This window comes from Pectobacterium sp. IFB5596 (genome assembly GCF_021432585.1).
Lineage (GTDB): Bacteria > Pseudomonadota > Gammaproteobacteria > Enterobacterales > Enterobacteriaceae > Pectobacterium > Pectobacterium punjabense.
In genome coordinates, this window is the sequence record NZ_LXFY01000002.1 from 10,148 (window position 1) to 67,818 (window position 57,671).

A 57,671-nucleotide genomic window follows, 5' to 3' on the forward strand; every position below is an offset into this window, starting at 1 on the left:
TCCAGAAACGCTTTCACGCTTCTGGATTTTTATCGTTAATTACGTTGGTACGTATCAGGATGCCTTCGCGGCAACCTAATTACCCCAGAGACGTAATTACTGGCCTTTAACTTCTTTCAGGCCGTTGAACGGCGCAGAATCACCCAGTGCTTCTTCGATACGAATCAGCTGGTTGTATTTAGCAACGCGATCAGAACGGCTCATAGAACCGGTTTTGATCTGGCCTGCTGCGGTACCTACTGCCAGGTCAGCGATGGTTGCATCTTCAGTTTCGCCTGAACGGTGAGAGATAACAGCCGTGTAGCCTGCGTCTTTCGCCATTTTAATTGCAGCCAGCGTTTCGGTCAGAGAACCGATCTGGTTGAATTTGATCAGGATAGAGTTAGCGATGCCTTTCTCGATACCTTCTTTCAGGATCTTGGTGTTGGTTACGAACAGATCGTCACCAACCAGCTGGATTTTGTCGCCCAGAACTTTAGTCTGGTAAGCGAAGCCAGCCCAGTCAGATTCGTCCAGACCGTCTTCGATGGACACGATTGGGTACTGTTTGGTCAGATCTTCCAGGAAGTGGGTGAATTCTTCAGAGGTGAACGCTTTGTTGCCTTCGCCAGCCAGAACGTATTTACCGTCTTTGTAGAATTCAGACGCTGCACAGTCCATCGCCAGCGTGATGTCTTTGCCCAGCTCGTAGCCTGCTGCTTTTACCGCTTCAGCGATAACGGCCAGCGCTTCGGCGTTGGAACCCAGGTTTGGCGCATAGCCACCTTCGTCACCAACAGCCGTACCCATCCCTTTGGATTTCAGAACTTTAGCCAGAGTGTGGAACACTTCAGAACCCATACGGATGGCTTCTTTCAGCGTTTTTGCGCCAACAGGCTGAATCATGAACTCTTGGATATCAACGTTGTTATCCGCGTGCTCGCCACCGTTGATGATGTTCATCATTGGCAGAGGCATAGAATATTTACCTGGGGTGCCGTTCAGTTCAGCGATGTGAGCATACAGCGGCAGGCCTTTTGACGCGGCAGCAGCTTTAGCGGCAGCCAGAGACACAGCCAGAATGGCGTTAGCACCGAACTTGGATTTGTTCTCAGTACCGTCCAGGTCGATCATGATCTTGTCGATGTTCGCCTGATCTTTCGCGTCTTTACCCAATACAGCCTGAGCAATCGGGCCGTTAACCGCAGCAACGGCTTTCGTTACGCCTTTGCCCAGAAAACGGGATTTGTCACCGTCACGCAGTTCCAGCGCTTCGCGAGAGCCAGTAGAAGCCCCTGATGGCGCAGCAGCCAGACCTACAAAACCACCTTCCAGATGAACTTCAGCTTCAACAGTTGGGTTTCCGCGTGAGTCGATGATTTCACGGCCGATGACTTTAACAATTTTGGACATTAGATTTTCCTCAGTACAAGTTAAACTAAAACTTTAGATAGAACTAAAACCCTAGACGAACAACGCGCGATAGCGATCGCGCGTTGCTGATATAACTCTTACTTCACCTGACGCTTCTGGTACGCGCCAGCGGCTTTGACAAAGCCGGCAAACAGGGGATGTCCATCTCGCGGCGTTGATGTGAATTCCGGGTGGAATTGACAGGCAACGAACCAAGGATGATCGGGTAACTCGATAATCTCCACCAGTTTGCGGTCGGCGGAAAGACCAGCAACCCGTAATCCCGCCGCTTCAATCTGTTTCAACAGCATGTTGTTAACTTCATAACGATGGCGGTGACGTTCGATAATCGTTTGTTCACCGTACATCTGACGCACCAGACTACCTTCGGTCAGGTGGCATTGCTGCCCGCCAACACGCATGGTGCCGCCCAAATCGCTGGCTTCATCACGGACTTCAACATTGCCGTTCTCATCACGCCATTCCGTGATCAACGCAACGACAGGGTACTTACAGTCTGGCACAAACTCTGTTGAGTTTGCCCCTTCCATCCCAACAACGTTACGGGCAAATTCCATTAATGCGACCTGCATCCCCAGGCAAATGCCCAGATAAGGGATGTTGTTCTCACGGGCATAATTCGCCGACATGATTTTCCCTTCGACGCCACGATAGCCGAAGCCGCCAGGAATCAGGATAGCGTCCAAATCTTTCAATACTTCGACACCACGGGTTTCAACATCCTGTGAGTCGATCAACTTGATGTTCACCGTCAGGCGATTCTTCAAACCACCGTGTTTCAGTGCTTCAATCACAGACTTGTAGGCATCCGGCAGCGCAACATATTTGCCGACCATACCGATAGTGACTTCGCCGCCCGGATTGGCTTCTTCGTACACAACCTGTTCCCATTCTGACAGGTTTGCCTCGGGACAGTCCAAGCTGAATCGTTTACAAATATAATCGTCCAGCCCCTGCGATTTCAATAGCGACGGGATTTTATAAATTGAATCAATGTCTTTAAGGGAGATTACTGCTTTTTCCGGCACATTACAGAATAAAGCAATTTTTGCACGCTCGTTGGCAGGCACGGTGCGGTCGGAACGGCAAATCAACACGTCAGGCTGAATACCGATAGAAAGCAGTTCTTTAACGGAGTGCTGCGTTGGCTTGGTTTTCACTTCACCCGCCGCCGCCAGATACGGCACCAGCGTCAGGTGCATAAACAGCGTGTGTTCGCGGCCCACTTGTACCGCCATCTGCCGAATCGCTTCAAGGAACGGCAAAGATTCGATATCACCGACAGTACCGCCGATTTCTACCAGAACAACATCGTGACCTTCGCCACCTTCAATGATGCGCTCTTTAATTGCATTGGTGATATGTGGGATCACCTGGATGGTCGCACCCAGATAGTCGCCGCGGCGCTCTTTGCGCAGGACATCAGAGTAGATACGGCCAGTGGTGAAGTTGTTGCGGCGCGACATTTTGGTGCGGATGAAACGCTCGTAGTGACCCAAGTCCAGATCGGTTTCGGCACCGTCTTCGGTGACAAACACTTCACCGTGCTGCGTCGGGCTCATCGTGCCCGGATCCACGTTGATGTACGGGTCCAGTTTCATGATGGTAACGTTGAGGCCACGGGCTTCAAGAATAGCCGCCAGAGAGGCTGCGGCAATGCCTTTACCCAGAGAGGAAACGACCCCGCCGGTCACAAAAATATAATTAGTTGTCATGCTGAACCTGAGAGTTTAGGTTTAAAGACGATGGAAGTACCAAGACGGGAAAGTAGTATACCTGAACCTGATGAACGCCACAAATGTTCGTTTTACACAATGTGGCGATTCCAACACACTCGCAGACGAGGTGAAACCACATTCACCCCAACCTACAATTACCTTTAAAAACAGATAAATAAAAACAATAAAATCGCCAAAAAACGGTTTTACGGTTAAAAACGGATCAATGGCCGGTTTCTTGTTTTTTCACCTGCTGCCACGCGGCTTCCATTTCATCTAACGTCGCCTGTTCCAGCGTTTTTCCCGATGCGGTAACGATTTGTTCTACCTCACGAAAACGACGAGTAAACTTGCGATTGGCAGCCTGTAACGCATTCTCGGCCTTGTGTCCCAGATGACGAGAGAGATTAACCGTAGCGAACAATAAATCACCAATCTCTTCACCCAATTTTTCTTCATCGACAACGGCTTGCCGCGCCTCAAACATCACCTCATCGATCTCTTCATACACTTTATCGAGCACCGGTCCCAGACTGTCCCAATCGAAGCCAACAGACGCACAACGCTGCTGAATTTTTTGCGCTTTCATCAAGGCAGGCAACGCATCAGGAATATCATCCAACGGCGAATGACGATCTTTCTCCGCGCGCTCCTGCGCTTTGGTTTGTTCCCAGTTTGCCAACACAGCATCGCTATCCGTCAGCGTCAGTTCGCCGAAAATATGCGGATGCCGGCGCTCTAGCTTGTCGCTGATGGCGTTACACACGTCGGAAAAATCGAACAATCCTTTTTCCTGCGCCATCTGCGCGTAAAACACCACCTGAAACAGCAAATCGCCTAACTCACCGCGCAAATCATCAAAATCCTGACGACTGATGGCATCCAGCACCTCATACGTTTCTTCCAGCGTATAAGGCGCGATGGTATCAAAAGTCTGTTTCTTGTCCCACGGACAGCCATTTTCGGGATCGCGGAGGGTTTTCATGATGGCGAGCAGACGCTCAATGGAAGGTAAATTCGTCAAAGATACAGTCATAATGTTCCTGAAAAAATTTGTTTAAAAATAGCAAAATACGGCAGCTAACTTGTACTAAAAGCGCAAAGACATCACTATTTTCATTTCAACGGCGTAAAAAATTGTGCTGAGATGCACATGGCCGCCGAGTGAGCCGCATGGATGCGGCGAAAGCCTGTGCCGCGTCGGACAAAAACGTCAAAAACGTTTTTGAACAGCACTTGTGCTGGCCCGAAGGGCGAGCCCCATTTATGGGCGAGTAAACGCGTCACAGGTGGCTCGACAGCGGACATGTACATCGAAGGAACCGCAACGCGGCACAATTCTCGCCAAAAGCCAGGGTTCTGAGGGATGCGGCACCTGAGCATCCCTCAGTCGGGCGTGGCAATGGTGCCACAAAGAACAATATTGCTAACCACGCACGAAACTTTTCACCACGCTCGCACAAGGTTTTCAGCTGGCTGATGGTGAAACCATCATTTACGCCCCCTGCTGGCGCCGTGCATCAATCACATCCGGTAGTTGGTTGAGCTTCGCCAGAATGCGGCCCAGCACTTGCAGGTTGTAGATTTCAATATCCATATCAATCGTCGCCAACTGCTGCTTGGTGTCGCTACGGCTGGCGACGCCCAGTACATTGACTTTCTCATTCGCCAGAATCGTGGTGATATCTCGTAGCAGACCGCTGCGATCGTTAGCAATTACCCTCACCACTAGCGAATAGCCGCTGGAGTAACTTTCACCCCATACCGCATCCACAATCCGCTCCGGCGAGCTGGCTCGCAGTTCGTCCAACTGTTCACAGTCAGCGCGGTGAATCGAAATTCCCCGTCCGCGTGTGATAAATCCGGTGATTTCATCACCCGGAATTGGCTGGCAGCAGCGGGCAATGTGATGCATCAGATTGCCAACACCTTCAACGACTACACGGCCATTGTCTTTGTTATTGCTGCGCGCTGGCGGCTGATGCGTTTTTTGCGTCAGCTGGCGCAGGGCTTCACGATCCAGTTCTTCCGCACTCGGCTGTTTTAACTGCGATTGCAGGAAATTCACCATTTGGTTCAGACGAACATCACCGCCGCCAATCGCGGCCAGTAATTCATCCAGCGAATTCACGTTGTAGCGCGGTAGCAGCAGTTTTTCCGCCGCTTTCAGGCTCACTCCCAAATGCGCCAGCTCGTCATCCAGAATCTGTCGACCTGCCAGAATGTTCTTGTCGCGATCTTGCTTACGGAACCAGTTCTGGATCTTGGATCGTCCGCGGCTGGTGGTGATATACCCCAGATTCGGATTCAGCCAGTCACGGCTTGGGTTAGGCTGCTTCTGGGTGATAACTTCAATTTGATCGCCCATTTGCAGTTGGTAGGTAAACGGCACAATCCGTCCGCTGATTTTCGCCCCGATGCAGCGATGCCCGATATCACTGTGGATGTGATAAGCGAAGTCCAGCGGCGTGGAACCGGCGGGAAGATCGACCACATCACCTTTTGGCGTAAAGACATAGACGCGATCGTCGAACACCTGACTACGGACTTCGTCCAGCACGTCATTCGAGTCGGCCATCTCTTCCTGCCAGGCAAGCAGTTTACGCAGCCAGGCAATACGGCCTTCATAGCCAGAACGCCCACCCACGGAGGTGCCTTCTTTGTATTTCCAGTGTGCTGCGACGCCCAGTTCAGCGTCTTCATGCATCTGACGCGTGCGAATCTGGATTTCGAGCGTCTTCCCGCCCGGCCCTAACACCACGGTGTGGATGGATTGATAGCCATTCGGTTTGGGGTTAGCAACGTAGTCGTCAAACTCATCCGGCAGATGACGATAGTGCGTATGCACGATACCGAGCGCGCCGTAGCAATCCTGCAAACGCTCGACAACAATGCGTACCGCACGCACATCGAACAGTTCATCGAACGACAGTGCTTTTTTCTGCATCTTGCGCCAGATGCTGTAGATATGCTTGGGACGGCCGTAGATCTCTGCCTGCACGCCCTCTTCTTTCATCGCATCGCGCAGCGTTTTGACAAAATCATCAATGTACTGCGCACGATCGATGCGCCGCTCGTGCAACAGTTTGGCGATTTTTTTATATTCATCAGGATGCAGGTAGCGGAAGCAGAAATCCTCCAGCTCCCATTTCAGTTGGCCGATGCCCAAGCGGTTAGCCAGCGGCGCGTAGATATTAGTACACTCTTTGGCCGCCAATACCCGTTCTTCTTCCGGGGCATCTTTCACTTCTCGCAGGTGTGCAATCCGCTCGGCGAGCTTGATCACCACGCAGCGGAAATCTTCCACCATCGCCAGCAGCATGCGGCGGATGTTATCAACCTGCTCAGACGCGCCCGAATCATTCTGCGTCGCTTTGAGCTGGCGGATTGCATCCATATCGCGCACGCCATGCACCAAATCAACGATGTTTTTCCCAAACGCGGCTTCCAGCGTCGGTTCATCGACCACGTTCGCATCTGCCAGCGGAAAGAGCAGCGCCGCGCGCATGCTGTCATTGTCCATGCTGAGTGTGGACAGGATTTCCACCATTTCGATGCCACGCCACAGCAATAACGAGGCATCGGCGTGATCTTGCGTTTGCTGTTCACAGTAACGCCAGGTTTCGGCTAAACGTTCACACGATTGCTGACTGGCAATGCCCAGTGAAGCAATCCACGCGTCAGGGACAAATTCACCTGCCGTATTCAAATGCGCACTTCTTACCGCAACCATAATTTCTCCCTACGTTACCCTTCACCTTGCAAACGACGCTGTGCTTCTGTTTATTAAGCCTTCCGCGTGCCGGAATCGTGCAAAAACAGTGCCATCGATTCAAGGTGTCCGGTATGTGGAAACATATCCAACATCGCGACATTCGCTAGCCGGTAACCGGCGGCGAGTAATACTTTGCTGTCGCGTGCTAGCGTCGTGGCGTTACAGGAAACATACACCACCCGTTTCGGTGCCAGTCTGGTTATCTGCTCCATCACGCCTGCTGCGCCCGCACGTGCCGGATCAAGTAATATCTTATCAAAACCCTGAGCCGCCCACGGCTGCTGCGTGACGTCATCCTCAAGATTTTGGTGAAAAAATGTGACATTCGACAGCGCATTGCGTCGGGCATTCTCGCGCCCTTTCTCGACTAACGCGGTAACCCCTTCCACACCGACAACGCTGGCAGCACGCTGTGCCAGCGGCAGCGTGAAATTGCCCATGCCGCAAAACAGATCCAATATTCTATCCTGCGGTTGCACATCCAGCCACGTTAGCGCCTGCGTGATCATCTGCTGGTTAACCGCATCATTGACCTGAATAAAATCACGCGGGCTAAATGCCAACGTCAGCCCGGCGACGTGATAGACCGGTTCTTCACCGTGTAGACACGTCAACGAATCGGCATCCGATGCCAGATAAACCGAGACACTCTGCTGCTGGGCAAAATCACGTAACGCCTGCTCATCCGATGGATGCAGCGGATCAAGATGCCTCAGCACCAGCAGCGGACCGTTCTCCGCTTGCACCAGTTCTGCATGCCCAAGACGCTTTACCGCTTTTAGTCGACTCAAACATTCGCGCAGCGGTTGTAGCAGTACTTCAAGCTCGGGACGCAATACCGGACAGGCTTTGATATCCACCAGATCGTGAGAATTTGCCTGCCGATAGCCCATCAACAATCGTTGCTCTTTTGCCTGAAAGTATAACGCAAGCCGCGCACGCCTCCGATAGGCATAAGGTGTGCCAGCAATCAGAGATGCCGCAGGCAGCTCAACGCCCGTTTCCCGCGTCATCATGCGCATCAATGCCGCCGTTTTGCTGCTCTGTTGCAACGTAATTTCTGCATGCTGCTGTTGACAGCCGCCACAGCGGGTAAAATGAGGGCACTGAGGCTCAACGCGCTGCGGGCTAAGCGTCAACAGGCGTTTAAGTTTTGCATGCGAAAACTGACGCTTCTCTTCCGTCAATTGCACCTCGGCCTGCTCTCCCGGCAGCACACCTGTAACAAAAACCGTCTTGCCTTCGTGACGCGCCACGCCCTGCCCAAATGGATCAAGTGACGCCACCGTGACAGTAAGGTTTTTCGCTGGAACTGCTTTCCGGGTCGTCACACGCCGGTTTGGAGAGTAGAATTGCGCCATAATGTACTATCGATTTTTCTCTTGAGTTGAACGGCTGTAACAGATAAACGCAGTACCCAATAAACATTAGGGTACCCAGCATCCTCTAATTCTCCCACATTGGAACCTCATGACCAAATACAGTCTTCGTGCACGGATGTTGATACTGATTTTGGCACCGACGCTGATGATCGGGCTGTTGCTCAGCTCGTTCTTCGTTATCCATCGTTACAATCAGTTGCAGTCGCAGTTGGCCGATTCAGGCACCAGCATCATCGAACCACTGGCAACCATCAGCGCCTATGCCATTACCCATCGCCAGATGGACACAATTCCTGCGTTAATCAATACACTTCATCGCCGCCACTCCGCGATTATTCGTACCATTAGCGTATTCGATGCCCGTAATCAGCTACTAGCCACCACTAATGTACGCAATAATGTGGCGTTGCAGCCGCTCAGCAGCGATGCGCTTTCGTACAATAAGCTGCATCTGCACCACACGAGTGATGCGCTGATTCTGCACATGCCGATAGTTAACGACAGCGAATTCATGCCTGGAGGGGGAGCCCCCCTATTCCCTGGTACAGCGACACCTCTCGGCTATCTGGTCATTGAGCTGGATACCAGTACCATTCGGCTTCAGCAGTATCAGGAAATCTTTATCGCCGCGCTCCTACTGCTGTTATCGTTGGGTGCAGCCGTTGTCTTTGCCTATCGTCTGATGCGCGATGTCACCACGCCAATCCGTAATATGGTGGATACCGTCGATCGTATTCGCCGCGGGCAGTTGGATAGTCGGGTGGAAGGCTACATGCTCGGCGAGCTAGATATGCTGAAAAATGGCATTAACTCAATGGCGATGTCGCTGACCGCCTACCACGAAGAAATGCAGCAAAACATCGATCAGGCGACCTACGATCTGCGAGAGACACTGGAGCAGATGGAGATCCAAAACGTTGAACTGGATCTCGCCAAAAAGCGGGCACAGGAAGCCGCACGCATCAAGTCCGAGTTTTTGGCGAATATGTCACATGAACTGAGAACGCCACTGAATGGCGTGATCGGTTTCACCCGCCAGACATTGAAAACCCCACTGAACACCACCCAGACCGACTATTTGCTGACTATCGAGCGATCTGCCAATAACCTGCTAAATATTATTAACGATGTACTGGATTTCTCTAAGCTGGAGGCCGGAAAGTTGGTGCTGGAGGATATTCCATTCTCCCTGCACAGCACGCTAGACGACGTTGTGATGTTGCTGGCACATACGGCACATGAAAAAGGGTTAGAGCTGACGCTCAGCATTCAGAATGACGTTCCTGAACAGTATGTCGGCGATCCGCTACGGATACAGCAGATCATCACTAACCTGCTGGGCAATGCGATTAAATTTACCGAACAGGGCAACATTGATATTCGCGTAGAGAAGCGGCGGCAGGAGCATCATCAAATTCAGCTAGAGGTGCAAATACGCGATACTGGCATCGGTATCGCCGAATTGCAGCAATCGCAGCTGTTTCAGGCTTTCCGTCAGGCTGACACCAGTATTTCACGTCGTCATGGCGGCACAGGGCTTGGGTTGGTCATCACTCAGCGTCTGGTCAAAGAAATGGGCGGCGATATCAGTTTCCAAAGCCAGCTCAACAAAGGCTCGACCTTCTGGTTCCACATCACGCTGCCGCTCAATCCCCACGCCATACCAACCGAACCGGCCTATACGATGCTGCAAGGTAAACATCTGGCCTACGTGGAGTACCATCCTATCGCCGCACAGGCCACGCTGGACATCCTGAGCCAGACGCCGTTGATGGTGAGCTACAGTCCAACGTTTGAGCAATTGCCGGAGGGGGAGTTTGATATCCTACTGCTCGGTATTCCTGTGCAATATCGCAATACGCTGCTCGACTATACCCCCAGACTGCGCGATATCTGCCGCCGTGCGCCTTGCGTCATTCTGGCACTACCCAGTCTGGCGCAAATGGATGCCGAGCAGTTGAAAACTTTCGGCGTACATGCGTGTCTGAGCAAGCCGCTTGCCTCATCACGCCTGTTGCCACTACTACAGGACAGCACGCTGTTCCAGCTCTCTTTCCTGCCGAGCGACACCGCAGCGCACCAGAATGCACTACGCCACCCAGCTCGTCTGCCGCTGAGCGTGATGGCGGTAGATGACAACCCCGCAAATCTGAAACTGATCGGCACACTGCTGGAAGAACAGGTCGATACGATTATCCTGTGCGAAAGCGGAACAGATGCGATTGCACAGGCGCAAATACATCAGCTCGATATTATCCTCATGGATATTCAGATGCCGGGCATGGACGGTATTTGCGCCAGCGAACTGATCCGCCAGATCCCTCATCATGCTACGACGCCCATTATCGCGGTGACTGCGCAGACCATGACGGGTGAACGCGATCATCTATTGCGCTCAGGTATGGATGACTATCTGGCTAAACCGATAGACGAGCAAATGCTGAAAAGCGTGCTGACACGTCATGCCCGAAAAGATCCGTTGAAGCGCGATCGAAGCGATATTACACGTCTGCTGAACGAGCACGATGATAGCCAACTGTCACTTGACTGGGCATTGGCACAGCAACAGGCCGCTAACAAGCCGGAGCTGGCGCGTGACCTGTTACAAATGCTGCTGGATTTCCTACCGGAAGTACGACGAAAGATCGAGAACGTACTGAACGGTCAGACGGATGACGACATTATTGAACTGGTTCATAAACTGCACGGCAGTTGCAGCTACAGCGGCGTCCCACGTCTGAAGCGCATCTGTCGCTATCTGGAACAACAACTGCGTAAAGGCGTTCACGCCAGCGATCTGGAACCCGAATGGCTGGAGCTACTGGACGAGATCGACAATGTCAACAAAGCCGCCCAGCCGCATATCAATCCCATGCATTCGTAATCAATCTTCCCGCTTCGCCACATTTTATGTGGCTGCGGAGACAGTTTCGTGCGCTTTGCTGTTATACGGCGTAAAAAATTATGCTGAGGAGATAGCGGGCTTCGGATGAGCCGCAGGACGCGGCGAAAGCTTGCGCCACGTCGGACAAAAACGTCAGAGACGTTTTTGAACAGCACTCGTGCTGGCCCGAAGGGCGAGCCCCATTTATGGGGCGAGTAAACGTGTCGCAAGCGGTCCGTTAAGCCGGATATCGACGAAGATACCGCGTTAGCGGCATAATTTCCGCCGAAAGCCTGGGGTCACGGGGCGAGCGGCGTTTGAGTAACCGTGTTGCCGGTCAAGCATTTTAATGGGGCGTCATCTCATTATCGCGACACGGACTGCGCTAGTCGGATCGTGGCGGCGATATTACGCGCCGTCATTCGCACATTTTCTGCCGCATTATCCAGCGCCTCTTCGAGTGAGCAGATGTTGTAAAGCACACTGAATACGGCATCCAGACCATGATCATGCACCACGGCAACATCTGCCGTTAGGCTACCTGCAATGCCAATCACCGGTTTATTGTACTGCTTGGCGACGCGTGCCACGCCAATCGGTACTTTGCCATGGATCGTCTGGCTATCGATGCGCCCTTCCCCAGTAATCACCAACGTGGCATCTCGAACCAGTTCGTCCAGTCCCAGCGCTTCCGTGACAATCTCTATTCCCTGACGAAGCTCAGCGCCGCAAAAGGCCTGTAACGCCGCGCCCATCCCCCCTGCGGCACCCGCTCCAGGAACCTGTTCCACGTCCATATCCAGATCGTGACGGATCACTTTGGCATAATGCTTCAACGCATTATCCAACTGTTCGATCATCTCCGGCGTTGCACCTTTCTGGGGACCAAAAATCGCTGATGCACCCTGTTTTCCCGTCAACGGGTTGGTCACATCGCAGGCCACTTCAAAACGGCAGCCTTTGATACGCTGATCCAGCTTGCTGATATCAATCCGGGCAAGTTTGTCGAGTTCACCACCACCAAAACCAATCTGCTCACCCTGCTTATCCAGCAGTTTCGCGCCCAGCGCCTGTACCATGCCCGACCCGCCGTCATTGGTTGCGCTCCCGCCAATCCCGATGATGCAATGCTGGACGCCGTGGTCCAACGCGCAGCGAATTAACTCGCCTGTACCATAGCTCGTGGTCTTTAACGGATTACGCCGTTGCGAAGGTACGCGCTCTAGGCCACTTGCCGCCGCCATTTCAATAAACGCCGTTTTCTCATCGCCAGACAGGCCAAAGAACGCGTCAATATTATCGCCTAACGGTCCTGTCACCTTAACATTAACAATCTTGCCATCGGTCGCAGCAACCATGGCTTCAACCGTGCCTTCTCCACCATCTGCAACGGGCAATTTGACATAGCAGGCATCGGGAAATATTTCACGAAATCCCTTTTCAATCTGCGTAGCAACCTCTTGTGCAGACAGGCTTTCTTTATAAGAATCCGGTGCGATCACTATTTTCATAAACGATCCGATTTCATCAACGTTCCGATTGCATCAATAATCCGCGCGCTCATGAAATAGCGCTTATACCCATCAGTTTTCAGGGCAGAGATCCTGAAATCTCTTGGGTAGATCAGAATGCTTATCTGTCAGTTGGCTGGCACCTTATGCCAGCCGACTGACTATCGCTTCACGGCTTATCGCGTAACTTCTACTTTAGCCAGTTTCTCGTAATAGCACGCCAGCGCACTGTGGTCAGCCGATCCCAGATCGTCCGCTTTCAGCGCCTGCATCATTTCCATCACCGCCGCCGTTAACGGTAACTGTGCACCAACGCCGTGTGAGGTATCCAATGCATTAGCCAGATCTTTGATATGCAGATCGATACGGAACCCCGGCTTGAAGTTGCGATCCATCACCATCGGTGCTTTCGCATCCAACACCGTGCTGCCCGCTAACCCACCGCGAATCGCCTGATAAACCAGATCGGGGTTAACACCCGCTTTCGTCGCCAGCACCAGCGCTTCAGACATGGCGGCAATGTTCAATGCCACAATGACCTGGTTCGCTAGTTTGGTGACGTTGCCCGCACCGATATCGCCGGTATGTACAACGGAACCTGCCATTGATTTCAGAATTTCAAAGCAGAGGTCAAACTGCGCCTTGTCACCGCCAACCATCACGGACAGCGTGCCGTCGATCGCTTTGGGTTCACCGCCGCTAACCGGGGCATCCAGCATAGCGATTTCTTTCACCGCCAGCGCGGTAGCGATTTCACGGCTAGCAAGCGGTGCGATGGAACTCATATCCACCACAATGCTTCCGGCACGCGCACCGTCGATGACGCCATTTTCGCCCAGCACCACCTCTTTAACGTGTGGAGAGTTAGGCAACATGGTGATGATAACGTCGCTCTGCTCCGCAACCTGTTTCGGCGTTTCAGCCGCCGTTGCACCTGCTGCCACGACTTCCGCAACTGCGTCCAGATTTCTATCCATCACGACTAATGAGTAACCTGCTTTCAGCAGATTTTTACTCATCGGTTTTCCCATTATGCCCAATCCAATAAAACCAATTTTCATCGCCCTAACCTCATTGTCTGATGTAGATATCACTTCAATTCATGATGAACCCGCCTCATGGCAGATTCGATTCGCTACGGAATGACTGAATCACTTCTTGTATTTGTCGCTCAGCGCCTGTGTTGCACTGCGGAATACGCCCAGATCGCTGCCTACCGCGACGAAGCTTGCGCCCCATTCCAGATAGCGACGCGCATCGGCTTCAACCGGTGCCAGAATACCGCACGGTTTGTTATGTGCTGCTGCGCGATCGAAGATGTGGCGGATCGCCTTCTGCACATCGGGATGGTTAGGCTGACCGAGATAGCCCAGCGCCGCAGACAGATCGCTCGGGCCAACAAATACGCCGTCTACGCCATCTACCGCGATGATCGCATCCAGATTGTCCAGGCCATCCTGACTTTCGATTTGCACCACGACGGTAATGTTGTCGTTAATCTTGGCGAAATAGTCCGGTTCAGTGCCATAGCTGTTGCTACGATGCGCCACGGAAACACCGCGAATCCCCGCTGGCGGATAACGGGTGGAGGCCACCGCACGCGCGGCTTCTTCCGCCGTTTCTACGAAGGGGATCAGGAAGTTATTGAACCCAATATCCAGCAGCCGTTTGATGATGATTGGCTCATTACATGGCGGGCGGACAACGGGCGCGCTGTGACTACCTTTCAGCGCCATTAACTGGGGAATAAACGTCACGATATCATTAGGCGCGTGCTCTCCATCCAGCACGAGCCAGTCGAATCCCGCCAGCCCCAGCACTTCAGTTGAAATCGGATTGCCTAGCGCGCACCAGCAGCCAATCAGCGTTTTCCCCTGCTGCAAATCTTGGCGAAAACGGTTAGGTAACAGCGGAGTCTTCATTTTTTATCCTCGGTCATTCCAGCGCCGCTTACCTGAAGCGGCGCGCTCAAAAAACGGAAAAGCAGAACGTTAGCGAACCAGACAAGGACGTTTATTATCAAACGTCCACTCAGGAATAAGGTACTGCATTCCCATTGCGTCGTTACGTGCGCCTAATCCCATGTTTTTATACAGTTCGTGTGCTTTCATTACCTGATCCATATCCAGCTCGACACCCAGACCCGGTTTCTTCGGCACTTCCACCATACCGCCAACAATCTGCAACGGTTCTTTCGTCAGGCGTTGGTTGCCTTCCTGCCAAATCCAGTGCGTATCAATCGCCGTAATCTTACCCGGAGCCGCTGCGGCAACTTGGGTAAACATCGCCAGTGAAATATCAAAGTGGTTATTGGAGTGAGAACCCCAGGTTAAGCCCCATTCGTGGCACATCTGCGCCACACGAACCGAACCTTGCATCGTCCAGAAGTGCGGATCGGCCAACGGAATATCGACCGATTGCAGCGAGATAGTGTGGCCCATTTGTCGCCAATCGGTGGCGATCATGTTGGTCGCGGTAGGCAGCCCCGTCGCCCGGCGGAATTCCGCCATGACTTCACGACCGGAGAAACCCTGTTCCGCACCGCACGGATCTTCTGCATACGCCAGCACGCCGCGCAGCTGTTTGCCTAAACCGATGGCTTCATCCAGCGACCAGGCTCCGTTCGGGTCTAGCGTGATGCGCGCCTGCGGGAAGCGTTTCGCCAGCGCAGTCACCGCTTCGGCCTCTTCGCTACCGGCCAAGACGCCGCCTTTCAGTTTGAAATCATTGAAACCGTATTTTTCATACGCAGCTTCTGCCAAGCGCACGATGGTGTCAGGAGACAGGGCTTCTTCGTGGCGCAGACGATACCAATCACACTTCTCATTCGTCTGGCTCTGATAAGGCAGATCGGTTTTATTACGATCGCCGATATAGAACAGGTAACCCAGCATTTCTACCGCATCACGCTGTTGACCATCACCGAGCAGCGAGGCCACGCTGACATTGAGGAATTGCCCCAGTAGATCGAGCATGGCGGCTTCAATCCCTGTGACGACATGGATGGTGGTACGTAGATCGAACGTCTGCAAACCGCGCCCGGATGAATCACGGTCAGCGAACTGCGTACGCACCGCTGTCATCACGTTTTTATATTCACCCAGCGTTTTCCCCACCACCAACGCGGCAGCATCCTCCAGCGTTTGGCGGATTTTTTCACCACCAGGAATTTCACCGACACCGGTATTCCCAGCGTTATCTTTCAGAATCACAATGTTGCGCGTGAAATAGGGTGCATGTGCGCCACTCAGATTGAGCAGCATACTGTCGTGACCTGCAACCGGAATAACCTGCATGTGGGTAATAACCGGCGTTGAACTTTGCAATGTCATTTTCTTATCCTTATCTCTCTAATTTTTCACTGTAGGGTTAGCGGCCAAAAACCGGGCGTTTGCGATCAAACTTCCAACCAGGAATCAGGTACTGCATGGCGGCGGCATCATTACGTGCCCCACTCGGTAATTTTTTGTACAGATCATGGGCTTTCATCACCTGTGCCATATCCAGCTCGATTCCCAAACCGGGTCGTTCCGGCACCTTAATTTTACCGTTGACGATTTGCAGCGGTTCTTTAGTCAGGTGCTGGCCTTCCTGCCAGATCCAGTGCGTATCAATCGCTGTCGGGTTACCCGGCGCCGCTGCGCCCACGTGTGTGAACATCGCCAGGGAGATATCGAAATGATTATTGGAATGGCAACCCCATGTCAGACCCCATTCGTCACACATCTGAGCAACGCGCACCGCACCGTGCATCGTCCAGAAATGCGGATCGGCCAGTGGGATATCGACGGCCTGCAACATCACGGCATGATTCATTTCACGCCAGTTGGTGGCAATCATGTTGGTCGCCACCGGCAGTCCGGTAGCACGGCGGAACTCAGCCATCACTTCACGACCAGAGAAACCCTGCTCAGCACCGCACGGATCTTCCGCATAGGTCAGAATACCCTTCATGTCTTTGCATAAATCAATCGCTTCATCCAGCAGCCAGGCTCCGTTGGGATCGGCGGTAATGCGAGCATCCGGAAAACGTTTCTTCAGTGCCTTCACAGCATCGATTTCCTGCTCGCCGGGCAACACGCCACCTTTGAGTTTGAAATCTTTAAATCCGTAGCGGTCAGTGGTGGCTTCGGCCAAACGCACAATCGCCTCACTGTCCATCGCCTGCTGGTGACGCAGGTGATACCACTCGTGTTTGTCTTTCTCTCCCGACACTTTCTCACCCGACAAATAGGGTAAATCCGTCTTCGTACGGTCGCCGATATAGAACAGATACCCGAGCACGGTGACTTCATCACGCTGTTTACCCGGCCCCAGCAGCTCAGCAACAGGGACACCCATAAATTGCCCCAGCAGATCGAGCAGTGCCGCTTCGAGTGCTGCCACCGCATTCACGCGTAGTTCAAACGTCCAGGCACCTTTGCCGAAAGAATCAAAATCAGAAGATTGGTTGCCGAGATGAATGTCATGAACCAAACGGTTCATACGGGCGATTTGTTCGCCTTTTACGCGGGGAATCGCTTCAACCAGCGTGTTGTAAATAACGTCACCACCGGGCGCTTCGCCGACACCGGTATGCCCGGCGCTGTCGGTTAAAATGACGAGGTTACGAGTGAAGTAAGCGCCATGTGCACCCCCGATGTTCAACAGCATGCTGTCATAGCCTGCAACAGGAATGACTTTCATATCGGTAATTACAGGGGTTGCGGAAAAACTTGTCATCACAGGCTCCTTTCATGAATGGAGCGCACAGGGTTTACGCTTAGGTTTCCGATGTTTGCCAAAATGCAGGAACACATTGAGGCAGATGAAAATAATTCAGTCATACAGAAAGAAAAAACAGATGGTGCACCAGTAGATGATTTCATATTGTTTTCCTACTTTATTAGCGCGACCTTGTTTTTACTCTGATTTGGAATGAACCATGCTTGTAGGGTTATCAGAATAAAAACAGGTATAACTGCCTTAATACCGAAATAACACGGTCAGAAAAGCGGTGTCGAACTTCGTATCGCCTTACCAACCTCAGTAAAAAGTATAAGTTTTCTTATTTCACAACTCATTGGGCAATAGCACAGCATTCCCTGTCTAAATGCAGATTAAATATGTCATTATCACAGTCGAATGGGAGATGTTTCACGAAAACGAGGAAAAGCGAATTTCTTTAACTTATGTTGTGTGAGAATTCAGCTAGTAAAAAATCTTAAATTATTGTTTTTATTTAAATAGTTAACATCAATAATTGTCCACAATTAACACACTTCATGAACTAACGCTGTGTCACTCGTTTTTTAGGCTTTTTTATACAAGTTGATAGTCACAGTTTACGTTCCCTCTCACACCACACTTTTAAAACTAATCTTCTAAATTACACAGAATGAAGGTCGAATGCCTTTATCGAGCGTTTTAACCGGACATACCGGACTGAAGTCTGTTCAGAATGCTGAATTAAGCACGAGAAATCACAAGGCGTTAGCTAACAGAATACAATAGCGAGCAGTCTCACGAATCGCTGAACGATCTAACGCAGGAAAACTACCTGCTGATGGCTGAAAAACTGGGAGCGCCAACAGTACGTGTGACTAAAACAGGTCTACTTGCAAGCACATCAATAGAGAAGCGCCCTACGAATATGACATCTTATAAAATAACTGATAGATTACCATTCATTTTCTATTCAATAATCTATTCATTTTTAATTCATTAAGTGGTTCGGCGTTATGAAAAATCGCTTTGACATGATACGCAAAATGCTACGCCTGGGGCCAATGACCGCAAGGCAATTATCTGATATTACTGGCGTTAGCCAACCTACTGTTTCCCGAGATTTAAATTCACTTGGTGATAATGTTGTTCGATTTGGATCAGGTTCATCTATTCAATATTCTTTGCGTGACGATTTTCGCGGGTTTGATCCTACCCCCATTTACCGCATAACCGAAGGGGGTCAAGTAACATCACTTGGTAAACTCATTCCCGTTCACCCAGACGGATTTGTCATGGAGGAGACTAGCAATGAGTGTATTCATAGTGACGGGCTGCCCTGGTGGTTATTTGACATGCGGCCACAGGGATATCTTGGGCGAGCATATGCATCAACATATTCAGCCGAGCTTGGTTTACCTCCTAATCCAGAAGACTGGACTGACGCTAATGTTATTAGAGCCTTGTTAGCTCATGGGTACGATGCGGTAGGAAATCTATTGATAGGTGAACAGGCAAGAAACCAATTTGTGGAGATGCCGTTACCTACTCCCGTTGATCGAGCTACAGCCTATCCCACGCTAGCGTTGGCTGTTAGCTCCGGTGAGGTACCAGGTTCATCTGCTGGAGGTGAGCAACCAAAATTTTGCACCTATACAGAAAGTGGCCATGTGCTAGTGAAATTCACAGCTCTGGACGATAACCCCATAAGTGAACGCTGGCGCGACCTGCTACAGTCCGAACATCTTGCGTTAAAAGTGCTCGGAGTAGACACAGAGGTGTTTGATTTTGGAGGGCGACGCTTCCTTGAGATCCCGCGGTTCGACCGTGCAGGCCTGTTAGGCCGTATTGGTATCTTTTCTTTACGGTCGCTAGAGGCTGAGTTTGTAGGTCGCGCGCGGGACCCTTGGCCCATTTTGGTCAATGAGCTGGTTAAGCAAAGACATGTTCATCCTGATGCCTCAATTGGCACGGCACGACTTTGGGCATTTGGGACGCTGATCGGCAATACCGACATGCACCACGGTAACCTGTCGTTCATTAGTAGCAATGGCCGCCCATACAAGCTTGCGCCAGCCTACGACATGCTGCCAATGGGTTTTGCCCCTAAATCAGGTGGCGAAAGAGTGAATACACTTCGACCAGCGAAACTACTTGAAGTGATCAGCGGGGAAATCTGGCAGGAAGCATTGGAGCTGGCAGAGAATTTCTTAGCTTTAGCACGTGATAGCAGCCACTTATCCGCCAATTTTGGCCCATGCCTTACGGCGTTGCGTAGCCACCTTGACGAGGCTAGATCGCGTATATCGCGCTTGGGATAATGACCTGTAATTGCTAAGAGGGTCACTTAAGAGAGTGACTCCTCCCACCGATAATAGACCACAATATTTTCCATGATATAAATAAACGCCGAGCTATCAGCATGATGGCTCGGCGTGTTGTATTACAGCTACATTCAGAGATGCTAATTAACGCTTAACGAACGGCTTCAATTCGATACGTTTAATATCTTGCACGATGAACAGGTAGCTAACGATAGCAACCAGCGCGTGAATCCCGACATACACCAGACCACCATTAAAAGAGCCGGTCATCCCGATGATGTAGCCAATTGCAATCGGCGTGACGATGCCTGACGCATTACCGAACATATTGAACAGCCCACCGCTTAACCCGCTGATTTCTTTCGGTGCAGTATCGGCCATAACCGCCCAACCTAGCGCACCAATACCTTTGCCGAAGAAAGCCGCAGACATCACCGCAATAACGACCCACTCGGTTTCCACGTAGTTACAAATCACCATCGACATGGAGAGCAACATACCAAGAACGATAGGTGTTTTACGGGCAAAGGTCAGTGAATTAGTCCGGCGCATCAAATAGTCAGAAATGATGCCGCCCAAAACGCCGCCGACAAAACCACAGATAGCAGGCACCGAGGCGACAAATCCCGCTTTGAGGATCGACATCCCACGCGCCTGAACCAGATAAAGCGGGAACCAAGTGATAAAGAAGTAGGTTAATGCGTTAATGCAATATTGACCGATGTAAACACCAAGCATCATACGAGACTGCATTAATTGCTTGATCTGATGCCATTTCTCACCCTTCACGGTCGCATTCTTCGACCCTTTGGCATCCATATTAATTAGTGCACCACCAGCTTCAATATAATCCAGTTCAGCCTGATTCACGCTAGGGTGATCCTTCGGATCATGGATCACTTTCAGCCAGACAAAGCTGAGGATGATACCCAACCCACCCATGAACCAGAACACATGCGCCCAACCCACGGCATGTACCAGCCAGCCCATGATAGGGGCGAAGATCACCGTCGCAAAGTACTGTGCCGAGTTGAATATCGCAACAGCTGTTCCACGCTCTTGAGCAGGGAACCAGGCAGCGACAATGCGGCTATTTCCTGGGAAGGAAGGCGATTCGCACAGACCAACCATAAAGCGTAAAAGGAACAGAGAAATAACAATGCCCGCGCCACTGAATATATCGACAAACCCTTGTAATAAGGTAAAAATCGACCAGGTGAAGATACTATAGAAGTAGACTTTCTTTGAGCCAAAGCGATCGAGCAGCCAGCCTCCCGGTATTTGACCAATAACGTATGCCCAGGAGAACGCAGAGAAGATATAGCCCATCCCTACCGCATCCAACCCAATTTCCTTAGACATTGCTGAACCAGCAATGGACAAGGTCGCACGGTCTCCATAGTTAAATGACGTGACAATAAACAACATCACGACAATCCAGTAGCGGGCGTTTGTTCTCTTTTGTATCGCGCCAGCTGCTGAGCTTACTGTATTCATGATGAACTCCTGCTTCAATCGCGGTTCGCTCATTCATTCCAAATAACAGATAACGGCGTAGGGTTATCAGAATGAAGATCAGTGGATTATTTAGGGTATAGTTAAATTCCCATTTTTATTTTTTTTGCGAATAGCCAGGCTATATAGCTTCAGAGTAATTAGCTGACATCTTCAACTCGCAGGAACATTATAATTTTTACCTGCTGGGTGCTCACTAGATAAAAGCACAACATTAAAAATCCCCTTTGGAATATGTTGGTGCACTTGCCCTATATAGTGCGAGGTGTTTCACGAAAAATGCCGTTATTTTCTATTTACATTCATACACATTATTTTCATTTCCGCCTTAGAAACCACGTGCGGGCAGAATGTGATCAAACTCACCGAAAACTGGAACTTAGCCTGATAAATAAGAAACAAACAGCGCCGGCTTAGGTCAATTGCATAATGTATGAGAAGAGAACCTCACGTATACTCATTAGCGAGCAATGAAGTAATAGCGTGGTAATAGTGACTACTACGTTTCTGATAAACCAATAATAAAGGCTTGCATCATGTCAGATAAATCAGAAAGTAATGCTGCACAAGAGCAGCCACTTTATATTAAGGTTCATGATTCTGATAATGTTGCCATTGTTGTTAATAATAATGGCTTACGTGCTGGAACCCGTTTTAATGATGATCTGGAATTAATTGAGCATGTTCCACAGGGGCACAAAGTTGCCCTTGTTGATATCGCCAAAGCAGGTGCAATCATCCGCTATGGCGAAATTATCGGGTATGCACTGCGCGATATTGCCCAGGGAAGCTGGATTGATGAATCCCTGGTCGAATTGCCTCAGGCTCCTGCGCTAGAAACTCTGCCGCTGGCGACCAAAATCCCCCCCGCGCTTCCCCCTCTGGAAGGCTATACCTTTGAAGGTTATCGTAACGCCGATGGCAGCGTGGGTACGAAAAATCTGTTAGGCATTACCACTAGCGTGCATTGCGTCGCGGGCGTAGTGGACTACGTGGTCAAAATTATCGAACGGGATTTATTGCCCAACTATCCCAATGTAGATGGCGTGGTCGCACTCAATCACCTCTATGGCTGCGGTGTGGCAATCAATGCCCCTGCCGCAGTGGTTCCCATCCGCACCATTCACAATCTGGCATTAAACCCAAATTTTGGCGGCGAAATACTGGTGGTGGGTCTGGGTTGTGAAAAATTACAGCCGGAACGTCTGCTGGAAGGGACGCCGGATGTACAGGCCATTTCTCTTGATGACACCAGCATTGTCCGCTTGCAGGATGAACAACATGTTGGTTTCCGATCGATGGTGGATGACATTCTGACGATGGCAGACAAGCACCTGCAACGATTGAACAAACGTCAGCGTGAAACCTGTCCGGCATCAGAATTGGTTGTCGGCATGCAGTGTGGCGGCAGCGATGCTTTTTCTGGCGTCACCGCTAACCCGGCCGTTGGTTTTGCATCCGACCTGCTGGTACGCTGCGGCGCAACCGTCATGTTCTCTGAAGTAACCGAAGTGCGTGACGCCATTCATCTGTTAACGCCACGCGTTATCAATGAAGACGTGGGTAAACGTCTGCTGGAAGAGATGGCCTGGTACGATAATTATCTCGACAGCGGTCAGACTGACCGTAGCGCTAACCCATCGCCGGGCAACAAAAAAGGTGGCCTCGCGAATGTGGTGGAAAAAGCGCTTGGCTCTATCGCCAAATCCGGTACCAGTGCAATTGTCGAAGTTCTGTCTCCCGGTCAACGTCCCACCAAACGCGGGTTGATTTACGCCGCAACGCCAGCCAGCGACTTTGTATGTGGAACACAGCAGCTCGCTTCTGGCATCACCGTACAGGTCTTTACCACCGGTCGCGGTACGCCCTATGGTCTGCTTGCCGTACCCGTGATCAAAATGGCAACCCGAACCGCATTGGCAAACCGCTGGCACGACCTGATGGACATTGACGCGGGTACGATTGCAACCGGAGAAGCCACAATTGAAGACGTCGGCTGGCAGCTTTTCCATTTCATTTTGGATATCGCCAGCGGCAGGAAAAAAACCTGGTCCGATCAATGGGGACTTCATAACGCCTTGGCCGTTTTCAACCCGGCCCCGGTAACCTGATTATCTTTTCCCGCAGGTCAGAGTCATTCTCCGGCCTGCGGATGGCGTTATTTGATCTGCAATAAATTCCGCTTTAATGCGAAGGGGAAAAAACGGAGAAAAAGAATAACAAATAGCAATGCAGCAACATTTCATTCCATTGGTGCAATGAAATAATATAAAAAAATTAACAAGTGATTATTCTTAATCAGAAACAATGTTTATATAGAACACATTTCAAGTAAAAATTCTATGTTCTACTCCCCTATTCTTCATCATTTTTTCTCTAATTATTTATTGCCAATAAAATGAATCAATTGACAGGTAATCGTCCTCATCATAAATTTACGCCTGCTGAAAAAGCGTGCTAACAATGATGAAATATTTGTTACAAATATATAGTTACAAAATCTCCATCACGCACAATATAGGGTTAATAGCCCGCTCATTATTAAATAGTGCTTGGCATTATTTTATATAAGCGAGTAAGCCACCCAAGAAATTTCAGTATACCCATTTGAATAACTTGAATATTTACACAGCAATATGCCTGACAGATTTCACAGTATCGTCACGCGGCAGCCTTGCAACGTCTTAGCCTCTGGAATAGCCAGAACCGCTGAGACGAGAAAAGCGGTCGGCATGGCTGAACTTGGAAACTGAGCGGGATACGTACGCCGGGGTTTCTAATGAGATTAAATACACCTGTCACACAGCAGGAGTATCTGTTAGACATGGACACCATATTGATGTCCACAACAAATATTCACAGCCACATTACCTATGCCAACTCTGCCTTTATTAAGGTTAGCGGTTTTTCTGAAGAGCAGCTCATCAACCAGCCGCACAATATTGTGCGCCATCCAGACATGCCCGTTGAGGCCTATGCCGATCTGTGGTTTACGCTGAAACAAGGCGATAGCTGGACCGGATTAGTCAAAAACCGCCGTAATAACGGTGACCATTACTGGGTTCGCGCCAACGTGACCCCGGTTTACCAGCAAGAGCAGCTGGCAGGCTATATCTCGGTACGTAACACACCCAGCGCCGAAGAAATAAAAGCGGCCGAAATGTTGTACAGCGCCGTGCAGAAAAAGCAGGCTGGCAGCCGTAAATTCTACAAAGGATTGGTTGTTCGCACCGGACTTTTCTCTCCGCTGTCGCTTTTGCAGAAATTGTCAGTCCGCTGGCGCTTGCGTGCTGCGGTATTGGCTGTCGGGCTTATTCCCACATTACTTGCTTTCAGTGGCATGAACCCCCTGTGGCTGTTGGCGCTGACGTTACCACTCATCGTCATCATGGATCAGTTTCTACAGCAGCAAATTGCACAGCCAATCAAGATGATACTCAAACAGGCGCAGCATGTGGTATCAGGCCGTAAAGTAAAACATATCCACCTCAATCGGATAGACGAAATTGGCTTACTGCTACGTTCAGTTAACCAGTTTGGCCTGAATCTGCATTCGCTTGTCGATGACGTCAGTACGCAAGTTAACGGCATCACGAATGTCAGCCGTAAATTGGCGGAAAACAATGTCGATCTGAATAGCCGTACAGAAGAAACGTCGGCAAATCTGCAACAAACCGCCGCAGCCATTGAAGAAATTACCGTTGCTGTGCAGCAAAGTGCAGAAACGGCGGCACAAGCGACAGTAATGGCAGAAGCTGCCAGCAGCACCGCGCTTAAAGGTGGCAATATCATGAAGGAAACCATCGGGATGATGGATTCCATTTCCAGCGCCAGCGATAAAATCGTCGATATTATTGGTGTAATAGACAGCATCGCTTTCCAGACCAATATCCTCGCGTTGAATGCCGCCGTTGAAGCCGCTCGCGCTGGCGTACAAGGGCGAGGGTTTGCCGTGGTCGCCGCCGAAGTCCGCAATCTGGCGCAGCACTCCGCTTCTGCGGCTAAAGAAATTAAAACCCTGATCGATGCCAACGTTGAAAGTGTGAAGCAAGGCAGCACAATGGTAGAAACCGCGGGTAAACATATCAGCGATATCGTTGATGAAGTATTCCAAGTCTCCACCATGATCAAAGAGATCAGCAATGCGACACATGAGCAGACTTCTGCATTAGGCCTGATCAATACCTCGATTGCGCAGATAGAACAAATGACACAGGGCAATACCGATATGGTTACGCAATCAACCGATGCCGCCGAAGGGCTAAACCTTCAGGCTAAGCGACTGAACAGCGCAATTAACGTGTACGGGAGCTAATTGCCCCCATCCCAGCACGATTACTGGCAAGGGAGTAAGGAAACACTCTTGCCAGCGCTCATTCTTCTTTGCAACAAATGCCTAGCCGCTCCTCGCCCCATTTCATTTGTAAGCTTTTCGTAAAGAAAATAACAATACCGCCGATAGTAACTGAAGAACTGACTTATTTCAGGAGGAAGTGATGTCCAACGATATCAGCCGGATTACCATGAATACGTTGTCAAAAGCCACGGTGGCTCCGACAACCAGTAAAGCGACATCAAGTAAGGCTACCTCTGCTACAGAGAGTAAGTCTGCGTCTACGGCAGGTAGTGGAGCTCAACAAAAGATTGCCGCATTACAAAATCAAATCCAACAGCTAACCAAAAAGCTAAAAGAGTTGGGTGAGTCAGCCGCCAGTGCGAAAAGTGAAGATGAACGCAAACTCATCAAGCAGCAGCAGCAGATGATCCAGGCGCAAATACAAGCCCTGTATGCCGAAATTGCCCGTATCCAAAAAGAAGAAGCTGAAAAGAAAGCGCTTAGCGCAGCGTCAGACAAAGCATCACAACCTTTAGAAAATAAAGGAAAAAAAGACGGTGTTGATATCTACGTCTAATCACCATCTCTGACGAATCTCCCCTTTCTTCCTCTCCCTTTCCTGGTAGATATACTTTGTTACATTAGCTATCAGGAAAGTGAGTATTTCATGTTTCATTGCCAACAATGTCACCTTCGAGAAAGTGTTTAAATTGCCGATATAAGGGCTTGTCCCGCCAATAATTCGGGTATTAGGCATATTTTCAGGAGGGAAGATGTCAAACACAATCAGCAGTATTAGCGTATCGACGACAACCGCAAGCAGCAGTAAAAGCAGCAGCACATCAGAACAACAGATTGCGCAGCTCACCAAGCAGGTCCAGGCGCTCACCAAACAGGCGAGTAAGCTGACCGAATCGGCTTCCAGCGCAGAAAGCGATGAAGATCGTAAACTGATCGAACAGCAGCAGCAGGCAATTCAGGCGCAGATCCAAGCGTTGCAGGCGCAAATTGCCCGCTTGCAGAGTGAAAAATCAGAGCAGCAGTCTGATTCCTCTGCTTCGACGCAACATGCTAAACAAGAGGGCGTTAATCGTCCGACAGCAGACAATAAAATTAATATCTACGTCTAGCCTGTGTCAGGGATGGGTAACCAGTTAACATGAAAGGTCGCTTCATTGAAGCGACCTTTTTTCGTCAGAGCCTGTGGCAGGAAGTTAATAATCAGGGGCGGGACCGCTTCAGCGGCGTGACTAACCCTTGCAGACCCTCTATCTTGATTGCCAGCGTAATTTGCATCAATTCTCCCAAGCGACCATGAGGAAATTCATCCTTGCGGGAGAACCACAGCAGGTACTCTTCTGGTAAATCAATCAGTACCCGCCCCTTATATTTACCAAAGGGCATCTGCATCGTGGCAATGTCTATCAGGTCTTCTTTTTCCATCCGTTTACGCCCCTAATAATCGGATCATTTCCGCCTCATCGATCACCGTAATCCCCAACTCTTGCGCCTTTGCCAGTTTAGAGCCTGCGGCTTCACCGGCAATCACCATATCGGTTTTCTTCGAGACGCTACCACTGACTTTTGCCCCTAATGCCGTTAGCCGATCTTTGGCTTCATCGCGGGACAAAATACTCAGCGATCCGGTCAATACCACCGTTTTTCCCGCAAACGGGCTGTCAATCTCTTCGGCATTGATGATTTCAACCTCAGGCCAGTGGATGTTGATGCCGGCAGGATCGGTCAGCTCGCGGATCACAGTTTGGTTGTGTTCTTCTTCAAGAAAATGGCGTACATGCGCAGCAACAACTTTACCGACATCCGGCACCGCCAGCAGCGCTTCTTCATCTGCCGCAAAAAGCGCCTCCAGTGAACCGAAATGAGCAGCCAGATTGGCAGCCGTCGATTCGCCAACGTCACGAATCCCCAACGCATACAGGAAACGCGCCAGCGTAGTGCTTTTCGCTTTTTCCAGCGCATTGACCAGATTTGTCGCAGACTTCGGCCCCATGCGATCCAACCCCGTCATGATCCCGGCGCTTAAACGAAACAGATCGGCTGGCGTTTTGACGTACTCTTTTTCCACCAGTTGATCGATGATCTTATCGCCCATGCCCTCAACATCCAGCGCACGGCGAGAAACAAAGTGCTTCAGTGCCTCTTTACGCTGGGCACCACAGATCAAGCCACCGGTACAACGCGTGACGGCTTCCCCTTCCACACGCTCAACGTCAGATCCACACACGGGACAAGCCACGGGAAAGACGATCGGTTGTACGGTTTCTGGCCGCTCAGATTCAACAATACCAACGATCTGCGGGATCACATCCCCCGCTCGACGTACAATGACACGATCGCCAATCTGCAAACCCAGCCGCTCAATTTCATCAGCATTATGCAGGGTGGCGTTGCTGACAATCACACCCGCTACGGCGACCGGCTCCAGACGCGCAACGGGCGTAATCGCCCCCGTCCGCCCTACCTGAAACTCGACATCGCGCACCCAAGTCAGCTGTTCCTGCGCGGGGAATTTAAACGCCACTGCCCAGCGCGGTGCGCGGGCAACGAACCCTAATCGCTCTTGCAACGCCAGCGAGTCAACTTTGACAACGACGCCGTCAATATCAAAACCTAACGCACTGCGGGTCTGTTCAACCTGACGATAAAAATCGAGCACCTCGGCCGAGCCAGTACAGAGCTTGATTCTGTCACTAACGGGTAGCCCCCATGCCTTGAACTGCATCAGGCGCTCCCAGTGACTGGCGGGCAATTCACCGCCTTCCAGCAGGCCGACGCCATAGCAGAAGAAGGTCAGTGGGCGTTTAGCCGTGATACGGGGGTCAAGCTGACGTAGCGATCCAGCGGCAGCGTTACGCGGGTTGGCAAAGACTTTGCTTCCTGTACGGCGAGCCTCTTCATTCAATTTTTCAAAGCCGCCATGCTTCATAAACACTTCACCGCGTACTTCAACACGGCGCGGAATATTTTCACCCTCAAGGCGCAACGGGATCGCTCCAACGGTACGGATGTTGCTGGTGATGTTTTCCCCCGTCGTTCCATCCCCACGCGTGGCAGCCTGTACCAGAACGCCCTCTTCATATAACAGGCTGACAGCCAAACCATCCAGTTTCAGTTCGCAGCAAAATGTCAGGTCATCACCGTTCTTCAGTCTGTCGCCAATTCGCTTGCTGAAGGCCAGATAGCTCTCTTCATCAAAGACGTTATCCAACGATAACATCGGCACTTCATGACGTACCTGTTCAAATGCCGCCAACGGTGCCGCACCGACGCGCTGCGTAGGAGAATCACTCGTCACCAGCTCTGGGCGATCGGCCTCCAATGCCTTCAGTTCCTGCATGAGCTTGTCATATTCGATATCAGGAATTTCGGGCGCATCTTCAACGTGATATTTATATTCGTGATGGCGTAAGACCCGGCGCAACTCCGCTACCCGCAGTGCGGCCGCATTCACTTCGGCTGGTTCTTTCTTCACTGGTTTCATACCTGTTTTATCTGACGTGTCGCCCTGTCGGCGTTATGATTTTTATAATTCTCGCCCGTGGTGTATCAGAGCGAGAATCATTAGCTTGCGGACTGAGCGGCGCAGAAATCGTTTGAGCGCCGTCAGTTTTATTTCGTTTACGGTTTAGACGTGCTGGCTTTAATCGTGTTGATGATATTTGTCGTGGAGCAACCGTCCTCAAAATTCAGAACCTTCACTTCACCGCCGTTGGCCCAGACCTCTTCACTACCAGCGATTTCATGTGGCTGGTAGTCTCCGCCTTTCACCAGAATATCCGGCAGGATGCTAGCAATCAGGCGCTGTGGCGTATCTTCTTCAAACGGCACAACCCAATCGACAGCTTCCAATGCTCCTAGCACGATCATCCGCTGCGGCAGTGGGTTGACGGGTCGCGTTGGTCCCTTCAGCCGCTTGGTGGATGCATCGCTGTTTACCGCAACGATTAACCGATCGCCAAGCTTGCGGGCGTTTGCCAGATAAGACACATGCCCGGCATGCAGAATATCGAAGCAGCCGTTGGTCATCACAATCTTTTCGCCACGCTGACGCGCCAGCTCAACGGCATGTTTCAACTGTTCTTCAGTCATCACGCCAAATCCGGTTTCGGCACGACCGCGGATAGCATTCTCCAACTCAATCGGCGTAACGGTAGACGTTCCCAGCTTGCCAACGACAACACCGGCGGCGGCATTCGCCAAGAAACAGGCTTCTTCCAGCGGATTACCCGCCGCCAGCGCAGCAGCCAGAACACCAATTACGGTATCGCCTGCACCGGTCACGTCATACACTTCCTGCGCCTGCGTCGGCAAATGCAGCGGTGCTTTACCTGGCTGTAGCAGCGTCATCCCTTGCTCGGAACGGGTGATCAACAAGGCAGACAGATCGTAATCCGCCACCACCTGCATACCGCGCTCGACCAGTTCTTCTTCCGTTTTACTGCGCCCTGCAACGGCTTCAAACTCAGACAGATTCGGCGTCAGCAGCGTCGCACCACGGTAACGAGAAAAATCGGTGCCTTTCGGGTCGATCAACACCGGAACACCAGCCGCTTTTGCCGTCTGAATCATGGCTTGCACATGCGCCAACGCGCCTTTCGCATAGTCAGACAGCACCAGCGCACCCATTTTTGGTAACGCCAGTTGAATACGTTCGATGATCGGCTGAGGATCGATCCCCTCAAAGCCCTCTTCGAAATCCAGCCTGATCAACTGTTGATTACGAGACAGCACGCGCAGCTTGGTGATAGTGGGATGCGTGGGAACAGAAACAAAGTCACATTTCACATTCACTTCAGCCAGTTTGGCATTCAGTGCACGTGCAGCATCATCAATTCCCGTTAATCCCACCAGACGCGAGCCAGCCCCCAGTGCGGCGATGTTCATTGCAACGTTCGCCGCCCCACCCGGGCGCTCTTCGATCGTATCAACTTTGACCACAGGCACCGGTGCCTCTGGTGAAATTCGGCTGGTAGGGCCATACCAGTAACGATCCAGCATGACATCACCCACCACTAACACACCCGCTTGACGGAAATCAGGCAGCGTCACTTTCATCCTCTACTCCAGGCTTATTTCGCATAATGCGCGTAATAATATCATAGGCACGATCATTACACGCCCACCAGCCACTTATTCCAACTCACCAGCACCTGCTCCCGCTCCGCAACAAACCGCTCCTGGCTGACACGGCCAGATAGTTCCTGCAAAGCCAGATGGTGCAATTCATTGCGCATGGTGACATAGGCCAGCTTGAGCGCATTAGCTTCGCTCTCTTCCATCACGCCATACTGCGCCATCAGTTCCAGAATTCGTACATTGTCTGACCAACGGGTCAAACGCGGCTCCTGGGCGGCGTAGCGCAGTACCAAATACTGGGCGATAAATTCAATGTCCGTAATGCCGCCCGCATCCGTTTTGATATCAAAAAGCGTTTTATCTTTGTTCGCCAGATGCTGACGCATTTTTTCCCGCATTTCGCGCACTTCGGTTCGCAGAGTATCCGCGTCACGCTCTGCGCAAAGAATACGACGACGAATAGACTCAAAGGTCTGCTGCACACCGCTTTCGCCATACACCATACGTGCACGCACCAACGCCTGATGTTCCCACGTCCACGCCTCGTTGCGCTGATAATCATCAAACGCTTCCACCGTGCTCACCAACATGCCTGCCGCGCCCGATGGACGCAGACGAGCATCCACTTCATACAAAATGCCTGATGACGTCCGAGTACTAAACAGATGCATGACTCGCTGTGCGAGGCGCAGATAAAACTGGCGACCATCAATACTGCGTTCCCCCTCCGTCATCACGTCAGACGGACAATCCAAGAGGAAGACCAGATCCAAATCAGAGCGATAACCCAACTCCCAGCCGCCAAGCTTGCCATAGGCAATGACGGCGAACCCTCGCCCTTCACGGTGTTGCAAATGGGATGGCTGACCGTAGCGCGCTACCATCTGTCCCCATGCCTGCTGAACTACTGCCGCGATAATCGCTTCCGCCAGATACGTTAAGTGATCGCTCACTTTCATCACCGGTAGGACGCCGCCGATGTCCCCTGCGGCAATGCGCAACTGCTGTGACTGTTTAAACTGGCGCACGGCTTCCAGTTGTTGTTCTTCATCGTCCTCAGGGACACGCATCAAATACTGACGCAACTCATCAGAGTAGGCGCCCGGTGCCGTCGGCTGATACAGCGTTGAGGCATCAAGCAATTCATCTAACAGGAGGGGATAGCGCGCCAGTTGGCTGGCAACCATCGGCGAAGCCGCACATAGGCGAATCAACTGAGCCAAAGCTGCACGAGACTCCAGCAACAGCTCAAGATAGGTGGTACGTGTGACGATGCCCAACAGTAACGGCGTCAAACGAGATAGCACCGTATCCGCCTCCTGCCGAGCGCACACTTCCGCCAGTAAACACGGCATGAGCTGATCCAGCACATCCCGCCCGCGCGGCCCTATTGTGCGTTTCGCCACATCGTGACGGAATTCCACAATCGTCCGCATCAACTTCTCACGCACGGTTTCCGTAAGATGCGGCGTTAGCGGAGCCAGTTCACCATCATCCAGCGTATCCTGCCATAGGCTGCTGTAGCTGCTATGTTCGGGGATATCGTTATTGTCTGGTGCATCATCGCCGATCAGCTCATCAAATACGTTCCGCACCGCCTGCATATGCTGTGCCAGCATGGATTGCAGTACGTCCCAGTTGTCGAAACCCATTCCCCATGCCAGCCGTTGCTGATTGAGTTCATCACCCGGCAGCGTTTGCGTCTGCTCATCGGCAATCGCCTGCAACAGGTTCTCCAGACGGCGCAGAAACAGATAAGCGCCACTGAGATCGAGCACCTGTTGCGGCGTTAATAACCCCAGAGTCCCCACATGCTGGAGCGTAGGTAGCAGCGATCGTCCCTGTAACCCCGGTTCACGCCCGCCACGAATCAGTTGGAAAACCTGCGTGATAAATTCGATTTCACGAATCCCCCCGGCTCCCAGCTTGATGTTGTTGCGCAAATCCCGGCGACGCACTTCACGGGCAATCATGCTCTTCATATTTCGCAGCGATTGGATCACGCTGAAATCAATATAGCGACGGAAAACGAAGGGCTTCAGCGTACTACGCAGTTCCTGGCTGTAAGCATCATCCATTCCACCCATCAGGCGCGCTTTGACCATTGCGTAACGTTCCCAGTCGCGGCCCTGCTCCTGATAATAATCTTCCATCGCTGCAAAGCTGAGTACCAGTGGCCCGCTGTCGCCAAAGGGACGTAGCCGCATATCCACACGGTAAACAAAACCATCGACAGTCGGTTGATCTAGCACCTTGATCAGCCGCTGTCCCAGACGCGTGAAGAACTGTGCATTATCCAGTTCACGCCGTCCGCCTTGCGTATGACCATTTTCGGGATAGACGAAGATGAGATCGATATCCGAAGAGAAATTGAGCTCTCCTCCACCCAATTTTCCCATGCCAAGAATCAGCAGAGGCTGAGCCACGCCCTGCGCATTGCAAGGCGTCCCCCACTCACGACAGCAGGCCTGATATAGCCAGCTTCTGGCCGCCACAATGACCACTTCGGCCAGTTCACTCAACTGACGCAGCGTGTGTTCGGTGGTGCTGGTTTGCAGCGCCTGTGACCACGCAATTCGCGTCAGCATATGGCGACGAAACCGACGCAATGCCGCCATCAACGCATTTTCGTCGTTAACATCGGTCAATGCGTTACTCAGCCAGTCGGCGTAGTGCTGCCATTCTTCAGGCTGCGGCGGTTGCTGATGAATCCCTTGCCACCAGTCAGGATGCAGCGCAAGCGCATCACTGACAAAATCGCTCAATGCCAAAACAGCGGCATCGCTGTCCGTTATCAGTGCATCAGGCGCGGCTTCCCGCAAACGCGATAGCGCACGCTGAGAGTGTTCCGTCAGAAGCGCAGGTAAAGCAGGCAAAGGAAGTATCGACATGGGTGTTCCCTTGATGTGCCGCCTATCCTCACTGACAAGCGGCAGTTAACGGTTACTGTCCGCCGCTATGTAGCCAAAACGGGGACAAGGTCAGCACGGCTTTACGCTGGGCTTCCAGATAGACGGAAGGAGCCTTCCCGGCAGCAAGCCGCTCAATCTCCTGGAGTAACGCTCGCCAGTGTTCAGTGTAAGCTTCGACTTGCTCTGCCGGATAGGCACCAGATAAGAGGAGAAATGCGCAGAGATTACGTTGAAGACGAGGAATTTGCTGCTCGTACTGCGCATCCGTCAAGGTAGAAGAAAAGGCGCTTTTCAGCTCCGCCGTACTACGGCTTAGCATAATGTCAGCAAAGCGTTTGAACGATCCCTGTAGCTTAATGCGATCTTTATTATCCATATAGTCACGCCAGCCAGACTCGACTAGCCAGGAAGTCAGTACTAACTTACTTTGCAGGTAGTCAGCGCTATAACAGATCTCCGCGCCACCGGGGCCTTGTAGCCGATTTTCCAGAGTAGTGAGTGCAGAGCGAAAAAGCGTAGTCACCTTACGTAGCACGACGCCGCCCACCAGCACCAGCATTTCACGCATCAACGCGCTTGCCTGTGGCAGGGCTTCACGAGCAGAGGAATCCCCTCTTACCCAAAGCTCTTCGTGGTATTGCCAGTGAGCCAGCGCCAATTCTAACGCCGCGCGAATGGCCTGATCGATGTTGGTTTTTGCATCCACGACCAATGTATTGAGCGGAAGACATTCGCGTACGGGATTGCCTTTAGCCAGATGGTATCCACGTGCCGCTTTACTGAGGCTCCCCTGCCGCATACCACCAAATTCCGCAATTTCTTTTGCCAAGGCCAACAGATGAGTGGTTTGTCCAAGCTTAAGCTCCATCTCCAGTTCGCACAGTGGTTCACTCAGATCGCCAGCACGAATTTCGCCGCGGTCTAATGCAACCTCAATCACGCTTTGGTAGTAAGTAAACACCCACTTCTCGCGCGTAAAATCCGTACTAAACAGTGGATTAAGTGAGGGTTGCAGCACCTCAATATCGCAATCTTCCGGCCACATTTCCGCGGGAAATAGGCTGAGATCCAACTCTGCTTTCTCCAGCGCAACGTTATATTCAGGGTGTTGGTGCAACCCACCAATCACCTTACCCGCTGTTTTCGCTGTCATTTCGTAGCGTTCATTCTCGCCGCGAATACGTAGGCCCATCCCATTACGACGCAGATAGTTATCTGCGGTTTCATAATAGACATTGCTCAGACGCTGAGCGCGCATATGCTCATACTGGCTGTAATCACTCTCCCATTCAGCCAACTGCGTCAGCAGCGATTCAACGCTGTCAGGATGAACAATAAACTTCAGTTCAATTTCTTCACTCATAGCTTTCACAACACCAAGATCGCGTTCATTATTATGTCAGTAAATAACATTTTACTTCACCTTACTACCCTTACCGCACACACTCTTTTTCACCTGCGAACAAGCGCGCATTTCTTATGCAAACCTGCCATCAAGAACATTCTCCTTTCTGTTTAAATACGGAGAGCACAGCCTTCCTAGCACAACCTCCGCCAAGAGTAAGACTGTTCTCATTTCGGTTTATACATTGCCTCGTCAGACTTAAGCCTCTACTATCAGACCACCATTAACGCAACATGATGATCTTATGCAGAAATTAGGCTTACTCTGTTTCACTTTATTTTCTCTCACGCTGAGTTGGACCACACAGGCGGAAGAAAAACGCTACATTTCCGATGAGTTATTGACATATGTCCACAGCGGGCCGGGCAATCAATATCGTATCGTCGGCACGCTGAATGCAGGCGCTGAGGTCACGCTACTCAGCGTTAATGAAAGCGCAGGCTATGCGCAGATCCGTGATGATAAAAACCGTACCACCTGGATTCCTCTCGACCAGCTTAGTGATACGCCAAGCCTGCGCACCCGGGTGCCGGAATTGGAAAAACAGGTAAAAGACCTGACTGACAAACTGAATAATATCGATCAGACCTGGAACCAGCGTACCGCCGATATGCAGCAAAAAGTGGCTGCCAGCGATGATATTATCAACGGATTACGTCAGGAAAATCAGGATCTGAAAAATCAGCTTACCGTGGCACAGAAAAAAGTCAGTGCGGCAAATGTCCAGCTTGATGATAAACAGCGCACCATCATTCTACAGTGGTTCATGTATGGTGGTGGGGTTGCGGGGATAGGCTTGCTGCTAGGCTTGCTGCTGCCGCACATCATCCCGCGTAAAAAGAAAAATGACCGTTGGATGAATTGATTGGAATATATGCCTGCTTCTTGCAGGCATTTTTCTCTGCGGCCAACGCAACAGCATAAAGATGATAGTATGTTGCGAAACATTGGTTATTTATTCAGGAGCCCAACGTTGAAGATTTACCTTGTCGGCGGTGCTGTTCGGGACAGCCTGCTGAGTTTACCCGTCACCGAAAAAGATTGGGTGGTGGTCGGCGCTACGCCGGAGAATCTGCTTGCACAGGGCTACCAGCAGGTTGGAAAGGATTTTCCCGTTTTCTTGCATCCTGTCAGCCACGATGAATACGCCCTCGCACGAACCGAACGCAAATCCGGCAAAGGCTATACTGGGTTTGTCTGCCATGCCGCACCGGATGTCACGTTAGAGCAGGATTTACTCCGCCGCGATTTGACCATCAATGCGATTGCCCGTACTGAGCAGGGCGAGCTGATCGATCCGTATCACGGTCGTCGCGATCTCGAAAACCGCGTACTGCGCCATGTCTCTGGCGCCTTTGGCGAAGATCCGTTACGCGTCCTGCGTGTCGCCCGTTTTGCCGCCCGTTTTGCCCACCTCGGCTTCCAGATTGCAGAAGAAACCATGGTATTGATGCAAAAAATGGTGCATGAGGGTGAACTGGCTTACCTGACGCCAGAACGCGTCTGGAAAGAGACGGAAAAGGCTCTCGGAACGTCGTCGCCGGATGTTTATTTTCAGGTGCTGCGTGACTGCGGTGCGCTGGCTGTACTGTTCCCTGAAATCGATAACCTCTATGGCGTACCCGCTCCAGCCAAATGGCACCCGGAAATCGATACCGGCATTCACACCATGATGACGGTGGCAATGGCCGCACGCCTCAGCCCTGAGATTGACGTGCGCTTTGCCACACTGTGTCACGATGTCGGAAAAGGGCTAACGCCCCCCGAACTGTGGCCACGGCATCATGGCCACGGCCCTGCGGGTGTCAAACTGGTTGAAGCCCTGTGTCAGCGTTTACGTGTGCCTAATCCCATTCGCGATCTGGCGAAATTAGTTGCGGAATATCATGACCTGATTCATACCGTGCAGGTACTGCAACCCAAAACGCTATTGAAGTTATTTGATGCAATTGATGTCTGGCGCAAACCCCAGCGTCTGGAGCAGCTAGCGCTGACGAGCGAGGCCGATGCCAGAGGCCGAGCCGGTTTTGAAGAGAATCCTTATCCACAAGGCGATTACCTGCGTGAAGCCTTCCGCGTTGCCGCTCTGGTCAGCAGCGCAAGCGTCGTCGCCGACGGTTTTAAGGGTATTGACGTGCGCAATGAACTGGCTCGCCGCCGTATTCACGCTCTGGCAGAGTGGAAAGCACAACAGCCTGATATATTGGGCACATCCTGAAAAAAAAGAGGCCACGCATTAGCGCGGCCTCTTCTCTATCTAACGACAAAATACGCTCTCAATCTTACATAAACACCATGTAAACCACGCCCGCGACGATAAAACGGTAAATGGCGAAGGGGACAAACGAGATACGTTTGATGATTTTCAGGAAGGTTTTAATCGCAATCAGCGCCACGACAAACGCCGTCACAAACCCCACGGCAAACATTGGCACATCAGCCAGAGACAAGAAATGCCAGCTTTTATACAGATCCAGAACGGTCGCGCCCATCATCATGGGAACCGCCAGAATAAAAGAGAATTCAGAGGCCGCATAGCGGCTGACGCCCACCAGCATTCCGCCGGAAATGGTCGCTCCCGAACGTGAAAAACCGGGCCACAGCGCCAGACATTGAAAACAACCAATCATAAACGCCTGACGATGCGTAATGTCATCCAGCCCAACGGCACGTGGTTTTTTAGGCTTGAGCCATTCAGCCGCTAATAGCAGAAAACCACCGATCACCAACGCATACATCACATTTTGTGGATAAAATAACGATTTGATCACGTCGTGGAAAACCAGCCCAAGCACCACCGCGGGGATCATAGCCAGCAAGATGTGCGTCAGCTTCAGTCGGCCAGCCGTATGCCCTTCATGCGGCACCTTGCCAAAGTGAATCCCAATCAGGCCAAAGAGACGACGCCAGAACATGACGACAACCGCCAGAATTGAGCCAAGTTGGATAATCACTTCAAACGTCTTGGCTTTCTCATCAACAAACCCCAACCAATGACCAACAATAATCATATGCCCCGTAGACGATACGGGCAGAAACTCGGTCAACCCTTCGACCACGCCAAGAATAAATGCGATTAGCAGCGAATGCAGGTCAGTCATCTAAAAATCCTTGCCTCTAATAAAAACGAAAATTGAGCCCATAAAAAAGCGGCCGCGTACTTTCGCGAGCCGCTACAATTGGCTTATAGACTATTTGGGTTACGGTTTAGTTGCACGTAAATCAGTATTTATTCTATTAAATCAGATTTATCGCGTACCGCGTTCGATAATGACCCCAACCTGACGCGCCTGCGCGACGGCACCTGGCTTGCTGAGCTTGAGCCGCAGCCAAGGGATCGAGAAGCGCTGCATCAGCAACTGTGCGACTTCTTCAGCAACGCGCTCCACCAGAGCAAAGCGCTGGTTTGCCACATGGGCAATCACCGCATCGCTAACATCGGCATAGCTCAGGCAGTCCTTAACATCGTCACTGGCCGCGGCCTGACGGTTATCCCAGCCCATTTCGATATCGAACACCAATTTCTGCTGGATAGTCTGTTCCCAATCGTAAACACCAATGGTAGTGATTACAGTAAGTTCTTCAATAAATACGATATCCATCACGCCGTTCTCTGTTTTTGTCGCTGTCGGATACCACTTCCGACGGAATGTGCGTATTATCCACAGATGAGAAGAGTAAAACGACCCTTATTAAACGGAATGGCGTTATGAGTGTTACCGCGCTTGGTATGATGTTAATCGCGTATCTGTGTGGCTCTGTTTCCAGTGCGATTTTGTTTTGCAGAATTGCTGGGCTACCCGACCCGCGTCAGCATGGTTCTGGCAATCCTGGAGCCACTAACGTATTGCGTATTGGCGGCAAAGCGGCCGCAGCAACCGTGTTGGTTTTTGACGTTCTGAAAGGTATGTTGCCAGTCTGGGCTGCTTACGCATTGGGCGTTGCCCCGCTGTATCTCGGGTTAACCGCCATTGCTGCCTGCCTCGGTCATATCTATCCCGTCTTTTTCCACTTTCGCGGGGGGAAAGGTGTGGCAACCGCTTTTGGTGCCATCGCCCCTATCGGCTGGGATTTGACAGGCCTGATGACCGGAACCTGGCTACTGACCGTTCTGCTGAGCGGCTATTCCTCACTCGGTGCCATCGTCAGTGCGCTTATCGCCCCGTTTTATGTCTGGTGGTTCAAACCACAGTTTACCTTTCCCGTCGCGATGCTCTCTTGTCTGATACTGATGCGTCACCACGACAACATCCAACGCCTATGGCGCGGACAAGAAAGTAAAATCTGGGATAAACTGCGCAAGAAGAAGCAGCCAGATGACGAACAGACGTCCTCCGAAGAATAAGACAAAAAAATTCCCGTTTTCACGGGAATTTTTTTATGAAAGATGACGGGGATATTAGAATCGGCCGATGGCGGCAAACGTCTGCGACTGGACTTTAAACTGAGACATACTTTCTGCCAGCAGGCGCGCCTGATCTTCCAGTGAGCGCGTGGCTGCCGCGGATTCTTCAACCAGAGACGCATTTTGCTGTGCGACCTCATCCATCTGCGATACCGCCAGATTCACTTGCCCAATCCCATTACTCTGCTCACGCGTTGCCGTTGAGATTTCACGCATCAAGGACGTCACGCGCGCCACGGCGTCAGAGACGTCATCCATCGTTTCGCCCGTCATTTTTGCCATAATGGTGCCTTCACTGACGCGGCTCTGGGATTCCTCCATCAGCGTTTTGATCTCTTTCGCTGATTGCGCACTGCGCTGCGCCAGATTACGGACTTCACCCGCGACCACGGCAAATCCACGTCCCTGTTCACCCGCTCGCGCGGCTTCAACTGCTGCATTCAGCGCAAGAATATTGGTCTGAAACGCGATACCGTCAATCACCGCCAGAATATCGCCAATACGGGCGGAACTGCTGGAGATCATCTGCATCTTCTCAATCATGTTCCCCACCATCTCGCTGCCTTTATTGGCGATATCAGACACATTTTGCGCCAGCGTATGGGCTTGTTCCGCACTCTCGGCGTTTAGCGTTACCGTAGCGGTAAGTTGTTCCATACTGGCTGCAGTTTCTTCCAGCGATGAGGCTGACTCTTCCGTACGGGCGGCCAAATGGGTGTTGCCGGAAGACAGTTCGCGCGTACCAACATCGATCTGCATACCCGCATCGCGGACACGCCCTACGGCGGTTGCCAGCGAATGCTGCATTGCTTTCATCGCCTGAATCAGGCGACCAATTTCATTATTACCACCATCGGCAATCTGTTGGGTCAAATCGCCATGGGCAATAAATTCCAACTGTTCGACCGTCTCTTCAAGCGGAGACAAAATAGAACGCTTCAGGGCGACCCAGGCAGCCAACACCAGCAGCAGAACGAATAGACAAGCAATACCGATGATCGTCAAGCGCTCGAACGCAAAGCGTTCTGCTTCTGCCAGCATGTTTTCCCCGACTTCCAAGCCAAAGTCGCGAAATTCATTCGCAACCTTATCCATCTTCACGCTAAGCGGTGGTAGTACGTCCTGCAACAGCACGTAATAGGCATTCACATCGCCGCGTTTCAGCGCATCGACCATCGGCTGAACGCCAAGATTCATATATTGCTCGTAATTGCTTTTGACCTCTGCCGCCATTTTGGCGCCACGTTCCGTTACGGTGCCATAGGAAAGAAAACGCGCCATTTCTTTGTGGGAAAGTGCCGTGTAGGCTTCTGCTCTCGCCACTGACGCAATCGCGAGATCGGTCAGTCCATTTTCCATCTGGCGGGCAGCCAATGCTGCCCCCGTTCTGGCACGCAGCGAGGCCGTGTAACTCCCTGCCAGCGCCGTCACTTCTTTGCCCTGAATCTTGTCAATGGTCGTGAGCGATGTGATCCCCTGATTGATTGAGGTGATGCCAATTCCGCATACGAGTAATAAGAGCAGTACCATCGTGCCCAACAAAGCAATCAAGCTCGTCTTGATTGTGATGTTTCTTAACATTTTTGTTTCCCTGGAATTACAAACGATAAATAAATGCGGAGAAATGCTCCACATAACGTGATCTCGATCATGTTCCTATCGGTAACAAGCCTGCTTTCTTTAAAGAAACTTTAGTAACGAAAGTATTTTTACTTAAACGACTCACGCGAATGCATAGTGCTTCGACACGCTAAAAATCGGCGACATTAAATGCTTTTTGGCTATAATGGCGGCCACGCTATTTCAGGTTTTAAGAGAAGGAAACTGACATGAGTCTGAACGATGTTCCGGCAGGTAAAGATCTGCCAGAAGATATCTATGTAGTGATTGAAATTCCCGCGAATGCCGATCCGATTAAATATGAAATTGATAAAGATACTGGTGCGCTGTTTGTAGACCGTTTCATGTCTACCGCCATGTTCTACCCATGCAACTATGGCTACATCAACCACACGCTGTCTCTGGATGGCGACCCGGTTGACGTGCTGGTACCGACCCCGTATCCGTTACAGCCTGGCTCCGTGATCCGTTGCCGTCCTGTTGGCGTACTGAAAATGAGCGACGAAGCTGGTGAAGATGCCAAGCTGGTTGCCGTTCCGCACAGTAAGCTGACCAAAGAATACGATCACATTAAAGACGTTAACGACCTGCCTGAACTGCTGCGTGCACAGATCGGCCACTTCTTTGAACACTACAAAGATCTGGAAAAAGGCAAGTGGGTGAAAGTTGAAGGTTGGGATAACGCTGCTGCGGCGAAAGCCGAAATCGTTGCTTCCTTCGAGCGCGCAAAAAACAAATAAGCGCCTTTCAATACGCAATCAAAAGCATTGCGTATGCGAAAACATGACGTGCTCAAAAATAGCACGATCAAAAACACCGCATTACGCGGTGTTTTTATTTATACCGACCATGATTTGGTGGTTACTCGACTTCAAGCCTCTTCATCACGTTTCAACCAGTCGCCGCTGGCAATACGCGTCAACCCTTCAGTCGGGTGTTTATATAGGTAGATCCAGGCACTACCCAGAGGCGTGGAAATCAGCTCTCGCTGGTATTCATGGCCGTCTCGCTTTAACGCATCCAGCTCCGTCAGTATCGACGAGCTGATGCGATAAACCTCACAATGGATTTCTCCATTTCCGGGGACGACTGCCGGATAATGGCCGAGATCGTACAGCTCGAAACCGGCGAGCTGACAATCCCCTAACCATTGCGCATTCGTCATCCAATGACTATTTCCCTGTTTGCGTCGTAAACTGCCGTAAACAATAATTCGCATCGCTAGAACTCAAACTGATAGAGCACATCTAGTGCCTGGCTAATTCCAGACACCGCTTCCAAGTATAGCTTTGGCATCAGGCGGTAACGCAGCGTTAACGTTGCCAAAGAATCGAATATGCCAACTCCATATTTCACTTGCAGACCCGGAAGGACGTAGCCGCTGACGACAACCTGAGAATTATCGCCAACACCCTGTGTATCCAGAGCTAAATTACTTACGCCAAAGGCCTCGCCGATTTTACCCACAACTTGACCACTTTGTGCAACCCCTAAACCTACTAACATTGAGGTCATCGCCGAGCTATCTGCTCCACCGCTGTCCAAACCCTGTCCACGCAGCAGATAAGAGAGCGCTTCCTGCTGTGACATCGCCGGATCGGAGAAGACTTCCAGCTTCGGCGTGGCGGCCATGCCCGTGACGCGAACACCAGCCGTAACGTCATCAGCCGTGTTGTCTGGATTACGAATCGCTTCGATATTCAGGATCGGCTGATCTGGTGGGCCAGAGAACAAAATCAGTCCCTTACGAACGATCAAATCCTGCCCATAGGCTTTAAAACGACCGGATGGAATATCGATTTGGCCGTTCAGCCCTAATCCGCGCTCGTCTTGAACCATCTTCAGGTCACCCTGTAGACGAGCGGCCAGCCCAAACGCATCCAGTTGTACATCATTCCCGACGCGGATCGTTAGATTGCTGTTAATCGGAATCGCAGCGCTGGCTTTCTTCAACGGCTGGCGCTGAGCATCGAGCATCACTTCATCCGATGACACCGCCACCGCGCTTTCCGGCATGTCTTTAACCACAATGCGCGCCCACGGAATACTGACCGATCCATTGAGCGCAAACAGCTGCGGCGTCGCTTCAAAAACAATATCCGGCGACACATCCAACCGCGCCATCGGTGGAATCGTCACCCGCAGCTTCTGGCCTTTCGCGGCAATGCGCGCACGCCAGGCGTCAGGCCGAGACCAGTCGGCATTCCCGCCTAGGTTCAGTTGCCCATTGTCCGTTTTCAAAAAGCCTTGCAGCGTTGACGACATCCCGCTGAAGTTTACCGCCAGCCGCCCGTTCGTCAGATCGATAGGCATCCAGTTACCATCAATATCCAACCGTTCCAGCACCATTTGGCCGAATATCTGCGGGCGAGCGACATCGCCCGCCAGACGCAGGTTTGCATTTAGCATGCCTGCCGCCTTTTCTCCTTTGCTCAATGCGGGGTTGAGCAAGGCCAGCGAAATATTATTGATCGTGACACTGCCGCCGAGATTGCGCCGCCCCTGTGGATCGCTCACCTGAATATCGCCGCTGAAGCGCCCGTTTTCCCGAATTGCCATCAGCCAACCGAGCTGTGCTCGTCCACGATCGAGCCCAGCATTCAACGTAAAGGTATCGAAATCAATCGGCAGCGTATTGCCCTGCATCTGTTGACGCACGCTCACGCCGTTACCCACCAGCGAAATTTTCGCCTGTGGTAAACCTTGTCCCGCCTGCCAACTGATATCGGCACCGCCCGTGAACGTCCCAGCCAGCACCGTATCTTCCGTCAGGAACGGTTTTAACATCGCGAGATCGAAGCGGTTCAGTCGGATACTCGCCTGCCCGCTCGGCCCTGCTTCAATCGCTTTTGGTACACAAAGCTCGGCGTTCGGATTGCGCCAGCAGTGCGTTCCAATCGTGATCTTCTGTTGTGTATTCTGGTAATCCAACGCCATATCCTGCGCCAGACGCCATTCCCCCACCGGCGTGTCGAAACGGGTATTGTTCAGCATTCCACGCCAGCGTTGTTCCTGACGATCAAAGCTACCTGAAAGCGCCAGTTGCCCCGCGACCGGTTCCCCCTGCATAGTCAACCGAAGCTGATGCTGCTTCTCATTGCCGCTGGCATCCAGCGTCAACAGGGCAATATTCAGGCCGTCCTGCTTCAGCGCTTCAAGGCGCATCGCGAGTTTGCCCTGAATCTGCTGTTCAGAACGCACATCACCTTCTACCCTCACCTGACTAATGGTGATCGCCTGCCAGCGCAGACCAGAAGCCGTAATATCCGCCAGCATCTGCGGTTCACGCAGATTACCGCGTAGCTTGAGTGTGCCAATGGCTCGCCCCGCCAAACCGGGCAACATCCCATCCAGCGACGGCGCATTGATGTCGGCATCCAACTGCCACTTGTCGCTCAGATCGCCTTTGACGTTAAGTTGGTTACGCCCTAACGCCAGATTCAGCTCAGGTATTGTCCACTGCCCCGCCGCGTTACCGCGCAGTTCACCTCTGGCCGTGAGCTTATTCGCTTTCACGTTACCATCCAGCCGCAGTTCCGGCACCTGCAACTGCCAGCTACCGCCATAGACGCTACCGCGCGTTGTTATCTTGCCATCTATTTTCGCGGGCCATTCGGGCCACTGTTTCGCGGTGTTAATCCCGTTCAGCAACAGCTCACTGCGCCAACTGATTGCTTTACTCCAGTCGATAAGGGCGTTCAGATCGGCATTGCCCTGCAACGCCGCCAGCCGTAGGCGACTCAGCGTAAACTGCTGCTCATTACCTTTGCCATCCAGCAACAGTGTCGCTGGGGGAATATCTGCCCCGCTCAAGTCGCCGCGCAGCGACAGGGCATAGTCTGTCACTTTGCCGTTAAAACGCAGCCTGACGTTGCTGGCCTGATACTGTGTTGCGCCCGTCAACGGCCAGCGCACGCGTTCGGTTTGCAGCGTCAACGCCAGCGGTAGCCCGGCTTCTGCCAGTTTGGTTTGCAGTTCCAACTGCGCACGCTGTGGCCCCGAGAGATTCAGCGCCACATTCAACTGTTCGCGCAGTCCGCCATCGACCGTCAGCTTCAGCGTCTCACCCTTGAGCGGATCGACGTTCAACACGCCGTTCGCCGCCAGTGAAACAGGCCAGTTATCACTGAGCGTCGCCTCACCGCGCACATTTAATCCACCCTGCGGCGATTGCACGATCAGCTTATCCAGACGCAAATGCTGTTGCTGGGTTGACGCCTGCACGAACAGGTTATTAATCAAAATATCCTGATCGCCCGTCAGCCGCAGCTGTTCACCGTGAATCTCAACGATGTTCAAATCCAGCGGTAGCGTGAACTGCGGTAAATCCGGCAGCAGCGGTTTGGAGAACAATTCGCTCAGGCGTTCACCCAGAGGCTGTTCAGGCTCTGCTGGCTTGTCCGAGGCATTATCCGTTTTCGCCGTTGGTATCGGTGTCGTCGTCGTGGCTGTCGCTACCGTGTTATTTGCTTCTAGCACGTTATCGATTTGAAGCGTTTGTGAGGTGCCTTGTTCAGCTGCCTCGCGGACATTTTCCGCCGTTTCTTTGATGACGGACGCCATTTCCGCTGCCGTCACTTTGCCATCTTCCAACACATCAACAGGCGTTTTCGGCAAAGCCACCAGCAGCGCACTAATTTTGGTCGGTAACAGCGTCAACGCGCGTCCTTCCCACTGCATTCCCGTACGGAATTCACCCAGTGAAATCGCCGTATCATCGACGGTAACCTGAACGCCGTTGAGCACCAGTTGACGCAGAGAAATAGGGAAAGGCGCTGAGATTTCTGTGACCGGTTCTGAAGGCGTTGTAGGTTCTTCTGATGCAGGCAACGCTTTGGTATCCACCACCACGTCAATGCGATTAGCCGATAGGTCATTGATGCACAGTTGGCTTTTACGCAGACAGCCCAGCGCGAGCGACAGATGAAATTCTTCGCTCTTTACCGTTACGCCCGGCATCTCGTAGCTGACATTTTTCAGGGTTAAATCACGCCAACCACCGCTCACGCTGGCGATCTCCAACCCCGGCACCACGCGCGCGGCGGTATTCAGCAACAGGTGCAGACCCGGTGTGGTCCCGACTAACAGGCCCACGCCAACCACGAGCAGCAGTAAGAATGCAACAAGGCCAATCCCGATACGTTTCCACCAGCGTCCTTTTCGTACTGGCACCGCCGATACATGATCCTGCGCGACCTGTTCTTCCGTCACCGCAGCGGGTGTGCTGTTGTCGTTTTTATCATCCATCATAATTCAGGCCCCAGTGCGATATAGAACTGAACATCGTTCTTCTTCTCTGCATCGCCAATCGGCATGGCAACATCGAATTTCACCGGACCAATCGGCGAGGCCCAGCGTACACCGACACCCGTACCGGTCTTGAAGTTACTCCGTTTGATGTCATTCACCGCTTCACCTGAATCAACAAAAACCGCGCCCCACCATTTTCCCGTCACGTTGTATTGGTATTCGAGCGATCCGGTCGCCAGTTTAGACGCACCGGTCAGTTTGCCGTCGCTGTCGCGCGGCGAAATAGATTTGTATTTATACCCACGGATGCTGCGATCGCCACCGGCAAAGAACCGCAGTGAGGGCGGCACACGGGAAAAATTATTGGTTTCAATCCAGCCCAAATTGCCGCGCGCGACGAAACGGTGTTTATCCGCCAGCGTGCGAATCCAGACGTTTTGTGCCTGAACCACGGCAAAATCGATATCCGATCCCCATGTGGTGTCGGAAATGTCGATAGAGTAGCGCTGCGTATCGCCCCATACCGGCATCAGCCCACCGCGCTGGCGGGTTCGGTTAATGCTGACCCCCGGATAGATCAGCATCGTGGTATCCGTTACGCTCGCCTGCGTAAAGTGGTCGAGACTCCAGCGCAGATTAATCGCCCGCTGCCACCCGCTGGAGAGATCCCAGTAGCGAGCGACATTCAGCGTGGTGCCATCAGATTGGGTATCGTTGAGATCTTCGCGCTTGAAACCGCCTTGCAGCAGGTAATACTGCTCTAGTGGGTTCTTCAACAAAGGAATTTTATAGCTAAAATCAAGCGATTGCTCTGGCGCGGAGACGCTCAGGCTGCTTTCAAGGCTGTGACCCCGTGAATTCACCCAAGGCTTATTCCAGGTGGTTTTAAAACGGGGGCCAACATCCGTCGCATAACCCACCCCGGTTTCGATGCGGTTACGGGTCCGCGGCGTCACCACCGCATCCAGCGGCAGTACTTTGGTACTTTTTGACTGGTCAAAATTGGGCGACACCACGACAGAATTGAACCACCCGGTCGCGGAAAGGCGGCGGTTTAACTCGCCGAGGTCTTCGCTGGTATACACATCACCATCATGAAACGGCACCAGATTTTGCAGATAATCATCGCGGATTTGTGCGCCCTGAAAGTGTACAGCGCCAAAGCGATAGCGTTCCCCGCTGTCAAAATCGATATCCCAAAAGGCTTCTTTTTCTTCACGCATCACACCGAGCTGACTTTGCAGGAAGCGCGCATCAAAGTAGCCTTTGCGTAACGACAAACCGTTCAGCCCGCTTTTAAAACGATCGTAATCACTATGATTCAGCACCGAGCCAATCTCGGGGCGATCGTCTTTAACCAGCTGTTGGTAATCTTTATCATCATGCGCACCGCCGCGCAGCGTGATGTTCACCCCTGCAATTTTTACCGGGTCGCCAGGGGTGACAGTGGCAATCAATACCGGTCGCCCACCATTAACGGCAGGCCGAAATTCAAAACCTATCTGTGGATCGTAATAGCCGAGTGCTCGCAACCCCTGACGGATCGCTTCATCAACGCGTGAGCGGAAACGCCCGTCGGCATTCACCTCATCGCCCGCTATGGTGGATAAACGCGCCCGTACATTCTTTTGCAACTGCCCTTCTAGCCCCATGACTTGCAGACGCACATTCGCCGCCTGGCTTTCAGGCACCAACATGAGCAACGCGCACATCAGGCCAAGAATCCGGTATCGAGAGACACCACCGCAGCGAGCAAGGCCGGTTTTTCTTCCCGCTATGCCTTTTTTCCCGGTGGCACTTTTTTGCCCAATGAAACGGTTCTTTGAAGTAAAACGTCTTTTTGCAATGAAAATAGTCACTGAGCTCCCTGATAAATCGATCTGTCACCCAAAACCTATAGCATGGCTTTCATCACTTCGCCCGCCACGCTGACGGTCATAGAGGTTCATGTTTCCAAACAAAACATCATGTAAAGCAGCAACAGGCTAATAACCCCGCATGAAATCAGTGATAAATACTAATTTTTTATCTTAGCGTTAGATATTAATCTGCAATTATCACTTTTTCGCGTTATGGACACGCATTACCTTAACATTAAACACTTTTAAGATATAAAGACAGGTCAATACTTCTTAGTTATGCTCTCAGTGAGAGAGGGTCATTCACCCAGTCCTGTTGGAGTTAACAACGTGATGAGTTCGATTGATAAGACACAGCGGATTACGCAATCCGATGCTTTACCGGGGCGTTCCACCCCGATGCCAGTGGCCAGACTGCATGTCGTGAATGAACATTCAATGACGCATGTGCCAGACCATATGTCCGTGGCTATTTTTGCCATGGGTTGTTTCTGGGGAGCGGAGCGTTTGTTCTGGCAACAACCGGGGATCTACAGCACAGCGGCGGGATATATTGGCGGTTATACGCCCAATCCAACCTACCGTGAAGTGTGCAGCGGGAAGACTGACCACGCTGAAGCGGTACGTGTCGTTTTCGATCCTGCGGTCATCAGCTACGGTCAATTGTTGCAACAGTTCTGGGAAAATCACGATCCTGCGCAAGGCATGCGTCAGGGCGGGGATATCGGCAGCCAGTACCGTTCCGCCATCTACACGCTCACGCCTGAGCAGGAACAGGCAGCACAGGAAAGCCTTCAGCGCTTTCAGCAGGCGATGAGAGAGAACGGCGATGGCCGCGCGATCAGCACAGAAATAGAGCCTGCAGGTCCGTTCTATTATGCTGAAGATGATCACCAGCAATATCTGCACAAGAACCCGAACGGCTACTGTGGGTTAGGCGGCATCGGCGTCTGTCTGCCGCCACCGCGTTGACCGCTGGCGGTAATTTCACCGCTCCTGCTATAATGCGCCCGAACCGGGCCCATCCTCGCCCGGTTTTGACCTTCAACAATGATCATAATGTGTTCACCTTTATGTGTTCACCTTTCTGAGGATCGCTGCGTCAATTTCGGCTCATGCGAAAACTTACCTAAAGTAAAAACTATGTTAAACAGTCTATTACTGATTCTTTTTCTTATTGCCATCAGTGCATTTTTCTCGTTGTCCGAGATATCGCTGGCGGCGTCTCGTAAAATTAAACTCAAACTGATGGCCGATGAGGGAAACCTCAACGCCGATCTGGTGCTTAAGTTTCAAGAAACGCCGGGCATCTTCTTTACCGTGATTCAGATTGGCGTCAACGCCGTCGCCATTCTGGCCGGTATCATCGGCGATGCGGCATTTTCTCCTACCTTTTCCATCCTGTTTGAACGCTTCATGTCACCTGAAGCCGCAGATAAAGTCAGCTTCATCTGTTCATTCGTCCTTGTCACCAGCCTGTTCATCCTGTTTGGCGATCTCACCCCGAAACGCATTGGTATGATTGCGCCGGAAACCGTAGCGGTCCGCATAATCAACCCCATGCGCTTCTGCCTGTTCCTTTTCCGCCCGCTAGTCTGGATATTTAACGGCCTGGCTAACGTCATTTTCCGTCTGCTCAAACTGCCGATGGTACGTAAGGATGACATCACATCCGATGATATTTATGCCGTGGTGGAAGCTGGCGCATTGGCTGGCGTACTGCGTAAGCAGGAACACGAACTCATCGAGAACGTATTTGAACTGGAATCCCGCACCGTACCTTCCTCAATGACCTCGCGCGAAAGCGTGGTTTACTTCGATCTGCGTGAGCAGGAAGACAGCATTAAGGAAAAAATCGCCCAGCAGCCGCATTCCAAGTTTCTGGTTTGCGATGGCACGATTGATCAGATCGTCGGCTACGTGGATTCCAAAGATCTGCTGATTCGGGTGCTGGGAAACCAAAGCCTGACGCTAAGCAGCGGCGTGCAGATTCGCCCGGCGCTGATCGTACCGGATACGCTGACGCTGTCCGAAGCATTGGAAAGCTTCAAAACGGCGGGCGAAGATTTCGCAGTCATTCTGAATGAATATGCGCTGGTCGTCGGTATCATCACGCTTAATGACGTGATGACCACCCTAATGGGCGATCTTGTCGGTCAGGGTATGGAAGAGCAGATTGTGGCGCGCGATGAGAATTCCTGGCTGGTAGAAGGCGGTACGCCAATAGAGGACGTGATGCGGGCGCTGAATATTGATGACTTCCCGCACTCCGGCAACTACGAAACCATTGGCGGCTTCATGATGTATACGTTGCGGAAAATCCCCAAACGTACCGATGCCGTACGTTTCTCAGGCTATAAGTTTGAAGTGGTGGACATCGATAGCTATAAGATCGACCAGCTGTTGGTCACCCGTTTGGAAGACCGACCTATCGTCGCATCCAGCGCGCGGGCTGATAGCACGGACTAACCTTGTCAATCGCGAGTGATATACCAGAACGGCCCGCTACGGGCCGTTTCTTTATCATTCATCCCATCTCGGCCTGAAGCCGGATGACCTGGCGATTCACTTCGGACATCACCAGAAGATGCTGCTTATCCTGTTTCTTTGGCAAAAGAATTTTGCCGTAGTCGAACTCAAAAGCACCAACCCCTTTTATGTACAGCCGCCCACGAAACAGGGTTTTTACATATTTAGCGACTTTCAAAGGGTTGTAACGTTCGAAGATCCTCATCGTTTTACTCTCCCGTTTTATTTTTCTACGCTCTCCCTATCGCCAACATGGCTGAGGTTCTGGAGCGCTAATGAGATAACGGATACTGCTAATTAGTCCTGTAAAACGGCTTTTAGTTCCCCACTATTCAGTATTCTTAACTGCTTTTACAGATTTTTACAGAACAGTGTTTAAATAAACCCTTAGTCATCAGTATAAACCTTCAAGAGTAAGGGTTTTGTGCACTCGACCACAAACCGTTTCAGCACGGAGCAGGACAGACCAGTTTCCTGAATCTACGCTTATTCCATAGCCTGACATTTTCCATAATAGACATCGCATCAGGCTCCCCACACTGAAGGACATGCCATGATAAAAATACGCCACCTGCTGCTCGCGCTCTCTATCACTCCCTTACTGGGGCTTATTTCGCTCTCCACGTCAGCGCATACGCTGGTGCTCAACCAATTAGTTCCCCCTATCGGCGTCGCAGATCGGGGAGAACTTCAGTATCTTAATAATCAGTTTAGTTATAAAAACTGGAACAGCGCGCAATTGCCCGGGAAAGTACGGGTGATACAGCACATCGCTGGCCGAACCTCGGCAAAAGAGATGAACGATCCCCTCATCTCCGCGCTGAAGGCCGCTAACCTACCGCATGATTATTACCAAACGACGACAATCGTGAATACCGACGATGCCATCATCGGCACCAGCATGTTTGTGCGCAGTAGCCTTGAGGACAACAAGAAAGCCTTTCCATGGTCGCAGTTCATTGTCGACAGCAACGGCAACGTGCGCAAAGCCTGGCAGCTACAGCCGCAAAGCTCCGCTATCGCGGTGCTGGATAAACAAGGGAAAATTCGGTTCGTGAAGGATGGAGCATTAAGCGGGCAGGAAGTGCAGCAGGTGATGTCCCTGCTGCGTCAGTTGCTGGAAGAGAAATAGCGCTAAAATAAAGAGACGCGAAAACCGGGGTTGAGGAAAGATTCACGCGGCGTATAGGACAGCGGTTGTCCCTGCCAATCGTGAATCTGCGCCCCTGCTGCCACCGCCACCGCATGGCCCGCCGCCGTATCCCAAATGTTAGTTGGCCCGAAGCGGGGGTAAAGCTGCGCTTCGCCTTCAGCCACCAGACAGAATTTTAGCGATGATCCAATCGCCACCGTCTGGTGCTCGCCTAGTTGGTTGAGATAATCCTTTAACTCGCTATCGGCATGAGAGCGGCTAACCACCACCAGCGGCGGATGCGCCTGCTTCACCGAAATTTGCCGCCGCTGACCGTTCTCTTCTTTCCAGGCTTTGCCCTCCGCTGCGGAGTACATCACACCCGTGACCGGTACATAAACCACGCCCAGCACCGCCTGACCGTTCTCGATCAGCGCAATGTTTACCGTGAATTCGCCGTTGCGATTTAGGAACTCTTTAGTGCCATCCAGCGGGTCAACTAGCCAATAGCGCTGCCAGTGCCGGCGAATTTCCCACGCTGGTGGATCTTCTTCTGACAGCAGAGGAATATCAGGAAACGCGGCGGCCAGCCCGTCTTTAATCACCCTATGCGCGGCAAGATCGGCAGCGGTCACGGGTGAATCATCTTTCTTGTGTGCGACATCCACCGGATGTTGCCCATCGTAAACGTGCATAATGGCAGCACCGGCGTCACGGGCCAGTTGGCAAATCGGTTCTAACATGCTCTACCTCATCGTTATCGGTTGCGCGTAACGCAGACTTCATCTCTACCCTTCATTATACATCTGTGAGGCAATCTACGATTATTGCCATTATTGATGTCATCCTCAGGATTTAGAGGCGATAATCACTTTAACTTCATCATGATATGAAAAACACCCCTCGATCGCCTTACGCATCGACAATCACCGCACAAGGAGTTACCCAATGAAGCATTCACTGGCACTCAGCCTGCTTGCAACGCTGGTCGCCACGACCGTTCATGCCGCTACCGTTGATTTACGGGTATTGGAAACCACCGATCTGCACAGCAATATGATGGATTTCGATTACTACAAGGATACGCCAACCGATAAGTTTGGTCTGGTGCGTACCGCCAGCTTGATTCACGCCGCGCGCGAACAGGCCACCAACAGTGTACTGGTCGATAATGGCGACCTAATTCAGGGCAGCCCGTTAGGCGACTACATGGCGGCAAAAGGGCTGAAAGCGGGCGATGTACACCCGGTTTATCAGGCGATGAACACGCTGGATTATTCCGTCGGCAATATCGGTAACCACGAATTCAACTATGGCTTGGACTACCTGCACAAGGCGCTGTCCGGCGCGAAATTTCCTTATGTGAACGCCAACGTGCTGGATGCAAAAACGGGTAAACCGCTGTTTACGCCCTACCACATTGAAAACAAATCAGTCACGGATCGCGATGGTAAGCAGCATACCCTGCGCATTGGCTATATTGGCTTCGTCCCGCCGCAGGTAATGGTGTGGGATAAAGCCAATCTGACAGGCAAAGTCACCGTGGAAGACATCACGGAGAGTGCCAAAAAATGGGTGCCGGAAATGCGTAAACAAGGTGCCGATCTGGTCATCGTTATCCCTCACTCTGGCCTGTCTGCCGAGCCGTATAAAGCCATGGCAGAAAACTCCGTTTACTACCTCAGCCAAATTCCTGGGGTTGATGCAATCATGTTTGGCCATGCTCACGCCGTTTTCCCCAGCAGTGACTTTGCCAACATCAAAGGCGCGGATATCAAACAGGGAACGCTTAACGGCGTACCTGCCGTCATGCCGGGGCAATGGGGTGACCACCTCGGCGTCGTCGATTTTACGTTGAATAACGACAGCGGCACATGGAAAGTGGAAAAGGCGACAGCAGAAGCCAGACCGATTTATGACAAAGCGCAGAAGAAATCACTGGCAGCGGAAGACGACAAGCTCGTAAAAGTGCTCTCCGATGCGCACAAAGACACGCGTGAGTTCGTCAGCAAACCCATCGGCAAATCCGCAGACAACATGTACAGCTACCTGTCGCTGGTTCAGGACGATCCGACCGTGCAGATCGTCAACAATGCCCAGCGCGCCTATGTCGAACACTTTATTCAGGGCGATCCCGATCTGGCCGATCTGCCAGTGCTCTCCGCCGCCGCACCGTTTAAAGCCGGTGGACGTAAAAACGATCCGGCCAGCTATGTCGAAGTAGAAAAAGGCCAGCTCACTTTCCGTAACGCCGCCGATTTGTATCTCTACCCAAATACGCTGGTGGTGGTGAAAGTTAACGGGCAGCAGGTGCAGGAATGGCTGGAGTGCTCTGCGGGCCAGTTCAAACAAATTGATACGAGCAAGCGTGAACCACAGTCGCTACTCAACTGGGATGGCTTCCGTACCTATAACTTCGACGTGATCGATGGCGTCAATTATCAGATTGATGTCACGCAACCTGCCCGCTATGACAGCGAGTGCGCGTTAATCAACGAGAAATCACACCGTATCAACGCGCTGACATTTAACGGCAAACCAATCGATCCTAAAGCAACCTTCCTGATCGCCACGAATAACTATCGCGCTTATGGTGAGAAATTTGCCGGTACGGGTGAAAAATATGTGGCCTTTGCCTCGCCGGATGAAAACCGTTCCGTGCTCGCGGCTTACATTAGTGCGGAAACGCAAAAATCGGGAGAAGTGAAACCGCAGGCGGATAACAACTGGCGTCTGGCACCTATCGTCAGCGACACGCCACTGGATATCCGTTTTGAGACGTCACCGTCAGAGAAAGCCACGGCGTTTATCAAAGAGAAAGCGCAGTACCCGATGACGTCCGTCGGGAATGATGACACCGGCTTTGCGGTTTATCGTATTGACCTGCAACACGCTAAATAAACGCTGACAGCCCTGTCAGGCTCCTGCTGCGGTGGGAGCCTGAACTCCCCGTAACTCAAACCCGGTTATCTCCCATTTTCACTCCAGTATCATAATGTTACAGAGTAATGAAACAGAGATAATCTTTTCTCGGTGTAAAGTAGGTTATCGACATACCGATACAACATAGAAAAATGGGGACAATAATGTCAAAAAACGTCGTTATTTATCATTCCGGCTATGGCCACACACAACGTCTGGCACAATCCGTAGCAGAAGGCGCGCAAGCAGCGCTGATCGCGATTGATGCTGAAGGAAACATTACCGATGCCGAGTGGGAGCAACTCGCTGCTGCCGACGCGATTATTTTTGGTGCTCCGACTTATATGGGGGGCGTTCCCTGGCAGTTCAAGAAATTTGCGGATGCCAGCTCTAAAGTTTGGATGTCCCGCAGTTGGAGCAACAAAGTGTTTGGCGGCTTTACTAACAGTGCCAGCCTGAATGGGGACAAACAGGTTACGCTGATTTATCTGCAAACGTTGGCTTCACAGCACGGCGGGATTTGGGTCAGCCTGAACCAGTTGCCTTCCAATGCCAAAGCGGCAAAACGTGACGATCTGAACAATTTAGGTGGTTCCGTGGGGCTGCTGGCACAAACACCTTCTGATGCCAGCGCAGATGAAGTGGTCGCCGGCGATCTGGCGACCGGTAAGCTGTATGGCCAGCGCATCGCAGACATCGCTGCAAAACTGGCAAACTAAACGCCCTTCGCTGACGAACATGCGCCGCCCCTTAGCGGCGCTTTTTTATTTAGCTAATCGCGGAACGCCCCTCGCCCATTGCGGTAATAGCCATTGCCTCGCTCATGTCCACGCCTATCCCAATCACCACGACGCGGGCCCCGCTCGTCAACATAGCGTGGAGGATCAAAACGGCGATTGTCGTAATCGCGTCTATCGCGTTGGCTCTCACGCCACCAGCGAGCATCCCGCCAGCGCCAGCCATCCCAGTAGTAACCGTGTCGATTACGTTCACCACGATGGTAACCCCGGTGCTCCTGCCACCAGCGCTCGCTGCGCCAGTCATAGCCATCCCAGTAATTACCGCGTCTGTCACGCTCGCCGATATTCAACGTAACGCCAGGCATCAAATCGATGCTTGCACCCTTAGCCTCTGGCGCTGGCATAACCGCAAACATTCCCACAAACAGGGCACTGATGACGAGTGGCTTAAACATAGAGGGTACTCCTTGCTCACCGCGACTGCGGCCTGGCAAAGATATACGGGGAATTCTTCTATCCCACTATCAGATAAATGCGCATTTTCCTGATTTTACCGTTCTTAACGTTTTGTTAATGCCATTACAGACTATTCATCAGCACCCTATTAATTCATTAATAAATTTAATGCCAAATCTCCCTTACAAGCACGAACAAACGCAGGTTATAGGGTTAACCATAGGGAATAAATATTAGAAATATTCACCTTATCGCTAATACTTATTCTCAGAATATCCGTCATTCATAGAGGGAACAGCGATGGGCGAAAATTATACGGTAGGCGATTATTTACTGGATCGTCTGGCACAGATTGGTATCCAGCATCTCTTCGGTGTGCCGGGCGATTACAATCTGCATTTTCTCGATCATGTCATCAGACACCCAGAGATCGCCTGGGTGGGCTGCGCGAACGAATTAAACGCCGCTTACGCCGCCGATGGCTATGCGCGATGTCGTCCAGCTGCGGCGCTGCTCACCACCTTCGGCGTAGGTGAACTCAGCGCAATTAACGGCATCGCAGGCAGCTATGCCGAATACCTGCCCGTTATTCATATTGCCGCAGCCCCCAGCCTGACTTCACAACGCAACGGCGAATTACTTCATCACACATTAGGCGATGGAGACTTCAACCACTTTTCTCGCATGGCGGCAGAAGTCACTGTTGCACAAGCCCACCTCACCGTCGAGAACGCAACGACAGAGATCGACAGAGTCATTGGGGAAGCGCTTTCTCAGCACAAACCGGTATACCTGTTCCTGCCATTGGACGTCGCGGCGGCTCCCGTCAACACACGCTCCTATCCGCTCGTTATCCCCGAACCATTACGCTCTGATGACGCTCTGCGAGCCTTTACCGCCGCGGCCACCGGTATGCTAGGTAAGGCAAAATCAGTTTCGTTGCTGGCAGACTTCCTGGCTCAACGCGTTGGCGTCGCGGAACAAATCCAACGCTGGCTTGATAAAACGCCGCTTCCCCATGCCACCTTACTGATGGGCAAAGGTACGCTAAACGAACAGCACCGTAGCTTTACCGGCACCTACGCGGGTGGCGGCAGTCACGAAGCGATCCGGGCACACATCGAGGACGCAGATGTCATCATCAGTATCGGCGTGCGCTATACCGATACGATTACCACCGGTTTTAGCCATCAGATTCCGAGCGAAAAAAATATCGACATTCAACCAACGTTAGCTCGCGTAGGGAATCAGGTTTTCTCCTCCGTACCAATGTCAGATGCAATCGCCGCGTTGGAAAAAATCACCGCGCCGCTCGCGCCCCGCTGGGATCATCACACCATTACGCCTCCGGCCTTACCGCCGTCAGAGCACAAAAGTGCGCTCAATCAGCGCGAGTTTTGGCAACAGATGCAGCGTTTCCTCCGCCCTGGCGATATTCTCGTGACCGATCAGGGTACCTCGTGTTTTGGGGCCGCGACACTCCGGCTACCAAGGGACTGCCATTTCATTGTTCAGCCACTGTGGGGGTCGATAGGCTACTCTCTGCCAGCGGCATTCGGCGCACAAATTGCCGAACCGGAACGGCGCGTGGTTCTGTTAATTGGCGACGGCTCGCTTCAGCTTACCGTACAGGAGCTTGGCTCTATCATTCGGGATCGCTTGAATATGGTCATTGTGGTGCTGAATAACGAGGGCTACACCGTCGAACGGGCTATTCATGGCCCAGAACAGCGCTATAACGATATTGCGGCTTGGAACTGGACACGGCTTCCCGCTGCGCTA

The 57,671-nt window shown here is 51.7% G+C and carries 41 protein-coding genes and 1 pseudogene (1 of these 42 cut by a window edge); 17 read left to right on the forward strand and 25 right to left on the reverse strand.

Annotated features, from left to right (window positions below; genetic code table 11):
* Nucleotides 1-96: 96 nt before the first annotated feature.
* The 5 genes from eno to rlmD all read right to left on the reverse strand — a co-directional run bounded on the left by eno (nt 97) and on the right by rlmD (nt 8,267).
* The gene (gene eno, locus A6301_RS04285; protein WP_107170045.1) at nt 97-1,392 is read right to left on the reverse strand and encodes a phosphopyruvate hydratase; all 1,296 of its coding nucleotides are present in this window, start codon (nt 1,390-1,392) and stop codon (nt 97-99) included.
* A 98-nt stretch (nt 1,393-1,490) separates the two neighbouring features.
* The gene (pyrG, locus tag A6301_RS04290; protein WP_107170044.1) at nt 1,491-3,128 is read right to left on the reverse strand and encodes a glutamine hydrolyzing CTP synthase; all 1,638 of its coding nucleotides are present in this window, start codon (nt 3,126-3,128) and stop codon (nt 1,491-1,493) included.
* Between the two features lie 226 nt (nt 3,129-3,354).
* Entirely contained in the window at nt 3,355-4,167 is an 813-nt protein-coding gene (gene mazG / locus A6301_RS04295) for a nucleoside triphosphate pyrophosphohydrolase (protein ID WP_107170043.1), read from the reverse strand.
* A gap of 459 nt (nt 4,168-4,626) precedes the next feature.
* Nucleotides 4,627-6,864, reverse strand: a complete 2,238-nt coding sequence (gene relA, locus A6301_RS04300; RefSeq protein ID WP_107170042.1) for a GTP diphosphokinase — start codon at nt 6,862-6,864, stop codon at nt 4,627-4,629.
* A gap of 53 nt (nt 6,865-6,917) precedes the next feature.
* A complete protein-coding gene (rlmD, locus tag A6301_RS04305) occupies nt 6,918-8,267 on the reverse strand; it encodes a 23S rRNA (uracil(1939)-C(5))-methyltransferase RlmD (RefSeq protein WP_234257194.1) in 1,350 nt (449 codons plus the stop codon).
* A 109-nt stretch (nt 8,268-8,376) separates the two neighbouring features.
* Between rlmD and barA the strand changes: the two genes are divergently transcribed.
* Nucleotides 8,377-11,172: a two-component sensor histidine kinase BarA gene (gene barA, locus A6301_RS04310; RefSeq protein WP_234257195.1), complete on the forward strand. Its 2,796-nt coding sequence runs from the start codon at nt 8,377-8,379 to the stop codon at nt 11,170-11,172.
* Nucleotides 11,173-11,537: 365 nt separating this feature from the next.
* On the opposite strand, the gene A6301_RS04315 is transcribed toward barA, so the two are convergent.
* From A6301_RS04315 to A6301_RS04335, 5 genes are all read right to left on the reverse strand, one after another.
* Nucleotides 11,538-12,683, reverse strand: coding sequence for a glycerate kinase (locus A6301_RS04315; protein ID WP_205540164.1), 1,146 nt, complete (start codon nt 12,681-12,683; stop codon nt 11,538-11,540).
* 176 nt (nt 12,684-12,859) lie between these two features.
* On the reverse strand, nt 12,860-13,774 hold the full coding sequence (gene garR / locus A6301_RS04320; RefSeq protein ID WP_370642172.1) for a 2-hydroxy-3-oxopropionate reductase: 915 nt from the start codon (nt 13,772-13,774) through the stop codon (nt 12,860-12,862).
* A gap of 60 nt (nt 13,775-13,834) precedes the next feature.
* A complete protein-coding gene (garL, locus tag A6301_RS04325; protein WP_011095077.1) occupies nt 13,835-14,605 on the reverse strand; it encodes a 2-dehydro-3-deoxyglucarate aldolase in 771 nt (256 codons plus the stop codon).
* Between the two features lie 69 nt (nt 14,606-14,674).
* Entirely contained in the window at nt 14,675-16,015 is a 1,341-nt protein-coding gene (gudD, locus tag A6301_RS04330) for a glucarate dehydratase (RefSeq protein WP_107170038.1), read from the reverse strand.
* A gap of 37 nt (nt 16,016-16,052) precedes the next feature.
* A complete protein-coding gene (locus tag A6301_RS04335; protein ID WP_234257197.1) occupies nt 16,053-17,405 on the reverse strand; it encodes a glucarate dehydratase family protein in 1,353 nt (450 codons plus the stop codon).
* Between the two features lie 665 nt (nt 17,406-18,070).
* Here A6301_RS04335 and A6301_RS04340 point away from each other — a divergent pair.
* Nucleotides 18,071-18,237, forward strand: a pseudogene (locus tag A6301_RS04340) (integrase core domain-containing protein); the annotation flags it as partial.
* 166 nt (nt 18,238-18,403) lie between these two features.
* Nucleotides 18,404-19,708, forward strand: a complete 1,305-nt coding sequence (yjjJ, locus tag A6301_RS04345) for a type II toxin-antitoxin system HipA family toxin YjjJ (RefSeq protein WP_234257198.1) — start codon at nt 18,404-18,406, stop codon at nt 19,706-19,708.
* 147 nt (nt 19,709-19,855) lie between these two features.
* Here the strand turns inward: yjjJ and A6301_RS04350 are convergent, their stop codons facing one another.
* Nucleotides 19,856-21,208: an MFS transporter gene (locus A6301_RS04350; RefSeq protein WP_107170035.1), complete on the reverse strand. Its 1,353-nt coding sequence runs from the start codon at nt 21,206-21,208 to the stop codon at nt 19,856-19,858.
* Nucleotides 21,209-21,762: 554 nt separating this feature from the next.
* Between A6301_RS04350 and garD the strand changes: the two genes are divergently transcribed.
* From garD to A6301_RS04370, 4 genes are all read left to right on the forward strand, one after another.
* Nucleotides 21,763-23,337: a galactarate dehydratase gene (gene garD / locus A6301_RS04355; RefSeq protein WP_107170034.1), complete on the forward strand. Its 1,575-nt coding sequence runs from the start codon at nt 21,763-21,765 to the stop codon at nt 23,335-23,337.
* Between the two features lie 668 nt (nt 23,338-24,005).
* The gene (locus tag A6301_RS04360) at nt 24,006-25,541 is read left to right on the forward strand and encodes a PAS domain-containing methyl-accepting chemotaxis protein (protein WP_165800661.1); all 1,536 of its coding nucleotides are present in this window, start codon (nt 24,006-24,008) and stop codon (nt 25,539-25,541) included.
* 181 nt (nt 25,542-25,722) lie between these two features.
* Nucleotides 25,723-26,139, forward strand: coding sequence for a FlxA-like family protein (locus A6301_RS04365; protein WP_215483458.1), 417 nt, complete (start codon nt 25,723-25,725; stop codon nt 26,137-26,139).
* Between the two features lie 196 nt (nt 26,140-26,335).
* Nucleotides 26,336-26,692, forward strand: a complete 357-nt coding sequence (locus tag A6301_RS04370; protein WP_205540170.1) for a FlxA-like family protein — start codon at nt 26,336-26,338, stop codon at nt 26,690-26,692.
* 91 nt (nt 26,693-26,783) lie between these two features.
* Here A6301_RS04370 and A6301_RS04375 read toward each other — a convergent pair whose 3' ends face one another.
* The 5 genes from A6301_RS04375 to A6301_RS04395 form a co-directional block, all read right to left on the reverse strand.
* Nucleotides 26,784-27,005 (reverse strand): DUF3820 family protein, encoded by a 222-nt coding sequence (locus tag A6301_RS04375; RefSeq protein ID WP_107170030.1) that lies wholly within the window; start codon nt 27,003-27,005, stop codon nt 26,784-26,786.
* A gap of 4 nt (nt 27,006-27,009) precedes the next feature.
* Nucleotides 27,010-29,064 carry an NAD-dependent DNA ligase LigA gene (ligA, locus tag A6301_RS04380; protein ID WP_234257199.1) on the reverse strand — a complete coding sequence of 685 codons (2,055 nt, stop codon included), beginning with the start codon at nt 29,062-29,064 and terminating at the stop codon, nt 27,010-27,012.
* Nucleotides 29,065-29,201: 137 nt separating this feature from the next.
* Nucleotides 29,202-30,638: a bifunctional D-glycero-beta-D-manno-heptose-7-phosphate kinase/D-glycero-beta-D-manno-heptose 1-phosphate adenylyltransferase HldE gene (hldE, locus tag A6301_RS04385; protein ID WP_107170028.1), complete on the reverse strand. Its 1,437-nt coding sequence runs from the start codon at nt 30,636-30,638 to the stop codon at nt 29,202-29,204.
* Between the two features lie 56 nt (nt 30,639-30,694).
* Nucleotides 30,695-33,550: a bifunctional [glutamate--ammonia ligase]-adenylyl-L-tyrosine phosphorylase/[glutamate--ammonia-ligase] adenylyltransferase gene (gene glnE / locus A6301_RS04390; protein WP_205540172.1), complete on the reverse strand. Its 2,856-nt coding sequence runs from the start codon at nt 33,548-33,550 to the stop codon at nt 30,695-30,697.
* Between the two features lie 52 nt (nt 33,551-33,602).
* Nucleotides 33,603-34,934 (reverse strand): inorganic triphosphatase, encoded by a 1,332-nt coding sequence (locus A6301_RS04395; protein WP_234257200.1) that lies wholly within the window; start codon nt 34,932-34,934, stop codon nt 33,603-33,605.
* A 286-nt stretch (nt 34,935-35,220) separates the two neighbouring features.
* Here A6301_RS04395 and A6301_RS04400 point away from each other — a divergent pair, with 286 nt between their 5' ends.
* Both A6301_RS04400 and A6301_RS04405 read left to right on the forward strand, forming a co-directional pair.
* Nucleotides 35,221-35,841 (forward strand): TIGR04211 family SH3 domain-containing protein, encoded by a 621-nt coding sequence (locus A6301_RS04400; RefSeq protein ID WP_107170025.1) that lies wholly within the window; start codon nt 35,221-35,223, stop codon nt 35,839-35,841.
* A 108-nt stretch (nt 35,842-35,949) separates the two neighbouring features.
* On the forward strand, nt 35,950-37,194 hold the full coding sequence (locus A6301_RS04405; RefSeq protein ID WP_107170024.1) for a multifunctional CCA addition/repair protein: 1,245 nt from the start codon (nt 35,950-35,952) through the stop codon (nt 37,192-37,194).
* A gap of 64 nt (nt 37,195-37,258) precedes the next feature.
* On the opposite strand, the gene bacA is transcribed toward A6301_RS04405, so the two are convergent.
* Together bacA and folB are read right to left on the reverse strand one after the other, a co-directional pair.
* On the reverse strand, nt 37,259-38,077 hold the full coding sequence (gene bacA / locus A6301_RS04410) for an undecaprenyl-diphosphate phosphatase (protein ID WP_107170023.1): 819 nt from the start codon (nt 38,075-38,077) through the stop codon (nt 37,259-37,261).
* A 147-nt stretch (nt 38,078-38,224) separates the two neighbouring features.
* The gene (gene folB / locus A6301_RS04415) at nt 38,225-38,578 is read right to left on the reverse strand and encodes a bifunctional dihydroneopterin aldolase/7,8-dihydroneopterin epimerase (protein ID WP_234257201.1); all 354 of its coding nucleotides are present in this window, start codon (nt 38,576-38,578) and stop codon (nt 38,225-38,227) included.
* 107 nt (nt 38,579-38,685) lie between these two features.
* On the opposite strand from folB, the gene plsY reads away from it, so the two are divergent.
* A complete protein-coding gene (plsY, locus tag A6301_RS04420; protein ID WP_205540174.1) occupies nt 38,686-39,321 on the forward strand; it encodes a glycerol-3-phosphate 1-O-acyltransferase PlsY in 636 nt (211 codons plus the stop codon).
* Between the two features lie 54 nt (nt 39,322-39,375).
* Here the strand turns inward: plsY and A6301_RS04425 are convergent, their stop codons facing one another.
* The gene (locus A6301_RS04425) at nt 39,376-40,962 is read right to left on the reverse strand and encodes a methyl-accepting chemotaxis protein (RefSeq protein ID WP_234257202.1); all 1,587 of its coding nucleotides are present in this window, start codon (nt 40,960-40,962) and stop codon (nt 39,376-39,378) included.
* 248 nt (nt 40,963-41,210) lie between these two features.
* On the opposite strand from A6301_RS04425, the gene ppa reads away from it, so the two are divergent.
* Entirely contained in the window at nt 41,211-41,741 is a 531-nt protein-coding gene (gene ppa / locus A6301_RS04430) for an inorganic diphosphatase (protein WP_048262061.1), read from the forward strand.
* A 131-nt stretch (nt 41,742-41,872) separates the two neighbouring features.
* Here the strand turns inward: ppa and A6301_RS04435 are convergent, their stop codons facing one another.
* Genes A6301_RS04435 through A6301_RS04445 form a run of 3 tightly spaced genes read right to left on the reverse strand, consistent with a single transcriptional unit; the run spans nt 41,873 to nt 47,963 of the window.
* Nucleotides 41,873-42,220, reverse strand: a complete 348-nt coding sequence (locus tag A6301_RS04435) for a gamma-glutamylcyclotransferase (RefSeq protein ID WP_107170019.1) — start codon at nt 42,218-42,220, stop codon at nt 41,873-41,875.
* A gap of 2 nt (nt 42,221-42,222) precedes the next feature.
* Entirely contained in the window at nt 42,223-46,251 is a 4,029-nt protein-coding gene (locus tag A6301_RS04440; protein WP_234257203.1) for a translocation/assembly module TamB domain-containing protein, read from the reverse strand.
* Entirely contained in the window at nt 46,248-47,963 is a 1,716-nt protein-coding gene (locus A6301_RS04445) for an autotransporter assembly complex family protein (RefSeq protein WP_205543198.1), read from the reverse strand. Before A6301_RS04445 ends, A6301_RS04440 begins: the two co-directional genes overlap by 4 nt.
* Before the next feature lie 480 nt (nt 47,964-48,443).
* Here A6301_RS04445 and msrA point away from each other — a divergent pair, with 480 nt between their 5' ends.
* Both msrA and A6301_RS04455 read left to right on the forward strand, forming a co-directional pair.
* The gene (msrA, locus tag A6301_RS04450; RefSeq protein WP_107170016.1) at nt 48,444-49,082 is read left to right on the forward strand and encodes a peptide-methionine (S)-S-oxide reductase MsrA; all 639 of its coding nucleotides are present in this window, start codon (nt 48,444-48,446) and stop codon (nt 49,080-49,082) included.
* A gap of 171 nt (nt 49,083-49,253) precedes the next feature.
* Nucleotides 49,254-50,579 (forward strand): hemolysin family protein, encoded by a 1,326-nt coding sequence (locus A6301_RS04455; RefSeq protein WP_107170015.1) that lies wholly within the window; start codon nt 49,254-49,256, stop codon nt 50,577-50,579.
* Between the two features lie 58 nt (nt 50,580-50,637).
* On the opposite strand, the gene A6301_RS04460 is transcribed toward A6301_RS04455, so the two are convergent.
* Nucleotides 50,638-50,844, reverse strand: a complete 207-nt coding sequence (locus tag A6301_RS04460; RefSeq protein ID WP_005974755.1) for a DUF1107 domain-containing protein — start codon at nt 50,842-50,844, stop codon at nt 50,638-50,640.
* A gap of 348 nt (nt 50,845-51,192) precedes the next feature.
* Here A6301_RS04460 and A6301_RS04465 point away from each other — a divergent pair, with 348 nt between their 5' ends.
* The gene (locus A6301_RS04465) at nt 51,193-51,771 is read left to right on the forward strand and encodes a YtfJ family protein (protein ID WP_215483445.1); all 579 of its coding nucleotides are present in this window, start codon (nt 51,193-51,195) and stop codon (nt 51,769-51,771) included.
* 2 nt (nt 51,772-51,773) lie between these two features.
* Here the strand turns inward: A6301_RS04465 and cysQ are convergent, their stop codons facing one another.
* Nucleotides 51,774-52,514, reverse strand: a complete 741-nt coding sequence (gene cysQ / locus A6301_RS04470) for a 3'(2'),5'-bisphosphate nucleotidase CysQ (protein ID WP_107170013.1) — start codon at nt 52,512-52,514, stop codon at nt 51,774-51,776.
* Between the two features lie 205 nt (nt 52,515-52,719).
* Between cysQ and A6301_RS04475 the strand changes: the two genes are divergently transcribed.
* Together A6301_RS04475 and A6301_RS04480 are read left to right on the forward strand one after the other, a co-directional pair.
* On the forward strand, nt 52,720-54,672 hold the full coding sequence (locus tag A6301_RS04475; protein ID WP_234257204.1) for a bifunctional 2',3'-cyclic-nucleotide 2'-phosphodiesterase/3'-nucleotidase: 1,953 nt from the start codon (nt 52,720-52,722) through the stop codon (nt 54,670-54,672).
* Between the two features lie 185 nt (nt 54,673-54,857).
* On the forward strand, nt 54,858-55,412 hold the full coding sequence (locus A6301_RS04480) for a flavodoxin family protein (protein WP_014701235.1): 555 nt from the start codon (nt 54,858-54,860) through the stop codon (nt 55,410-55,412).
* 53 nt (nt 55,413-55,465) lie between these two features.
* On the opposite strand, the gene A6301_RS04485 is transcribed toward A6301_RS04480, so the two are convergent.
* Nucleotides 55,466-55,888 (reverse strand): DUF2502 domain-containing protein, encoded by a 423-nt coding sequence (locus A6301_RS04485; RefSeq protein WP_107170010.1) that lies wholly within the window; start codon nt 55,886-55,888, stop codon nt 55,466-55,468.
* A gap of 301 nt (nt 55,889-56,189) precedes the next feature.
* Between A6301_RS04485 and ipdC the strand changes: the two genes are divergently transcribed.
* Nucleotides 56,190-57,671, forward strand: the 5' portion of a protein-coding gene (gene ipdC / locus A6301_RS04490) for an indolepyruvate decarboxylase (protein ID WP_234257205.1). 186 nt of this gene lie beyond the right edge of the window; the window shows 1,482 of its 1,668 coding nt (coding positions 1-1,482); its start codon is at nt 56,190-56,192; its stop codon lies beyond the right edge, outside the window.

What these genes read in the sequence shown, in the direction of transcription:
- cysQ (WP_107170013.1), bottom strand. Translation starts at nt 52,514, where the DNA reads ATGTTAGAACCGATTTGCCAACTGGCCCGTGACGCCGGTGCTGCCATT.
- A6301_RS04460 (WP_005974755.1), bottom strand. Translation starts at nt 50,844, where the DNA reads ATGAGGATCTTCGAACGTTACAACCCTTTGAAAGTCGCTAAATATGTA.
- A6301_RS04485 (WP_107170010.1), bottom strand. Translation starts at nt 55,888, where the DNA reads ATGTTTAAGCCACTCGTCATCAGTGCCCTGTTTGTGGGAATGTTTGCG.
- A6301_RS04335 (WP_234257197.1), bottom strand. Translation starts at nt 17,405, where the DNA reads ATGACAAGTTTTTCCGCAACCCCTGTAATTACCGATATGAAAGTCATT.
- A6301_RS04465 (WP_215483445.1), top strand. Translation starts at nt 51,193, where the DNA reads ATGATAAAAATACGCCACCTGCTGCTCGCGCTCTCTATCACTCCCTTA.
- A6301_RS04480 (WP_014701235.1), top strand. Translation starts at nt 54,858, where the DNA reads ATGTCAAAAAACGTCGTTATTTATCATTCCGGCTATGGCCACACACAA.
- bacA (WP_107170023.1), bottom strand. Translation starts at nt 38,077, where the DNA reads ATGACTGACCTGCATTCGCTGCTAATCGCATTTATTCTTGGCGTGGTC.
- A6301_RS04375 (WP_107170030.1), bottom strand. Translation starts at nt 27,005, where the DNA reads ATGGAAAAAGAAGACCTGATAGACATTGCCACGATGCAGATGCCCTTT.
- A6301_RS04440 (WP_234257203.1), bottom strand. Translation starts at nt 46,251, where the DNA reads ATGATGGATGATAAAAACGACAACAGCACACCCGCTGCGGTGACGGAA.
- A6301_RS04370 (WP_205540170.1), top strand. Translation starts at nt 26,336, where the DNA reads ATGTCAAACACAATCAGCAGTATTAGCGTATCGACGACAACCGCAAGC.
- gudD (WP_107170038.1), bottom strand. Translation starts at nt 16,015, where the DNA reads ATGACATTGCAAAGTTCAACGCCGGTTATTACCCACATGCAGGTTATT.
- ppa (WP_048262061.1), top strand. Translation starts at nt 41,211, where the DNA reads ATGAGTCTGAACGATGTTCCGGCAGGTAAAGATCTGCCAGAAGATATC.
- msrA (WP_107170016.1), top strand. Translation starts at nt 48,444, where the DNA reads ATGAGTTCGATTGATAAGACACAGCGGATTACGCAATCCGATGCTTTA.
- garD (WP_107170034.1), top strand. Translation starts at nt 21,763, where the DNA reads ATGTCAGATAAATCAGAAAGTAATGCTGCACAAGAGCAGCCACTTTAT.
- A6301_RS04475 (WP_234257204.1), top strand. Translation starts at nt 52,720, where the DNA reads ATGAAGCATTCACTGGCACTCAGCCTGCTTGCAACGCTGGTCGCCACG.
- eno (WP_107170045.1), bottom strand. Translation starts at nt 1,392, where the DNA reads ATGTCCAAAATTGTTAAAGTCATCGGCCGTGAAATCATCGACTCACGC.
- rlmD (WP_234257194.1), bottom strand. Translation starts at nt 8,267, where the DNA reads ATGGCGCAATTCTACTCTCCAAACCGGCGTGTGACGACCCGGAAAGCA.
- A6301_RS04350 (WP_107170035.1), bottom strand. Translation starts at nt 21,208, where the DNA reads ATGAATACAGTAAGCTCAGCAGCTGGCGCGATACAAAAGAGAACAAAC.
- hldE (WP_107170028.1), bottom strand. Translation starts at nt 30,638, where the DNA reads ATGAAAGTGACGCTGCCTGATTTCCGTCAAGCGGGTGTGTTAGTGGTG.
- garL (WP_011095077.1), bottom strand. Translation starts at nt 14,605, where the DNA reads ATGAAGACTCCGCTGTTACCTAACCGTTTTCGCCAAGATTTGCAGCAG.
- ligA (WP_234257199.1), bottom strand. Translation starts at nt 29,064, where the DNA reads ATGAAACCAGTGAAGAAAGAACCAGCCGAAGTGAATGCGGCCGCACTG.
- plsY (WP_205540174.1), top strand. Translation starts at nt 38,686, where the DNA reads ATGAGTGTTACCGCGCTTGGTATGATGTTAATCGCGTATCTGTGTGGC.
- pyrG (WP_107170044.1), bottom strand. Translation starts at nt 3,128, where the DNA reads ATGACAACTAATTATATTTTTGTGACCGGCGGGGTCGTTTCCTCTCTG.
- folB (WP_234257201.1), bottom strand. Translation starts at nt 38,578, where the DNA reads ATGGATATCGTATTTATTGAAGAACTTACTGTAATCACTACCATTGGT.
- relA (WP_107170042.1), bottom strand. Translation starts at nt 6,864, where the DNA reads ATGGTTGCGGTAAGAAGTGCGCATTTGAATACGGCAGGTGAATTTGTC.
- A6301_RS04435 (WP_107170019.1), bottom strand. Translation starts at nt 42,220, where the DNA reads ATGCGAATTATTGTTTACGGCAGTTTACGACGCAAACAGGGAAATAGT.
- A6301_RS04365 (WP_215483458.1), top strand. Translation starts at nt 25,723, where the DNA reads ATGTCCAACGATATCAGCCGGATTACCATGAATACGTTGTCAAAAGCC.
- yjjJ (WP_234257198.1), top strand. Translation starts at nt 18,404, where the DNA reads ATGAAAAATCGCTTTGACATGATACGCAAAATGCTACGCCTGGGGCCA.
- A6301_RS04425 (WP_234257202.1), bottom strand. Translation starts at nt 40,962, where the DNA reads ATGTTAAGAAACATCACAATCAAGACGAGCTTGATTGCTTTGTTGGGC.
- A6301_RS04360 (WP_165800661.1), top strand. Translation starts at nt 24,006, where the DNA reads ATGAGATTAAATACACCTGTCACACAGCAGGAGTATCTGTTAGACATG.
- A6301_RS04455 (WP_107170015.1), top strand. Translation starts at nt 49,254, where the DNA reads ATGTTAAACAGTCTATTACTGATTCTTTTTCTTATTGCCATCAGTGCA.
- barA (WP_234257195.1), top strand. Translation starts at nt 8,377, where the DNA reads ATGACCAAATACAGTCTTCGTGCACGGATGTTGATACTGATTTTGGCA.
- glnE (WP_205540172.1), bottom strand. Translation starts at nt 33,550, where the DNA reads ATGTCGATACTTCCTTTGCCTGCTTTACCTGCGCTTCTGACGGAACAC.
- A6301_RS04315 (WP_205540164.1), bottom strand. Translation starts at nt 12,683, where the DNA reads ATGAAAATAGTGATCGCACCGGATTCTTATAAAGAAAGCCTGTCTGCA.
- A6301_RS04445 (WP_205543198.1), bottom strand. Translation starts at nt 47,963, where the DNA reads ATGTGCGCGTTGCTCATGTTGGTGCCTGAAAGCCAGGCGGCGAATGTG.
- A6301_RS04395 (WP_234257200.1), bottom strand. Translation starts at nt 34,934, where the DNA reads ATGAGTGAAGAAATTGAACTGAAGTTTATTGTTCATCCTGACAGCGTT.
- A6301_RS04400 (WP_107170025.1), top strand. Translation starts at nt 35,221, where the DNA reads ATGCAGAAATTAGGCTTACTCTGTTTCACTTTATTTTCTCTCACGCTG.
- mazG (WP_107170043.1), bottom strand. Translation starts at nt 4,167, where the DNA reads ATGACTGTATCTTTGACGAATTTACCTTCCATTGAGCGTCTGCTCGCC.